We start from the raw sequence: 44,137 nt of genomic DNA on the forward strand, positions 1-44,137 counted from the left end.
GTGGGCGCGCTCCGCGTTGTCGCGCGCGCCGGATGACGCCCGCCCCGTCGCGCCCGCGATGACGATCATCCCGGCCGGACCCTGAGCACGACCATGGTCACGTCGTCCTCCTGCGGGCCGCCGGCGCGGTGCCGCTCCAGATCATCCAGCACCGCGCGGATGATCGTCTCGGCCGGGGCGCCGGCATGTCGGCGCAGCACCTCCCGCAGCGCCGCCTTGCCGTACAGACGCCCCCCGGGGTCCCGCGACTCCCAGATGCCGTCGGTGCCGACGAGCACCACCATTCCCGGGGTCCAGGGCGAGCCGGCGTGCTCCGTGAACGACCAGGTCGCGTCGATCCCGAGCGGGATGTCCGACCCCTCGAGCTCCTCGAAGCGATCCTCGTCGGGCCGGTAGACGATGGCCGCGTCGTGCCCGGCCCCGACCCAGCGCATCGCGCGCGCCGCCGTGTCGACGATGAGGTAGTACATCGTCATGAACCGTCCGGCGGGGACGTCCGCCGCGAGGTGGCGGTTGCCATGTGATTCGGATGCGCCGTTGACTCCGCCGGACGGCGTGTGTGACGGGGTAACTACGGAGACAGAAGGACTGCGTGCAACCAAAGCGCAATCAGGTGGTCAGCCGGCGGCTCTCATCTCCCCGACGGACAGAGGTCAGACGTGGCAACGAAACAGGTCGAGATTCCGATTACGGGCATATCGTGCGCGTCGTGTGTGGCGAAAATCGAGAAGGCACTGTCGGAGATGCCGGGTGTGACGGAGGCCTCCGTCAACTTCGCGACGGAGCGCGCCCAGGTTACCTATGATCCCGAGGAGACGAGCCCCGGGCAGTTCATCAACACCATCGAAGAACTCGGCTACGGGGCGACTGCGGACAGTGCGACGCTTCCCATCATCGGCATGTCGTGCGCATCGTGCGTGGCGTCCGTCGAGGACGCCTTGAGGTCGGTGCCGGGGGTGCTCGAGGCCAACGTCAACCTCGCGACCGAGCAAGGGTCGGTGCGCTTCGTGCCCGGCGCGGTGACGCGCGAGCAGTTGGCCGGAGCGGTGCGCGCGGCGGGCTATGATGTCGGCGCGGAGGAGGGGGGCGCCGAAGCGGAGGATCGAGAACGCGTTGAGCGCGAGCAGCAGCTGCGAGCCGTGCGCAGGAAGGCCATCTTCGCGGGTATCCTGTCGGTGCTGATCCTCGTGGGCACGCATCAGGCGTATGTCCCCGGCCTGCGAGCGGTGCCGCGCCACGCGATGTTCTACGTCCTGCTCGCGCTCGCGACGCCGGTGCAGTTCTGGGCCGGTTTGCAGTTCTACCGCGGGGCGTGGGCCTCCCTGCGCCGGCGGAGCGCGGATATGAACACGCTTATCGCGGTGGGCACGTCCGCGGCGTACTTCTACAGCGTCGTGGCTACGCTCGCCGCCGGGGCGTTTGCCGGGGCGGGGCATGAGCCGGAGGTGTACTACGACACCGCGGCGGTGATCATCACGCTGATCCTGCTTGGGCGTTACCTCGAGGCGCGCGCCAAAGGCCAGGCATCGGAGGCAATCCGGCGACTGATGGGATTGAGGCCGAAGACGGCGCACGTGATTCGCGATGGCGAGGAGGTTGAGATAGCGGTTGACGCGGTGGAGAGGGGCGACACCGTCGTCGTCAGGCCGGGCGAGCGTTTGGCCGTGGATGGCGTGGTCGTTGGCGGGCAGTCGTCGGTGGACGAATCAATGATCACCGGGGAGAGCATGCCGGTGGAAAAAGGGGAGGGGGACGAGGTCATCGGCGGCACGATCAACGCGACCGGCTCGTTCCGCTTCCGCGCGACCAAGGTAGGGAAGGAGACCGCACTCGCGCAAATCATCGAGCTGGTGCGGCAGGCGCAGGGCTCGAAGGCGCCCGCGCAGCGACTTGCGGACCGGGTCGCGGCGGTGTTCGTGCCGGCCGTCATCGCGATCGCGGTGGTCACCTTTGGCATCTGGCTGGTCTTCGGCCCCGAGCCGGCGTTCGCGTTCGCGATGATGAATTGCGTGGCGGTGCTCATCATCGCCTGTCCGTGCGCGCTCGGCCTCGCGACGCCGACGGCGATCATGGTGGGCACCGGGAAAGGCGCGGAGCACGGGATCCTGATAAAGGGCGGGGAGACGCTGGAGACCGCGCAGCGGCTTAGGGCAGTCGTCTTCGACAAGACGGGGACGCTGACCGAAGGGCGCCCGCAGTTGACCGACGTGGTGTCCGACGGCGGGGTGGGGGAGCAGCAGGTGTTGCGCCTGGCGGCGGCAGCGGAGCGCGCGTCGGAGCATCCGATCGCGCAGGCCATTTTGCGTGGGGCGGAAGACCGCGGCATCGAGGCGGCGGAGGCGAGCGGCTTCGAGGCGGTCGGCGGCCACGGCGTCCGCGCGACCGTGGACGGCCAGCGCGTGCTGCTTGGCACGGAGAAGTTGATGCGGGACAACGGCTTGGAGTTGGGCGGGGTCGCCCAACGCGCGGAGGCTCTGCGCGGCGAAGGCAAGACAACGATGTTCCTCGCCCGCGACGGGAGCGTGATCGGCATTCTCGCGGTGGCGGACACGGTCAAGCCGGGGGCGCGGGAAGCGGTTCAGCGTTTGCGTGAGATGGGCCTGGAGGTCGTGATGATGACCGGCGACAACCGGCAGACCGCGCAAGCCATGGCGGCACAGGTGGGCATGGAGCGCGTGCTCAGCGAGGTCCTGCCCGACGAAAAGGCCAACGAGGTCAAGCGGCTTCAGCAGGAAGGCAGGCTGGTCGCGATGGTGGGCGACGGCATCAACGACGCGCCCGCCCTGGCGCAAGCCGACGTCGGCATCGCCATCGGCACCGGCACCGACGTCGCCATCGAGTCCTCCGACATCACTCTGGTCACGGGAGACCTCAACGGCGTCGTCGCTGCGATTGAGTTGAGTCAGCGCACGTTCCGCACGATCAAGCAGAACCTGTTCTGGGCGTTCTTCTACAACGTGCTCGGGATACCGATCGCCGCAGGGGTGCTGTACCCGTTCCTGGGGATCTTGCTCAACCCGATTTACGCCGCCGCCGCGATGTCCTTCTCCAGCGTGTCCGTAGTCGGCAACTCGCTGCGCCTGCGGCGATGGCAACCGCGCGCGACGGGCTAGACGGCCGCGCCCTGCGGCCTCGGCGATCGGGACTGCAATAAGCGGTCACGTCTGGGCGTCGGTGAAGGCTGGTCGAAGTGACCCCGCAGTGTCCCCTGGGTGCAGGAGGGCGTGACCAACCTTGCTGGGGCAGGCGTGTCGCCCGGCAAACGCAACCTGGTGCATTCGTAGCCGAGAGAGTTGCGCAACCTTGAGTAGACTCCGCCGTTTCCCGACATCCTCACTTTCCGCGGTGACACCCGTGAAGCAAGGAGCGTCGGGGGCGCGACCTCAACGTGCAGCAGGGAAACGCGTCCGGCGGTTCGCGGCGCGCCGCTCGCGGCGCGGGTCCGAGATACCGAACTAGCGCGGCGCGCGCTCCTTGGCGTCCGTGCGCCACGGCCAGAGAACGCGCGCATAGCGCCACGGCCAACGACCGGACTGAGAGAAGCGAACCGGACGCGTTGTGTCGTTGACGAAGCAACTGATGTTATCGCACATCTGCTGGAGTTGCTCGATCAGCACTTCCGGCTGCGAATCGAGGTGCTCCTCGCAGAAGCGGACACCGAGTTTGAGTGCCGCGCAGAGGTCGAACAGACCGCGGCGAAACTCGGCCGATTCGTCTCGCTGCCGGGGTCGGTGCGGATGCTCCGGCACGCGATGCCGGACCGGTGATCGCAGGAGCACTATCGCAGCGCACAGAGCGGTAATGCTCGCCGCGCACACGACAGAGACCACGTTCCACGCCTGCGTCAGCGCTACGGTCCACGCCGCGCATGCAATGAGCACGCATGCCGAAAAGGTCAGCGGGCGGCCTGGTCTCATGGAATCGCGCCCTCCCTAGCGGTTTTGTCCTGCCCCAAGAAGAAAACGGACGTGTGCAAATACGAAAACCGCAGGCAGGAAGAGGGCAATTCGCGCTGGCCGTCGCGGGCTGTGGCACGAATCTTGCTGTGCGAGTTGTGGAAAAAGGTAAGCCCTAGTCCTACATACGCTTGTTTGCCGGGCGAATCCACACAAGCCAGATGACTTTGCCGGTGAGTTGATCTGTCGCCGGGAGTCTCACATCGCCGACCACATCTCGACCTCGCCTCCAGAGCGAGAGCCACAATCGCCGCAACGAAGCCGCTCGCTGGGCATCGCCCACGCCACATGCCCAGCGCACTGCGCTCAACGCTGACAGGCGCGGCCCGGCCCCTGAGATGGAGGCATCGAGAATGAGAAGGCGCGAACCAAAACGCGGCCCGGTTCACAACGTCCTGATCGCGGATGACTATCCGTTCTTTCGGCGCGGCCTGCGCATGTTTATCGAAGAGCAGCCGGATCTGACGGTGGTCGGCGAGGCGGGTACGACCGAGGAGTTGGTGCAGCTCGTCGAGACGGCCCGCCCGCATATCGTGCTGCTCGACCTCAACCTCGACGGCGGCGACGGGGTGTCCGTTGTCGAGAGCATCCGGAACGGCTGGCCCGACGTCGGCGTGATCGCCTTCGTCACCCCCGACGACGCGGACGGGCTCGCCGTGTGTATCGAGAACGGGGTGGACGGCTGCATCGTCAAGAACGCCGACCCTCCGCTGATCCTGAGCGCGATCCGTGCGGTGAGCGCCGGAGAGAGCTGGCTCCAGCGAGAGATGACGGGGAAGCTGTTCCAGGAGCTGCGCCGCGCCCGCCAGGCCGAACGCGAGCGCGCTGCGGCCCCGCTGAGCGATCGCGAGACGGAGATCCTGAGGCTGCTCGCAGAGGGCCTGCGGAATTCGCAGATCGCGCAGCGGCTGTTCATCAGCGAGCGCACGGTCAAGGTGCACGTCGCCAACATCTTCGGCAAGCTCGGGCTTCACGACCGCGTGCAGGCGACGCGTTACGCGATTCGCAACGGCCTCGTTCGCGTCTAGCCGGACTCCCCCCGACGCCGGCCTTTGGTCTGTCCTCAGCGTCATCGTATTCCACCTTGCCACACGCCCCGACACGGGGGGAGACAGGCGCGCCGGCGCGCCTGTGACGTCGGCATCTTCAATTCGGCAGGCCTGTCAAGGGGTAGTAGTGCAGAAAGCGCGAAGCGTCGGCGCCGTTCAGCACATTGAGATTATGCAGGCATGCCCAGCACAGGTAAACGTTCGCCGCGAGCAGCGGCGCGAGCCCGGTGTACGGGGTACGCACCTCGACTCGCTCGACCAGTTTGAGCACGACATAGGCAAGCGACATCTTGGTCGCCGTCGCCAACGCGGGCATCTCGATAATCCGGCTCATCACCCGATTCGCTTCGTACGCAATGCCGCTGGCGAGTCCGTCGTAGGTTATCAGCAGATCGAAGATATTCAGCAGTATCCACAGCGACATGAGGACGATCATGGTGCACGCCCGCAGATCGGGGGTGCGCCTGATCCTGTGACGCACGCTGTGCCATGTCGCCCGGGCCCGCTCGCTCATCGCCTATTTCCCAAGCACCTTGAACAGCTCGGCGAACCGAATCGCTCCCGGCCCCAGGATGACCACGAACAGCGCCGGGAAGATGAAGAACACGAGCGGGAAGAGCAGCTTGACGGGCAGCTTCGCCGCCGCCTCGCGGGCGCGCTGAGAGCGACGCTCGCGCGCCGCGTCGGCTTGCACGCGGAGCACCTTGGCGATGCTCACGCCGAGCAATTCGGCTTGCTGCACCGCGGCGACGAAGGACACGAGATCCGGCACCTGTGTGCGCTGTCCCATCTCGCGCAGGGCGTCCGCGCGCGACTTGCCGAGGCGCACCTGCTCCAGAACGCGGCCCAGTTCCTGCGGCAGCGGGCCGCCGCTCTTCTCCACGACTTTCTGCATCGCGCCGTCGAAACCGACGCCGGCCTCGACGCTCACGACCAGCAGGTCGAGGACATCCGGGAGCGCGCGGCGGATGGCGGACTGGCGCGTCTCGATGATGCGCTGGAGCACGATGTCCGGCAGCCAGAACCCGACCGCGACCGCGACCGCCGTCACCGCCCACAGCAGCAGCCCCTCAAACGGGGCGAAGCGCAGGAGCAGGATGCCGGCCACCACCGCCAGCGCGACCGCCAGCGCCTTGAGGCCGATGTATTCAATCACGCCGATATGACGGGGATTGCCGGCCATGTCGAGCTTGCGGCGAATCTTCTCAAGCGCCCCGGAGGGCGTGAATCCGCTCACCGTCTTGCCGAGCGCTCTCAGTGCGGGCAGCAGGACGCGCGAGCCGAAGCCCGTCTCGAGCCACGGGTGGCCGTGATAGGCCTCCTGCTGCGGCAGCATGTAGTCATCTATGCGCTCGCGGACCGCCGCGAGACGAGGCCGCATGGCGCTCGTCACCATCAGTGACACGGCGACGAATGTCAACGCGCTTATGATCAGTAACACCGGTGTTCTCCTTCACATCCCATAATAGAGCCGCAGCAAGCGCCTTCGCGCCTAATAGTCGAGTCGCAGCATGCGCATGATAACCACGCCGCCGACGATCTGCAGCCCGATCGCGCATGCCATGAGCAGATGTCCCAGACTGGTCGTGAACAGCGCCGACATGTAGGACGGGTTGAGCGCGCCCAGGATCACCGCCATTGCGATGGGAAGAATGAACAGGATGAGCCCGGACATGCGCCCTTCAGCCGTGAGCGTGTTGACCTCGGCGCGGATACGCTGCCGCTCGCGCACGGTGGAGGCGACGATCTCCATGACTTCCGCCAGGTTGCCGCCCACTTCGAGCTGGATGAGCATCGCGGTGACCGCGATGTCGAGATCGGAAAGCGGCACGCGGCGCGACAACCGGACGAGCGCCTCGGGCGTGGGGACGCCGACATTGGTCTCGTCGAGCACCTTGCCGAACTCGACAGAGATGGGCGGCTCCATCTCTTGGCATACGGCTTGCATCGCGCGCAGGACGCCGTACCCGGAGCGCAGCGAAGACGCGATCAACATCAGCGCGTCCGGCAGCTGACGCTCGAAGCGGCGCAAGCGGCTGACCTCGAGCACCTTGAGCACAATGAACGGCGCGGAGACCGCAATCACGATGCCCGCGGCCGCACCCAGCGGACCCCACACGAGCCAGCCGAGCGCCGCGACGACGACGATCGCAGCTGCAGACACCGCCACCAACTCACTCGGCCGCCAACTGCTCCCCGCGCGCTCGAGGGCGGCCTCAATGGCGCTGTGTCTCCCCTGGCCCTCGATCAACGACGTCAACGTGGGGAATGGATCGCGCTTCGGCGAGCCCTTGTCCGGCTCGGATGCGGCGGAGCCCATGGTCGTCAGCCGGCGCCCGACGCGCCGCTGGCCCGCGGTGAGCAGGTAGAGTACGAGCCCGACCGCGAGGGCGGCGCACACGAACGCGAGGACTGGAATCAGGAATCCGCTCATTTCTTACCTCCCTGCGGAGCGAACATGTCCGCGGGCAGATGTATGCCTTTGCTCGCGAGCAGCGGCAGGAACCCGGGGCGCAGGCCGGTGGCGACGTGCTCGCCGATGACCTTTCCGGTTTCGTCCACGCCGCTTTGCTTATAGAGGAAGATGTCCTGGAGCACGATGACATCGCCCTCCATGCCTTGGATTTCCGAGACGTGAGTCACCTTGCGCGACCCGTCGCTGAAGCGGTGCTGGTGGACGATCAGGTTCATCGCCGATGCGATCTGCTCGCGGATGGCGCGCGCCGGCAGCTCCATGCCCGCCATGAGCACCATCGTCTCCAGCCGCGCGAGGGTGTCGCGCGGGCTGTTGGTATGGGCGGTGCTCAGCGAGCCGTCGTGGCCGGTGTTCATCGCCTGGAGCATGTCGAGCGCCTCGCCGCCGCGCGCCTCGCCGACGATGATGCGCTCGGGGCGCATGCGCAGCGCGTTGCGCACGAGCATGCGGATGGTGATCTCGCCCTGGCCCTCGAGATTGCGCGGCCTGCTTTCGAGTGTGACGACATGGTCTTGCTGGAGCTGCAGCTCGGCCGCATCCTCGATGGTGACGATGCGCTCGATGTTCGGGACGAACGAAGAGAGAACGTTGAGGGTGGTCGTCTTGCCGCTGCCGGTGCCGCCCGAAATGATGGTATTGAGGCGTCCCTTGACGCACGCCTTGAGAAACGCCATCATCGCCGGGGTCATGGTGCCGAACGCGATCAAATCCTCGTCGGTGTACGGGACGCGCGAGAACTTGCGGATGTTGATGCACGGCCCGACCAGCGACAACGGCGGGATGATCGCGTTGACGCGGGAGCCGTCCGGCAGGCGCGCGTCCACCATCGGGCTCGACTCGTCAACGCGTCGGCCCAACGGCGTCACGATACGATCAATGATGCGCAGCACGTGCGCGTCATCGCGGAACTTGATGTCGGTGAGGAACAGCTTGCCGTCGCGCTCCGCGTAGACCTGCTCGGGGCCGTTGACCATAATCTCGGTCAGCGACGGATCCTCGATCAGGGGCTGGATCGGCCCGTAGCCGTTGACCTCGTCGTAGACCTCGCGCAGGACACGGATGCGTACGCGCCCCGACAAAGGGGATACGCCTTCGACCACGACCCGCTCGAGCGCGCCGCGGATCTCGTCCATCATCCGCTCGCGACTGAGGCCGCGGAGCTTCTTCGGCTCGACTTCCTCCAGGAGCTTGCCGTGCACGCGCGCGACTAGCTCGAGCCGCTCCTGGCGCGTCATGCCGCCGACGGCGTCGGCGTCCGCTTCGCCGACCTGGTAGATCTTCGCGTCATCCTGTCTGGTAACGACAGACATGGTTGGTCTCCTCGTCTCTATTTTCTCGCCAGCCACTTGAGTTTGCCGGGATGGCTGCCGCCGATGGGTGATGCCCCATTGCCGCCGACCTTGATCGCCTTCTCGGCGAGATCGCGTATGGCGCGGGAAACGGCCGCATCGGGATGGCTGATGACGAAGGGCACGCCTTCGTTGATCGACGTGACCGCCAGCCCTGCGGCATTGGGGATGCTGACGGTCGCCTCACGCCCGAACGCGCGGGCGATCTCTTCCACCTGGAGCCGGTTCTGTCGTGCGACGCGGTTGAGTACCAGGTGAATGCGTTCCTTTGACACGTAGTCGCGCGTCAGCAGTTGGTACAGCTTGCGCGTGTCGTTGAGTGTCGTCAGGTCGAACAGATTCGCCACCAAGAGCAGCGCCGTGGCATGCGTGAAGGCGAATATCGTGGTCTCGTAGAGCATGGGCGGGACGTCAAGCACGATGAACCGGTAGCTGCGCTTGAGATTGGTCAGCACCCCACTCAGGCACTTGACGCTGATCGAGCTGAGATCGCTCGGCTCGTTCGCCGCCACCAGCACTTTGAGTCCGGAGTCATGGGGCGTGAGGTGCGCCTCCACCAACTCCTGGTCTATGTCGTCCTCCAGTGGAACCATGTCCACGAGGGTCCGCTTCGGGCGCAGGTTGAGCATCAGTGCCACGTCGCCGAACTGGGAATAGACGTCAACCAACGCCGTCTGCCCCGGGTATTGCTGCGCCAACGTGACGCCGAGGTTGGTCGCCAACGTCGTCTTGCCGACGCCGCCCTTGGCGCCGGCGACGGCGATGACCCGGGGCATGAGTTGTGGATCGGTGAGCGTCCGGAACTCGTGCGTGTGGCGCTTGTCGCCGGTTGCCCGAATGTCGCGTATCGCCTCGAGCAGATCGGTCGGCACGAGCGGCTTGCTCAGGACGTCCTTGACCCCGGCGCGCATCGCCTGGCGCCACGTCTGCCCTGCGTCGCCGCCGGTCATCAGAACCGTCGCCACCTGTGGTGCTGCGAGCCAGACCGCCTCGGCCACCGAGATGCCGTCGAGCTCTCGCAGCTCGGCATCGACCAACACCACGTCCGGCGCGAGTTGCACCGCCATCTGCGATGCCTCCAGCCCATCCTGCGCAATGCCGACGACTTCCATGTCCTGCTGGTTGCTCAGGATGTGCAGGATCTGCTCGCTCTCAAACTCGTCACTACTCGCGACAACGACGCGAGCAGTGCTCTTCGCTTTGGCGGAAGACATTTACTGGATCTCTCCGATCTTCTCGAGGGCGGACTCGGTGCGTGCCGCGGCCGAGCTCTCGGTCACGATCTCGGGCGTGACGAGAATCACCAGCTCCGTTTCGCGCAACTGCTTGTCGGTGCGCTTGAACAACTCTCCGATGATCGGAATGTCGCCCAGGAGCGGGATCTTGCGCACGCTCTCCGACAGCTCGCTCTGATACAAACCGCCGATGACGAGGGTCTGCCCGTCGCCAATATGCACCACGCTGTGCGCGCGCCGCGTCCGCAGCGCGGGCAGCAGGATGTTGCTCACCACGATCGCGTTCCCGAAGTCGAGGCTGCTCACCTCGGGCGTGACTTCGAGATCTATGCTCTTGCCGTTCGCGCCGATATTGCCCGTGATCTCGAGCCTGACGCCGAACTCCTTCCACTCGACCGTGACCGCACCGGCGGCCGAGGTCGCCGCTCCGGTCGTCGACTGCACCACGGGGATCGGAATCTCCCCGCCGACGAGCATATCCGCGGTCTCGCCCTCGGCCACGAGCAGGTTGGGCTCGGCGAGGACGCGCGCCTTGTTGTCCGTGACCAGCGCCTTGAGTCGGGCGCTGATGCCTTCGAGTCTGCGGATCGGTCCGCCGTCTGCGAGCGCAACCGGTCCCGAGAACACCTCGCCGAAGAGGATCGGCTGGTCCTTGCCCAGGTACTGGGTGATCCCGCCCTCTGCGGAACTGCTCGTCAGGCCGCCCCAGTCAATACCGATGTCGCTCAGGGCGGACTTGTCAACATCCACCACCTTCACGTGCACCAGGATCTGGCGGGGCTCGTAGGCGGGCGCGGACACCATGTCCACAACAGCCACCTGCGTCCCCAGGACCTTGATGATCTGCTCCATGCGCTTCTTTTGCTCGGGAGTCGCCGTGCCCTCGAACATGAGCGTGCTGTCGGTCAGGGCATATACCGTGACATCCGGCCCGACCGCGCTCTGGATCTGCTCGATGTCGAGCGGGGGCTTCTCCGGCTTGATGCGCACCTGGATCAGGTTCTGGACCTTCGGCGCGTAGGCGCTCGCGATCGCCTCGGCGCGCTGCGCTGCGTAGGCGGTCTCCACCTCGCCATCGAGGAGGATGACGCCATTGTGCTCGCTGACAGTGATGCCGGGGTGCGCGATGGTGTCGCGAATCTTCGCGACCACCTCGGGCATGACCGACGGCACTCCCGTCACCACGAGGCGGAACGTGTGCTGACCCTTCTCGTCCCAGACGTAGAGGTCGGTGGCGCCGGCCATTCTCGCGGTGACCATGATCTGCTTGGCCGACAGCACGACGTAGTCTGCGATAGCGGGATCAGCGACCGCCGCCCGCTTGATGCCCTGGAAATCCAACACCTCGGAGGCGCCCAGCATCATGGGCTTCTCCACTGCCGGGTCGGCGCTCACCTGCTGCCCCCAGCCGCTGCCGGCGAGGGCGACGAGCAGGACGGTCATCATCAGGGCGAGCACCGCCCGACGCGCCAACTGCTGTGCGATATGTGGTCTCGTTTTCATAGTTCTCGCTGCGCACCCTCGAAAACGGGTCCGCTTCCTCCTTTGGGCTCACGCCCCGCACGTGCTGTGGGGCGCGGCGGCATTATTCAGGACGAACGTCCACGGTGCTCTTCTGGGTGCCGCGCACCGTCTCAACCGTGACGGGTGCGCTGTACGCGTCCTCGCCGATCTTGACGCGATTCGAGAAAGTCACAGGCTGCGGCTTGGACTCGGGACCGCTGTCGCTATAGAGCCCTGAGCCGAAGCGCGGATAGCCGCCGGCGAAAGCCGGAGAGGTGTAGGCAGCCGGCAGGACCCGCGCAGTCGGTTGCGCCGGCGCAGCGCCGGAGCGCGATTCAGACCGAATGCCGATGAGGGCGTCGCTGCGCACGCCGTCCAGAGCCACATGGACAATGTCGCCCACGGGGCGCAGGGTCAGCCTCAGCCTGCCCTTGGACTCGGCGAGGATCAGCTTCTCCGCATCCGCCGGATCGAGGGCGAGCGTGGCGTTGGGCTGCTCTTTGGGTCGCGCCGCCTTGTCGGACTTCGGCTGGTCAACTTCCTCGGGCAGCACTTCCGCCCCGATGGCCAGCAACTCGAGGTCCTGGAGCACGGTCTTCGTGACACTGACCTTGTCGACCTCAAAGGTGGCGAGCACGTCAACGTGATCGCCCGCCTTGAGGAAGCCGGCAACGCCAATGATCGGATCGAGCGCCACCGTCACCGCGCGCATGCCCTCGGGCACGACGTAGGCGAGGCCGAGGGATGCCGTGCGCGGCGCGACTGCTGCGCGCTGCACCGGCTCGTCCGCCGCCAGCGCGGTGATCGTCACGCGGCCCATGACCTCCCGCATCGAGGTCGCGCTGTTCGCCGGCAGGGTGCCGATCGGTCGCGTCGCCTCACGCACCATTCCCGGCTCGATCACCGTGCGCAGCGGTATGTCCTGCGCCGCGACGACGACCTGCACCGGTTCCGTCATCTCCGCTGCGCGCGCCTTTTCCCGGGTGAGGAAGAGATACGCCAGCAGAGCCGCCGCCAGCCCCGCGCACAGGGCCGCCAGCACGATTCCCCTTCTCGTCAACTTGCTCATCACATGTCCTCCTGCAAAGCTGTTCGTCCGGCTCATCTACTCGATAAGCTTGAAAGTGAACACCCCGTAGTCCGGCCCGGACCCGCCGCCCCCGGGGATGGTGTAATCAAGGAAGTAGCCATGGACTTCCCCGCCGCTGCACGATTCAACCCAGAACGAGGCAAACCCCAGGATCTCGACCCCGGTGCGACCATTGCCCAGCGGGCTGATGATAGGGACGATGACGATCCTCGGGTTGCCGTAGTCGTAGTTGTCCCACGTGTCGTCGGCCCAGGGCTCTTGCTGCGCGCGCTCGAAGAGCGACTCGTCCCCGCTCGGCTCGTTGACCACCGCCTGCTTGGTCGGGCCGACCATGTTGCCGGGCTCGGTGTCGGTGATGTCACCGACCTCGACGGTGCCGTCGAAGCCCCACATGATGTCGTGCATGTAGACGTCGCCGCCGCTGCTGCCGTCGCCCAGGCTGCGCTGGAGGGCGAGCGGGTAGAAGTTGCCGCCTGTCTTGGCCGTCGAGCCGTCGCCGAGGTCGGTCTGGCTGCCGACCTTGAGCGTGTAGAGCACGCCGTTGTTGTACTCGTACGGAGTGCCGTCGTAGCTGTACCACGGTATGCCCCACGGCACCACGCGGCCGGCCACCGAGCCGACCGGGCCGGTCTTGAGCACCACCGCGTACGCAGATACAAGCTTATTATCGAAGCCAAGGATGCGGGCGAAGGTGTGGTCAACCGTCATCTGGCCGTCGACGCGGATCTTGGTTGCGCCTTCGGGGGTGATGCCGTCGGCCGGGAAAGAGACTTGGTGCTGCGACATGTCGTTGGCTACGGCACACTCGGACGCTTCTGCTTCCGCCTTGGCCTGGTCAGGCAGTTCCAGACCACCGGCGAGAGCCGATGCGTCGCACGAGTTCACCAGGTACTGGCGCGCCGCGTAGAGGCGCCCCACGTCAACCGCGAGGGCGGTCATCCCGATCAGGACGACGATCAGGATCGCCGCCATGACCAGGCTGATTCCGCGTTCGTCTTTCAGCGGATTGCGAATCATTGGAGTGATCCCCCTTATTCCCTGCGCATCACGACTTCGGACTTGAGCGGGAGCGCGTCTCCCTGCACCCCGCTCAGCCACGAGAAGAAGCTCCCGGTAATGAGATGATGCGGCCAATTGAGCGTGACTTTGATGAGAGTTCCGGGAGGCGCACTGTTCTCGCTGCCCCCACCGACGTCGCCGAGCGCGTAAGGATAGGTAAGTCCCTCGTCGGTCGAGTAGGACAGGTCTATCGTCAGCTCGTCGTGGTTGGGCAAAGCGCCGGCGGTGTTGACGATGCGTTCCTCGATCGCCGCCACGGGCTTGCCCAACGAGGCGTGCCGCGACCCCTCACGTCCGACTTGGACGAGGGTCAACTGGTGCAAGAACAGCACGCCAAATTCAATGATGCCCAGGAACAGCATCAGCAGTATGGGCAGGATCAGCGCGAACTCGACCAGCGCTGCTCCTCGCCGCCTATTCTTGGTCTGTGGCCATATCACTTTGGCTTCACCTCTTTACGCGCCGAGCGCCAGAGCCGCCAGCGAGCCGAGGGCAATGGCTATGGAGTACGGAATCTTGCCCAGCGCCGACCCGGTTGCGAGATCCGTGTGCACGCCGCCGGCATTCGCGAGCAGGTTCGTGAGCATGTTGACCGCGGTTGCCCGGACGGCTCGCCGCCGAATCATCCACACCGCCGCGAGCACGCCGCCAAACACCCCGGTCAGCAGCATCGCCCATATCGTGAAGTGGAATCCCTTGAGCGCTCCCACCGCGATCAACAGCTTGGCGTCGCCGCCGCCCAGGCCGGCGACCGCGGACAGCATCAGCACCGCGCCGAGCGCAATCCCCGCGCCCAGCGCATGATCGCCCAGTCCAGCCGCGCCGCCTGCCACCCCGCCGAGCGTCAGTCCGGCGGCGGCGCACGGGACGGTGAGCTTGTTGTAGATCTTGCCGCTCCGCAGGTCGGTGACGACCGCCACGGCCAGCATCGCTATCATCAGGCTTGTCGCAACTATCTCGAACATATTAGTGCAGGCCCCTTGAGATGACGAAAATCAACTTGACTGTCCTGTTGCGGCAGGCGGGGCTTCGCTGGCGATCATCTGTCCAGCAGGGGCCCGAGCGAAGCAGCACGCCGAACGAAGCCCCCGCGCCTTGCCGCGCCATGCATCACTACGGGGTCGGCTGAACCTGACCCCCAGTGCCGGGGAGGGAGGTCTGCGCGCCGTCGAAAGTCTGGCCCGTCTTCTGGCCCAGGGCGGTAACGACCAGGATGCACACAATGGCGATCAGCGCCAGCATCAGCGCGTACTCTACCATCGTGGCGCCCTCCTCATCGCTCCACAGTGCCTTGATCCGCTCGATCATTCTCTTTTCACCCCCTTCCGGTGAATGGTGTGTGCTACTCGCGGCAGCGAAACGCATCAGGTCATGGAATTGTGCCGTTGAACGACTGAGGTCAGTGCTGCAAAAGAGGCTGTGATCCGTGCTTCGCTGGTTCGCTCGTAACATCGCCTTCAATCCTACAGGGCAAAGCCGATCTCAACAATCCGGCGCAGGTTCTAAATCGTGAAGTCGCGCGGTGCAACAGATGCGGCCACAGGGACTAGTACGGTGGTACTACCGCCGAGCGCGATTGACTGAGCTACGTGCGGGCCGCAAGCCGCGCCGCTCGCTCGAATCGGAGGCCAGGGGCGCGCTCTGGGGCACCCAGCAGAGGTCTCACGGCATTCCACGGCGTAGTTGACGAGCGTGCGCGGCAGGGGCTCTCGCCGCCGCGCGCAACTTCCCGGGAGAGGGCCGGTACCACCGTCCGATGGATTCTCTTGCCCCCGTCGAGGTCGCCCCGCACGGACGCCACAACGTCCCGGTTGGCGCTGCTTGGGGCGTCGCGATGGCGTGCTTCTACAGCTCGGTGTTCCTGATCTGGGGCCGGATGACGAAGGTGCTGCCCAGTCCGGTGGTCGGGTTCGGCGCGTATGCCGGCGCGCTGCTTGTGATCGTCGTCGGGCTACTGCTCGCGGGGCGAGGCGAGCACCTGCGTCCGGCGCGACGTCACTGGTCGGGCCTGCTCATCATCGGCGCGATTGGTTTCACGATCAACGCGAGCGCCCTGGCCGGTATCGCCCTGAGCACCGCGACCAAGGCCGCGATCCTCACCCGCACGGACACGTTCTTCGCAGCGCTGCTCGCCGTCCTGTTCATCGGGGAACGCCTGGGCCGGGGCGCGATTCCCGGGCTGCTGCTCATGTTCGCCGGCGCGGGATTGTCAATGGACGTGCGGCTGTCCGAGCTGACACTGCCGAGCGGGGCCGACTTGCTGTTCCTGGTGGCCGCCTTGTGCCTCGGGCTTAACGCGGTTATTATTAAGACCCGCCTGCGCCATCTCTCGCGGTTCACGGTGGCTGCTTTCAACATCGGGGTCACGATGTGTCTGTTCGCGGTTCTGGTCACCGTTGGCGGCCAGTGGGGTGAGGTGTCCCGCCTCGTCAGCCCGGCGCTCGGCTTGCCGATCCTGCTGTGCGGCTGCTTGATGGTGGGGAGCTACATCTCGTACTACAGCGCGTTGGCGCTGCTGCAGAGTTGGGAGGCGCGGTCGTTCTCGCTCTTGGTGCCGCCGATCGTAGGCGTGGCCTCGCTCATCCTGTTTGGCGAGACGGTGGGCGGAGTGCGGGTCGCGGGGATGGCGTGCGTGGTTGCCGGCGCGCTGATCGTGAATCGCGCGCGCAGCGCGGAGGAGCAGCGCGTCCTGCACTCGGGAGCTGAACTTCGTTGCGGCGGGCTGAGCGAGCGACGCGACGTGGAGTAAGGGCGCCGCGGTTGATTCGATGTCGAAAGGGTTCACATGAAATGCAGGGCTTGACTCGGATGCGGATGCGACGCGCAGTTGCGACTGTCCTAGTGCTTGTGGGGCTCGCGGTGTGGGCGCATTCCGACGATGCCGAATATCGCTTGCCGGTGCTCCCGGCCGAGCACAAGCGGGTGAACGACCCGCTGACCGGGGCGGATCTCCTTTTCGTGACGACGAGCCCGGCGCGGGATCACAACTTGTACTTCCACCAGCGGTCGTGGCTCGCGGACGATACGGTCCTGCTCTTCACGTCGGATCGTCCTGAGGGCGGCCTGATGGGTTACCTGTTCGCGACCGGAGAGTTGGTGCGCTTTGTCACGCCCACGGGCGGTTTGGGAGCGGCTACGGCGGCGCGCGAAGGCAACCGCGTATTCGCAGCCCGCGGTCGGGACATCGTGGAGCTATCAGTCGTTGTCGAGCCGGCGGACGACCCGGGGCAGATGCCCTCCACGGTGACTGCGACGGAGCGCGTCATCTGCACCTTGCCCGAGGGCGCGGCGCTCCAGGCAAGCGTGACGGAGAACTGCGACGGGTCGCTGCTCGGCCTGGACGTGCGATGGCCTGACGGCAAGCAAGGGATAGCGGTGGCGAACGTCGCGACCGGGGAAATGCGCGAGGTGTGTCGCTTCGACTTCGCCGGTCACCTGCAGTTCAGCATGACGAATCCGAATCTGGTGAGCGTCGCCGGGCTGGAGAGCAGACTCGTCGTCGTGGATCTGCGTTCGGGCAAGCCGCGCGTTGTCCACGAGCAAGCCGAGGGGGAGCATGTCACTCACGAGTGCTGGTGGGTCAACGACTCGCTGACGTTCTGCGGCGGGTACCGGGACAAGGAATCGCACGTGAAGGTCGTGGACGTACATACGGGCGAGGTGCGGATCGCGGGCGCGGGGGCGTGGGTGCCGTGGGTCGGAGACGGTGACGACGTGCTCAACCGATGGAACTGGTGGCACGCGGCTGGGCATGAATCGGGCCGGTGGATCGTCGCGGACAACTGGTACGGGGACGTCGTGGTGTTCGACGGTCGGACGACGCAGATGCATCGGCTGACCCTCGGGCATCGCACCTACGGCCGCGGGCAACACCCCGAGCCGGGGTGGGACCGAAGCGGCACGCGCATCGTGTTCACGTCGGAGATGCTGGGCGGCGTTGACGTGTGCGTCGGGACGATTCCGGACATCTGGCCGCCCGACGCGGCCGACGAAGGTTTGATCGTCACGGGGGGAGCGCCGGCGTCGGGCGCCGGCGACGGTGCGAGCGAGTGAAAGAACGGCAGGCTGAGTGTCCGACAGTCCTAAGGGGAGGGCAGAGATGATGCGCAATGCGGTGGTACTCGCAGCGCTGGCGACGTGCGCGCTACTGTACGCAGCACCGGCGTGCACGGAGGGTGATGCCGTGCCCAAGAAGCTCATCCAATACGGCTGGGGCATACCGACGCCCGGCGACATCTGCGGCAACATTCGCGAGATGGAGCAGCGGCCGTTCGACGGGCTCATCTTCACCGTGCCCGGCATGGGTCGAGTATTCATGTTGGCGGAGTGGGACGAAGAGCAGGTCGAATCCGAATTGAAGCTGCTGCGCGAGATTGAATGGCGCAAGTTCACGGACAACTTCCTCATCATGTGGGCAGCGTCGGATATGGACTGGTTCAGCGACGGCGATTGGGAGATCGTGCTGCGCAACGTCGGTCTGATGGCGCAGGCGGCCGTCGCGGGGCGCTGCAAGGGTCTGTGCTTCGACGCCGAACCGTACGGCGACAACCCGTGGTCGTACGCCAATGCCCTGCATGGCGACGAGAGATCCTTCGCCGAATACCAGGCCCAGGCGCGCAAGCGCGGCGCAGAGTTCATGCACGCTATCACCGAGCACATGCCCGACGTCGTCCTGCACACGTTCTTTCAGCTTTCCTACTTCGCGGACATCGCGACCGAACCCGACGCGGTGCGCCGCGAGGAACTCCTGTCGCGCGAGCACTACGCACTGCTCCCCGCCTTTCTCAACGGCATGTTGGACGCCGCGGGGCCGGAGGCGGTCATCACGGATGGGAACGAGTCGGCCTATTACTACACCGACCCGTGCTCGTACTATCGGGCGTACCACCAGATGCGGCAGACCGTGCTGCCTCTCGTGGCGCCGGAGAACGTGCGCAAGTACCAGGCACAGGTGCAGGTGAGCCAGGCGCTCTACGTGGATCAGGTGTTCAACCTGCGCCAGGGCATGCTGCTCCTCAGCTCGGTGCTGTCGCCAGACGAGCGCGCGCAGTGGTTCGAGCAAGACGTGTATTACGCGCTTGCCACTGCCGACGAGTACGTCTGGTGCTACAGCGAGCGCATGAACTGGTGGGACAACGGCGATATCCCGCGCGGCCTGACTGAAGCCATTGAGTCGGCGCGGCGCAAACTCGCGAACCGCGAACCGCTGGGTTATGATATGTCCGATATGCTGGACGACGCGCACGAGCGGCTGCGCGAGGGACTGGAAGCGAAGATCATTCGCCGATCCGCCGACATCCCGGCGCGCCCCGCCGGGACGCCTGCGCCGGTGATTGACGGCAACCTCAACGAGCCCGTGTGGCGCGCGACCAGACCCCGTGAGCCGTTTCTGCCGTACGTCACGAACCCGAATGATACAGTTCAGGCGGCGACGACGGCTCGCGTGACGTATGACGAGGAAAACCTGTACATCGCGCTTCAATGTGAGGAACCGGAGCCGGGAGCGATGCGCATCCTGGGCGAGAAGCGCGACGATACCGGAGTGTGGCTCGGCGACAGCGTGGACATCTTCCTGTCCGTGGGCGAGGGGCCGACGCCGTTCATTCATTTGATACTCAATGCCGCGGGCGTGAAATGGGACGCGTACTGCACCGAGGGCGCTGAGGACCTGGGCTTCAATCCCGAGTGGGAAAGCGCGGTGGCCATCGGCGATAGCGCCTGGTTCGCGGAGGTAGCGCTCCCGTGGTCGGAAATGAAGGTATCTGCGCCGGCGCCTGGCGACATGCGGCGCGCCCAGCTCGGGCGACAGCGAATACCGGGCCGCGAACACAGCACATGGTCCAAGGTTTTCGACCGCTTCGTCGCGCCGCGGTACTTCGGCCGGTGGGTGTTTCAGGCCAGGAGCGGCTGAGGTTGCCCACTGCGAGACGGCACAGCGGCTCGCCGTCTCGATGCGGGTGGGCATGGAGGCACGGATGAGATTTCGCTGCGGCGTGGTCGGGCTTGGCCGGGGGCGATGGTTCGTCAAGGCGCTCGCGGGTATCGAAGGCGTGGAGGTCGCGGCGGTCTGTGACCCGAACCCCGCGACATTCGCCGAGTTCTCGGGGTTGGCCACATATACAGACTATGAACGGTTCCTCGACGAGGAGTTGGACATCGTTGCGATCGTGAGCCCGGGCCCGGCGCACGCGGCGCAGACACTCGCGGCGCTGGAGCGGGGCGCGCACGTGCTGTGCGAAACGCCGTGTGTGTACTCCATCGAGGAAGCGCGCCGCGTCGTGGCCGCGGTCGAACGGAGCGGGCTCAAGTACATGCTCGCCGAGAACTACATCTGGATGGATTGGTGCACGTCGCTGCTGGAGATGGCGGATGCGGGCCGCTTCGGGGACATCGTCTATGCCGAGGGCGATTACACTCACGACTGTCGCGATGCGATGCTCGTGGATGAGGGCCGTTCCGTGCCGTACGCGGAGCGCCGGCGGCACCCCAACGCGACGAAGACATGGCGCGCGACGCACCTGCCGCCGATCCAGTACTGCTCGCACACCCTCGGCCCGCTGCTGAGGATCATGAACGACCGGGTCGTGTCGGCGTTCGGGTTGAGCATCGCGGGCAAGGCCGCGCCCGACTTGGTTGCGACGGATCTCGAGTCGGCGCTTCTGCAGACCGAGCGCGGCGCAATCATCCGGCTGACTAATGGATTCGCCGTCGCGCATCCCATGGCGTTTTACTACAATGTCGTCGGGACGCAAGGCTCGGCGAAGGTCATCAATGCGGGCGATGTTATGGGCAAGTGGTGGTCGGAGGTAGGAGTGAATCCTCAGGGCTGGCAGGAACTCCCGGTGGCGTTCTGGCAGCACCGCGATGGCGTGGGCGACCTCGAGGCCATGGTGGGGGAGTTTGTCAACAGCGTCCGCTGTGACACCAAGCCGCCGATTGATGTCCACGAGTCCATGGACATGACCGTGCCGGGCATCGTTGCCCACGAAGCCGGCCTGCGCGGCGGCGTTAAGCTGGATGTACCTGACTCGCGGACATGGGGGAGCGACGAGTGAGGGAGCGGCCGAGTGCTGGCCCTGCGGCCGGGCGGTGCGGTGCGAAGCGACGGCGGAGGACACGGTGAGCAGCGATTGGAGCACAGATGAAGCGGCAAGACGGTGGGACCTGCACGCGGAGGCGCTAACGGCGGGTTACACGGCGGAAGGCGACGTCCACCGTGCGGTCTTGCTCAACCCAACCCTGCTCGAACTGCTCGGCCCGGTGCAGGGCAAGCGGATACTCGACGCCGGCTGTGGCGAGGGATATCTGAGCCGGATGCTGGCGAGTGCCGGCGCGCGCGTCGTGGGCGTTGACTACTCCGGGAAGATGATTGAGATCGCGCGGTCGAGGACGCCGGGGGATCTGGCAATTGAGTACGTCCACGGCAACTGCGAGAACCTGGAGTTCATCGCGTCCGGCGGATTCGACATCGTCGTATCCAACATGGTGCTGCAGGATCTCGCGGATTATCGTGCCGCGATTGCTGAGTTGCACCGCGTGCTGGCGCCCGGAGGGGCTTTGATCTTCGCGATCCTGCACCCGTGCTTTTCGACCCCGGGATCCGGTTGGGTCACCGACGAGAATGAGCGGAAGCTGCATTGGCAGGTGGATGGGTATTTCGGGGAAGGCGTGATTGAGTTGGAGTGGCCGAGGGGTGCCGAGCAAGGTTTGCTGTACTTCCGCAGGACCCTGACGAGCTACTTCGAAGCGGTTCGGAACGTCGGGTTTGTGATCGACAGGCTGGTGGAGCCGAAGCCGTCCGAGGAAATGTTGGTGAAATACCCGGAATTCGGGGACGACCTCCGCATGTGCCACTTCCTGGTCTTGCGCGCGATCAAGCAGGCGCGGTGATTCGACCGGCGCCGAGCGGCCGCATGCGAAGGTCGAAAGGAGATGCAATGGACAGGGCATTGACACGCGACGTGCAGATGCAGTTGATGCGCCCGAGGCAGGTTGAAGAAGCCGCGCGGCGCTTTCCAGTGGTGTACGTGCCGTTCGGATTGATCGAGTGGCACGGGCCGCATTTGCCCTTGGGCAACGACGCGCTGAAGGCGCATGCGATTCTGGTGAAATGCGCCGAGCAGTCCGGCGGCGTGGTCTACCCGCCGGTGTGGTTTCACGCGGATTTCGATCAGCAGTGTCTCGTGTCCGTCATCACCGAACTGTTCGACCGTCTGAAGAAGATGGGGTTCCGCGTAATCATCGGCGTGTCGGGTCACAATATCGACAAGCAGATCGAGATGATCAATCGCGCGCTGGAGCCGGTCGTCGCCGACAGCAGCGTGGTCGGCATCGGCCTGTGGGAGGTCACGCTGAGCCAGTGCGAGGACTCCAGCACGGACCATGCGGCCAAGTGGGAAACGTCGAACATGCAGTTCTTCTATCCGGAGCTGGTGGATCTGGGCGAGCTGCCGGGGGGCGAGATCGGCCCTGACTGGAACCGCGAGTTGGGCATCGGCGGCCTCGATCCGCGCGCGCACGCGAGCGCGGCGGTTGGCGAGCGGAACTGCGAGCTGGCGGCGGAGGCGATCGGCCGCAAGGCGCAGGGACTGCTGGACTCCCTTCCCGCGGAGCACCGAAGCTTCGCGCTGCCGCGGCTATCGCCCGAGCACTGGTGGTCGGTGTAACGTCCGGGCACTCCGCGCAGCGTGCCTCACGGTCCCGGGAACAGATCCCGGCCCTTCATGCCCAGCGCGGCGTCCACGGCGAGCCATATGGCGACGCTTGCGAACTCCCCAATGATCATCCCGAGGAAGGCCGGGCGCAGCGTTCGGTAGGGCCGCAGGCCGCCGTAACGCAGGACGATCGCATTGATGATCCAGCCGAGGAAGATGGAGAATGCGATGCGATCGAAGGTCCACGTGCTCCCCATCAGGTAACCGATCGGGCTGAGCCGCCACCAGATGAATGCGCGGTTCATCTGGATGAGAAAGAGCATGACGCCCATGCCGATGGAAAGGAATGTCAGGCTGAACGTGTTGAGCGGCTCCATCGCATCGAGGTTGCCCTTGAGGCGATTGAACAGCCACCGCGGCATTTCCTCGATCTCGCCCATGCCGAGGCCGCCGCGATGATAGATCATCCGCAGGCCGCCGACATATGACACGACGATCGCCACCGCGAACGAGGCGCCGATCGCGGCGAGCAGCGGCCCCGGGCGCAGTCGCGCGGTGTGGCCGATCTTCATGCTGTCCGTCAAGTAGGGTATCTGACACGTGCTGATGTCGTTGACCGCGACCGCCTGCTGGATATAGACGACGGTGAGGTTGGCCGGCCCGACGATGGAGGTGCCGAGGTTCTGAATGAGAACATCGCTTGGCACCCAGGAGATCTCGACGAAGAACAACCCCGCGGAGGCGATGATTCTGGCGAGCGCGATCATCGTCAGGTAGTAGATGAGAAGCGCGACGGCCATGATGCCCCACGACATACCTGCCGCGAGGCTCCATCCGGCGAGCACGATCGTACCAACCGCGAGCCCGGCCAGCGCCCACCGGAGTTGGCGGGCCTCCTCGATATCCGCCCCGTCGGCGGACGCCAACACCTTGCGGGCACGCTTCCCCGCCGACCACAGCAAGAAGCCGCCCATGAGCAGGAACGCTCCGACCTCCTGATTGCGGAAGAAGTTCGTCGTGTTCCATCCATGCAGCCCGCCCGGACCGCTCAAGCCGTACACGCCGATGAGCAACCGCTGGAACTTGTTCAGCGCCCAGAAAAGCCAGACGCTGATGCCGACCTCGGCGCTCAGCAGATAACCCAGCCCGACGAGCGCCGGGTAGATGAAGAGCTTGGTGTTCTTCAGCTCACGCAGAGGGCCTGACGTGACATCGCCGATGAGCACAATGCCGCTGATGCGGGCGTGCGGCATTGCGGGCAGGTACGCGTCCATGTTGTTGATGATGCCGAAGAGGAGTACCGGGACGAACCCGAGCCACAACCACTTGTTGCGGAAGAAGGCGCTACCCGCGGTCGGCCGCGCGTCCAGCGGGCCGATGATCTCCAGCGGCACGCTCGCGAGCGGAAAGACGAGGCGCTCCTCCTCGATCCACTGGCGACGGACGAGCACGGCGAGCGAGGCCATCGAGAGCAGGAAAGCGAGCGCGAACACGGCCCATGCCAGCATCGGCGTGAACCACAGGCCCCAGGGGATGGATTCTCCCGGCGGCAGGCCCTCGTAGAACCACTTGACCGCGTTGCGGTCTCTGACCGTCAGCCAGGGCTGGAGATACGGGTGGATCATGGACGCGAACTTGTTCTCGGGGCTCGCCAGGTAGAACGCGCCGGCGATGGTGGGAAGGACGTAAGCCAGGAAGGCCGTGCCCGGCACGCCCGCTGGGACGAGCATCATCACATAGACCGTGAGCAGTTCGCGGCCGGTCAGCGCCCAGGTCCGCCGCATGCGTCCGAGGGCCGTGTTGACGCCCGCGATGAGGAAGAGAAAGAAGAGCAGCGACCCGATCGGGAGATGATTCGCCGCGATCTGCGATCCCGTGAGGACCAGGCTCGTGTAGGGCGTGATCACGGAGAGAAGCGCAATGGAAGCCAGGCCGAAGATAACGGCCCGTGGTGTCACGCCTGTAAGCCTGAACGTCTTGCGCAATGGGGCTCTCTGATCTCAGTGCGGTCGGCCCGGCAGGATTTCGGCACAGTCCTTGGATGCTCCTCTCGGGCGACGCTGTGCTCACTCGTGCGTCGCATGAAACACGGGCAGGCTCGTCACAACAAGTGGGCCGCGTTGTGGAATAATCGCACGGACGGCGCGAAATCGCTTGTGCTGCCGCCCGGAGGCGCTTTGCTTTGCGACCTGGTCCCATTGTAATGATTAGCAGTTACGCCCCGCGCTTGTGCGGTATCGCGACCTTCTGCGAGGAGGCACGCGAGTTCATCCAGAACCACCACCCGGATCGCGATGTGCTCGTCGTAGCGCACAACGACGGTCACGGCTACGGGGTCTTTCCGCTGATTGACATGAGCCGTCACGACTGGTGGCGCGCGGTTGCCGACGGCATCGCGGAAATTGATCCCGCGGTGATACATATCGAGCACGAATACGGGCTGTACGAGTACCGTGACGCCCGCGGGTGTGGCGACGGCAACGAGGGGTTTCTCAAACTGTTGGATGCCTTGAAGCGCTGGCCGGTTGTCGTGGAGCCGCACACCGTGCACGGCCGGCTGCGGGATTTCGAGGCGAACTTCATCTTTCAGCTCACGGAGCGCGCTGACATCGTCATCTTCAAGTGCCATTACCAGAAATGGCGGCTCGACTGGACGTTCCACTCCTACGGCTGGCCGACTCCGCGCAACATCATGGTCATCCCTCACGGTGCCCGCCCCGACCGCATGTGCCACCCCAGCGACATCCCGCGCCTCAAGCAGGAACTCCGGCTTAACAGTTGCTCGTACCTCGGCGAGCACCTGGTCGGCCTCGTGGGATGGATTCAGAGCAACAAGCGGTGGGACATCCTGACCTCGATGTGGGAGGACATCGCCGCGGAGATCAAGCAGCGCACGGGAGACGAATGGGATCTGCTCGCCGCCGGCGAGTGGCGCGACCCGGCGCATCAAGCCGACTTCGAGAGATACGCCGCGGACCTCGAGCTGCTGGAGGGCAAAGGCCTCGCGCATTTCTACGAGTTCGTGCCGCGCGGCAGCCTGTACTACAAGGTGATGGCGGTGTGTGATTTCGTGGTGCTGCCGTCGGTGGACGAGACGCAGTCCGGCACGCTGGCACGCATCATCGCGCTCAACAAGCCTTATGTCACGACCGCGCCGATGGAGGGGCTGACCGCGCAAACCTTGGAGAGCGGCGGCGGCTTGCTCTTCACGAACAAGCAGATGCTGCGCGACCAGGCAGTGCGTCTGGCGTGCGATGAGCCGCTGCGCCACGAGCTGGCTGGCAATCTGCGGCGGTATCTGCTGGAGAAGGTGTCCTGGGACGTCGTCGCCGGCCAGTATGCCGAGGCGTACGCGCTGGCAACGGCCGCGTGCGAGCGCAACGAGCCCGCCGAATTGCCCCTGGAGTTCTAGCCCGCCCGTTCGCCGTACACCGAGACCGCCGAGCGAGGGAAGCTTGATGGCCGCGCGTCAGCCCTCATCCTCGTCGAGGTCCCCCTCGCCCAGTTGCGCAGCGCGCACGCGATCCGGCGATGGCGCGTGCGCGGGAGCGGGCGCCTTGGCGCCCGGCCGCTTCATGATCACCGTGCGGATGGGGAATGGGATCTCGATGCCTTCCTCCTTGAAGCGCCGGTGCAGCGCCTTGACAAACTCGGATTGAAGGACGTACTGGCTGCCGAATTCATGGACGCGCAGCACCGTGACGAAGGTGATAGCGAAATCCCCGAATTCCTTCCAGCGCACGACCGGCTCCCAGTCGAGGGCAGAGCCGGGCACCCGCTGCATCACTTCCCGAGCGACCTCAATCGTAACGTCCTCGACGTGCTGCAGATCGCTGTCGTAGGCGACGCCGCACCACACGTACACCGACATCTCCTGCTTGGGCAGGAAGTAATTCGTCAGCACGCTTTGGCTGAGCTTCTGGTTCGGAATCACGACCACGTTGTTCGCCCACAACCGCACCTTCGTATTGCGCCAGCCGATTTCCTCGACAAACCCTTCCTCGCCGGACTCGAGCTTGACGAAGTCCCCGACCGCAACCGGCCGGTCGATATTGAGATAAAGCCCGGCGAACAGGTTCGCGAGGGTGTCCTGGAGCGCGAGCGCGATGGCGAGGCCCCCGATGGCGCCGCCGGCGAGTAGCGGGCTGATCGAGACCCCTGCCGCTTGCAGCACATATAGAATGCCGATGGAGAGCACGGCGATGTTGACGATCTTGCGCGCGAGGCCCGCCTGCGAGCTGATGTCCCGTGGGTGCTCTGCGTGCTCCGCGGCGCGTTGCACATACCACGATACAATTGCGTTGAACAGCCTGAGCAAGGTGATGACGGCGAGCACGGCCCATGCGACGGCCAAGGCCTTGCCGAGCCACTTGCTCGCAAGCTCGTTGGACTGGACGGCCTGAAGGGTGTTGAGGGAATGGTAGATTCCGAGCAGGAGCAGGCCCCAAATGATCAGGCCGCGCACCGGCACCAAAACCAGGTCATCGAGTTCGGTGTCGGTTCGCCTCACCAGGGGTCTCAGGATGCGCAGCCACAGCAGCCGCACCGCGAGCATTGCGAGGAGAAAGGCGCAGAATACGACGCTCGCGACCAAGGCATCCTTCGCCCACGGGGCAAGCTCTCGCAGTGCATCCACCATTGACACGCTCCTTCCCTGGTTCCAGTCAGCTCGCGCCGTAAGTGGCGACGCGCTCGGCTACTCAGCGGGCCGGCTGCCGGGCGCGACGAGCCGACGGCCTGCCTCCCGGGCCTGCTCGATCGTCTCCGGCCGCGACCACACGTCGCCCAGGGAGTCTATGCCGTTGACGAGCACGGGCGGTGTCGCCTCGACATCGAGTACGTGAAACACCGGTCTGATCACCGCCAGCGCTCCGTCGAACATCGTCGGGATGCGCGTGCCGCTGGTCGAGATGAAGAGCCCCTTGCGGCCCTCAGGTCGCGGCGCGACGAGTTGCTTCACGACATACTTCTCCGCCCAGCATGCCTGACAGCGGTCGAACACCGCCTTCAGCCAGGCGCTCACGCTCCCAAAGAAGATGGGCGACGCGATAATGAGCCGTTCGGCGGTACGCAGCAGCGGATAGATCTGTTGCATGTCGTCGCGGACGACGCAGAGCCCTGTCTCGCCACACCCGCCGCAGGCGCGACACGGCGATATGGTCATGTCGCCGACGCGAAAAGCGTGCACCTCAGCCGCACCGCCCTCCGACGCGCCCTCGACTGCCGCGTGCATCAGAGCCTCGCTATTGCTCCGTTTGCGAGGGCTACCCGCGAGCGCAAGAATCCTCACGACTAGCATCCTTGTGGGTGCTGAGACTGGACTTCCCAGTGTATCGAGGTTCTACGTCTTGACCGCGAAGCCTGCCTGAAAGCTCGACAGACCCGCGTTCGAGTGTTCAGCATCCGGCCTGCCCCGGGCCGATTGCGCTGGCCGAGGCACGCAACGTCGATTCCCGTTGCAGGTGCCGAGGTGTCGCTGCGTCGAACAACAGTGCGAAGACTCCCGAGGAGAGATGCAGTATGTTGTTCAGACATGCCAAGGACGCTCAGTTGAAGATGGGGCGTCTCGTTGCCATCATTGTCGCGGTCGGCGCGGTCATCGCGCTGCCGTCGTGCGGCGGCAAGTCGGAGCCCGTCAAGCCGATTGGGGAGTGGACGGCTTACAACGCGGAGGGCGGCGATTACAGCATGGAAGTCCCGGCTGACTGGACACGCACTGAACGAGGCGGCGCAGGGGGGTTCGAGACGACGGTGCGCGCGAACCGGAGCAACTGGGTAGTGGTGAAGAAGCAGATTCTGCCCGGCGGGATGGAGGCGAAGCTGAACCGCAGCGATACGCGCGAGCCGGCGATCATCGAGGCGGTCCAAGGGCACTACGGCAAACTGGAGTCGGGATTCGAGGAGTTCCGCGGCGACGCGCCTGAAGTTGGCGACGCGGGGGGCGCGATGGCCGGGTTCGGCAGTTTCACGTGCAGTAAGAAGGCCGGTTTCGGCGGAGGCACGGTTGACTTGATGGGCAGCACCGTGCTCATATTCGGGCTGAACAATGTGTACGTCTTCGATGCGTTCGCGGACGCCGAATCGGCCGATGTGGTGACGGCAGCTCTCGAGCGCATGCTCGACACGTTCAAGTTCGAGGAGTAGGCGCGGCTCGCGGCAGCCGCGCGCGGCTACCGCGGATGGTGAAGCCGTATCAAGAAGGGAGTGAATGTGGGCAACATAGGGGTCGATCTCGATAAGTGCGTCGCGTGCGGGGCATGTGTCGAAGAGTGTCCGGCTTACGTTTTCTCCATGGCCGAAGATGGGGCTTCGGTGGTCGCGGAGGAGCGGTGCATAGTCTGCGGCCACTGCGTTGCGGTGTGCCCGGAGGACGCCGTATCGCACCGCGGGTTGGCGGGCACGTACGACGCATTCGACGCCGCCCTGGCGGTGGACCCGGCGGCGGCGCAGCAGTTGATTCGCTCGCGTCGCAGCATTCGCTGCTTCACGGAGGATCCGGTTTCAGACGATGACCTGGCGACGCTTCTGAACGCGGCGGTATATGCCCCCAGCGCGCACAACGACCAGCCGTGGCAGTTCGCCGTGATCCGCGGGCGCGACAAGTTGTCGGCAGTGGCCGACGCCGCCGTCACCTTCATGCACGGTGTGCTCCGTCAACTCGACAGCCCGCAAGGGCGAGAGGCGCTCGCCGCCGCCCTCCCGCCTGCGATGTTCGAGACGCTCAAGGAGATAGAACCATCGCTGCGACTCATCGTCGCCGCGCACCGGGCGGGGAATGATATCATCTTTCGCGGAGCGACGGCGCTGATCGTCATTCACGCACCGCGCGCGATGCCGTCGGGTGTCGAAGACGCTCACTACGCGGCGGCGAACATCATGCTCATGGCCCATGCGATGAACCTGGGTACCTGCCTGATAGGCTATTTGGCCGGGCCTGCGCGCTACAGTCGCGACGTCGCAGCCGCTGCGGGCGTGCCGCCGGAGAATGAGTTGTGCGTTGCGCTGGTCGTGGGGCATCCAAAACATTCGTATCCGCGCATCGTGCCGCGCCGGCAGGCGCCGATCGAGTGGCTGTAACGCAGCGTACACAGCGGATGGCGACGGTCACGGCGTGCCGCGCGCAACGAAGCAATCACCGCAAATCGCCATCGGTGTGGGGTTTGCATTAGCAGGGCGGTCGTGGTATAATGCTGCGTCGCGGGATGTCGCAGCAGAAGTCAAACTCCAACCCGCGACAGGCGGAGTAACAGCATGGCCGCTCGTACCACTCTGGCCCGCCCCATTACGACTGATGGAGTGGGCCTGCATTCTGGTAAGCCTTGCCTCATCGAACTCAGCCCAGCCCGTTCCGGCGAGGGCAAAGTGTTCACGCTTGCCGACGCGCCGAGCGTGACGGCGGTCGCGAGCCACGTCGTGCGCTGGGAGCGCTGCGTGGCGCTGGGCAACTCGGCGGGGTCGGTGTACACCGTGGAGCACCTGCTTTCGGCACTGCACGGGATGGGGGTTCACGACGTCCACATCAAGGTCAACGGGCCCGAGATCCCGGCGATGGACGGCAGCGCCCTCGGGTTCGTGAAGTTGATTGATGAAGCGGGGCTGCGCCGTAACGGCCGGCTGCGTCGCTACCACCTGCGCTCGGCGGTGTGGGTGCAGGAGAACGGCAGACTGCTCATCGCACTGCCGTCAAACGAATTCCGCATCAGTTGCGTCGTGGACTATTCCCATCCGCACCTCGGCCGCCAATTCGCCTCGTTTCGCGTTGACCCCGAGACGTTTCGCAATGAAATCGCGCCTGCCCGCACGTTCTGCTTCGAGGAGGACATCAAGGAGTTGCGCGCCGCGGGTCTGGCCATGGGCGGGTCGGCGAAGAACGCGCTGGTCATCGGCAATCGGGGCTACACGTCGCCGCTCGTCTTCGCGGACGAGGTCGTGCGCCACAAGGTGCTGGACCTCATCGGCGACACGAGCCTGGTCGGCGTGCCGTTCACCGCTCACATCGTGGCCGTCCGCCCCGGACACCGGCTCAACGTCAGGCTCGCCCGCGAACTCGCCGCCGGATTGGGCGTGGACGCGTAGTCGTTGGCCTCAGGAGCGCTGCCGTCCACTCCACCGCTCGCACCACGGTCTGCGGCCCATCGCATGGATGCGAAGCCCTGCTTGCCGACGCACGCCTGAGAGAGCGGCACAATCGGCGGGGTCGAGCGGAGCCGTCGTCGGATGACGCGTGACGGCGCGCGCTTTCCCCAGCCGTCATGCATCGGGCTCGGCATCGGCCAATCTGGGCGCTCCACCTCCGGAAGGCGAAGGGCTGGGTGAAGCGGAATAGGTACTGGCGATCCTTGGCAGGAACCACGAGCAAGGGGCGTTGACATTCGATAGTCCACAGGTGAAGCCGTGACTAGCCATCACCCAACCGCCATAATCAATGAAGGCGCGCAACTCGGCGTTGATGTCAGTGTCGGCGCATACGCGATCATCAGCGGGCAGGCCGTGATCGGCGATCGGTGCCGGATCGGCCCACACGTGTTCATTGACGGCCACACCCAGATCGGGGCAGACACCGAGATCCTGTTCTGCGCCGCACTGGGGTGCCCGCCGCAGGACCGCAAGTACAAGGGCGAGCCGACGTCGCTCATCATCGGCGAGCGCAACATCATACACGAGTACGTGACGATCCACCGCGGCAGCCGCGAGGGCACCGCGACCCGGGTGGGTGACGACAACATGATCATGGCCTACAGCCACCTCGGCCACAACTGCGACGTCGGCTCCGGCGTCACCATGGTCAACAACGCGGTCGTGGCGGGGCACGTCGTGATCGAGGACCGGGCCATGATCAGCGGGCTGGTGGGGATCCACCAGTTTACTCGGATTGGCAAGCTGGCGATGGTGGCCGGGTATTCGAGGGTGGTGCAGGATGTCCCGCCTTTCATGATCGCCGAGGGGAGCCCGGCGCGCGTACGCGGGCTCAATGTGGTGGGCCTGCGGCGGGCGGGCGTTGACGCCGACGCGCGCAACCTGCTCAAATCCGCCTACCGCATTCTCTACCGCTCAGGGCTCAACCTGTCCCAGGCGCTGGATCACATCGCCGAGGAACTGGAGGAGACCCCGGAGCTGCAGTATCTCGTGGACTTCCTCAATCAGTTGAAGTTTGGCTACGTCGGCCGGCAGTTCGACCGGCCGCCGTCGGGGCCGCCGGTTGCGGCAGAACCGGCGGACGAGGAAGAGGCACTGGACGACGAGGCGGGGCCGAGTTGACGCGCCGCCGGGAGCCGGCGTTATGGAAGTGTTCATAGTCGCCGGTGAACCGTCGGGCGACCGCCAGGGCGGCGCGCTCGCGCAGGAGATTCGACGCCTCGAACCGCGCGTGAGGATTGCCGGGGTCGGCGGCCGCGCCATGGCAGCCGCGGGCGCGGCCCTGGTGTTCGACAGTTCGGGCTGGGCCGCCATCGGGGTGGGGGAGGCGCTCAAGAAGATACCGGGCCTGTGGCTCAAGCAGCGGGCCATGGTGCGGCGGCTCCGCGAGCGGCCCCCGGCCGTGCTGATACTGATAGACTTCGGCGCATTCAACCTGCGGCTGGCAACAGCGATTCAAGGAACCGGCATCCCCATCCTGTACTACTTCCCTCCTCGCTCCTGGTCGCGAGATGCCCCAACCGGCGACCTGACTCAACTGGTGGATGCGATTGCGACGCCGTTTCCGTGGTCACAGCGGGTGCTGTCGGGCGGCAGAGCCCAGGTACGCTGGGTAGGTCATCCACTGGTGGAGCAGGTGCGGCCGGCATTATCGCCTGCGGCCGCGCGGGAGCGCTGGGCAATCGGCGAGGATGAGCGCGTGGTCGCGGTCGCGCCCGGTAGCCGGGCGCAGGAGCTGCGTTACCTGCTGCCGGAACTCCTCGGCGCGGCGAGACTCCTCAACGCTGATGTTGCGGATCTGCGCTGGGTAGCAAGCGCGGCGCCCGGAGTGCGGGAGGAGCAGCTCCGGCAGAGGTTCGCACGGGTCGGCATAGAACCGATTGTCGTGGGCGGGCTGAACCCGGACCTGCTGCAGATCGCCGATCTCGCGCTCGTTACATCTGGGACGGCGACGCTCGAGTTGGCGATCCTGGAAGTGCCGATGGTCGTGGTGTACAAGGTGTCGCCGACGACGCGCTTGCAGTACGAGGTCGTGCGCAGAATGCGGGGGCCGCTCCGGTATATCGCGATGCCCAACGTGATCGCGCAGCGCGCCGTCGTGCCGGAACTAATCCAGGAGCGAGCCGGCGCGGCGTCAATCGCGGCCGAAGGGCGCAGGCTTCTCGACGACCGCGCCGCGGCCGAAGAGATACGCCGCGAGCTGCGCGCAGTCGTCGCGGAACTCGGACCGCCCGGCGCGTCCGCACGCACCGCGGCGATGGCGCTCGCGCTTGCCCGCCGCCAACCGATCGAAGATGGATGTATCGCGTTTCCTGTTCCTCAATAGGATGATTGCGACGCGGCTTGCGGCCGTCGTCATCGTTGCCGCTTTTTGGCTGCTCGACGTGCGGCCGGGCGTGGGCGCGCTGGCGGCCGGCACGCTGCTCGCGCTCGCCGGCGAGGCCCTTAGATTCTGGGCCGCCGGTCATTTGGTCAAGGACCAGGTACTCACCGTGACGGGTCCCTTCGCGCATACTCGGCACCCGCTGTACGTGGGCAGCACGCTCATCGGCATTGGGCTCTGCGTCGGCTCCCACATCTGGTGGTCCTACATATTGTTCGTCGTGGTCGTCGCAGCGTTCTACGTGCCGACGGCACTATACGAGGAGAAGCGGCTGACGCGCACGTACGGGGACGCGTACGTGCGCTACCGTGGAGCCGTGCCCGCACTAGGCGTCAGACTGAGCAAGTATCGCGCGCTCGCATCGGGTGCGAACGATGACTCGGACAGCGGGTTTGCCTGGCGGCGGATACCGAGAAACCTGGAGCAGTACGCGGCTGCTTCGACGCTGCTCCTGCTCGCCGCGCTGTGGGCGAAGCTCGCCTTCGTCGGAGGTGGCGTGTGAGCGATTTCTGGCGAGTGGTGCGTCTGGCGCTGCCCTACCGGTGGGTGGTCGCGGTCGTGATCCTGTGCATCGCGGTGGCGACGGTGGTGGACGCAGGGGTGTTTCCGGTGCTGGCAGGGCTGATCTTGGGCGGGCTGTTTCCGACCCACGGCGACATCGGAAAGCTGCGCGAGGTCCTCGCGCATGTGGGCCTGTTTCGCAGGATGGAGGCAGGGATCGGGGCCGACCCGCTGGTGTGGCTCCTGGTGCTGTGTGGGGCGATGATCGCGACCTACGCGGTGCGGGGTGCGGCGCTGTTTGGCTCGATGTATCTCGGCCAGTTCGTCGCGCAGCGGGTCATGTTTTCGCTGCGGGAGCGCATCTACTCACGAGTGCTGCGCCTATCGCTGGCGTTTCACGAGCGCCACGCGGTCGGCGAGCTGATGAGTCGAATGACCAACGATGTCATGCTCATCCAGAACATGGTGAGCACGCAGTTGGCGGACGCGATCGGCGTCGCCATCACGGTGATCGTGGGCGTCGGCCTGATGCTGGCGATAAGCTGGCAGCTGACCTTGCTGGCGCTGTTCTTGGTGCCGATAATGGCGTTGGTCATCGCGCGCGCGGGCAACCGGATGCGGCGCGCTCAGCTCAACGTTCAGCAGCGGCTGGCCAGCATCTCCGCACGCATCCAGGAACGATTGTACTCGATTCGTATCATACAGAGCTTCGCCCGCGAGCAGCACGAGGAGGAGCGGTTCGCCGAACTCAATACGAGTAACGTGGATGCCAACTTGCGCTCGGTGCGCATTGTCGCCTTGCTCGGGCCGCTGGTCGAATTCATCGGGGTTCTCGGCATGGTCGGCGGGATTGCCTTCGCCGGGTGGCAGGTGACGCGCGGCGTTCTCAGCGCCGATGATGTCGCCGCGTATCTGTTCGCGGTTCAGCGCGTCGGTCAGCGTTTCAGCAAGATCGGTCAGATCAACCTGTCGGTCCAGCAGGCTCTCGCGGCAGCCCGTCGCATCCTGGAGGTGGTGGACCAGGAGCCGACGGTCCGCGATGCCCCCGATGCTGTGCCGCTGCCGCGGGTTCGGGGCGACGTGCGATTCCGCGACGTGTCGTTCGCCTATGGAGACGGGGGCGACGAGGCGCTGCGTGGTATTGAGGTGGAGGTGCAGCCCGGGGAGGTCATCGCGTTGGTGGGGCCGAGCGGGGCGGGCAAGACGACGCTGGTCAACCTGTTGCCGCGGTTCTACGACCCGACCTCGGGCGCGGTGGAGATTGACGGCTGTGATCTGCGCGGGGTGACGCTGAAATCATTGCGCGACCAGACGGGCATCGTGCCGCAGGAGACCATCCTGTTCGGCGGGAGCATCTACGACAACATCCGCTACGGCAAGATGTACGCGACGCCCGAAGAGGTGTTTGCGGCGGCGCGCGCAGCGAACGCGGAGGAATTCATTAGGGCAATGCCGCAGGGATATGAGTTCGACGTCGGCGAACGCGGCCTGCGCCTGTCCGGCGGACAGCGCCAGCGCATAGCGATCGCACGCGCGTTGCTCAAGGACCCCGCCATTCTGGTGCTCGACGAGGCGACGAGTTCGCTGGACATGGAGTCGGAGGCTCTGGTGCAGGACGCGCTCGAGCGCCTGATGAAGGGGCGCACGACGTTCATCATTGCCCATCGTCTCCCCACGGTGCGCAACGCCGATCGCATACTAGTGCTCGATGAGGGTCGCATCGTCGAGCACGGGTCGCACGACGAGTTGGTTTCGCGCGGAGGGCTCTACGGCAGGTTGTACGAAATGCAGTTTCGCGATGCGCCCGCCCGCGAGCAGGGCTGACCCGCGTTGCTCATGACGCGTTCGGGCTCCGGCCGTCGTGGATGACTCCGACGAGCGACTTGAGGCGGACATGGAGCGGGCGCCGCCGAGCCGCGACCGGTATCAGCAGTGCAGGTTCGCCGATCATGGCTGTGCAACACCCCGTAAGCAAACCATCGCCGACCATTCTGACCTGGCCGGCGCCGGCACCGGAGGCGCTGCCGGCGTTCGATTGGCGACTGCTCCTGTACAACCTGGCGCAGTTGTTGTTCGCGCCCCTGCTTGGCCTGTACGTGCTGTGGCGCATCGTGGTGCGCGGGAAGCTGCGTGCGGGCTGGCGCGAGCGCCTCGGCTTTGTGCCGGCCGCCGGTCGTCATCGTCCCGGCGGGCCGCACATCTGGCTTCACGCAGTCTCGGTCGGCGAGGTCGCCGCGGCCTCGTGCTTGCTCGACACCATCAAGCGCCGCATGCCCGCGGCGCGCGTCGTGCTCACGACGACCACCGCCACCGGCCGCGAGATGGCGGAGAGAACGTGCCGCGGGGCGGATGCCGTCTTTTTCTTCCCTTTCGACTTGATGCCGGCGGTGGAACGAGCGTTCGATGCGATGCGTCCGGATCTGTGCCTGCTGACCGAAAGCGAGTTATGGCCCAACTTCCTGTCGTCCGCTCGCCGGCGCGGTGTGCCGACGATGGTGGTGAATGGCCGCGTGTCGGACCGAACGTTGCGCCGCCTGCGCTTGCTGCGGCCGTTCTTCCCGTGGATCGTGCGCCGCGTTGACCGGTTCTGCATGCAGTCCGACGGGGATGTCAGGCGTATCGTGCATTTCGGGGCCGATCCGCGGCGGACCGCCAACCTCGGCAATGTCAAGTTCGACCAGATCATCGCGCGCGTGCCTGCCGACGGGCGGGCGGAGCTTGCGCGGGAACTCGGCGTCGCCGGCGCGGAAACCGTCGTGCTCGCCGCCTCGACCCACGCGGGCGAGGAGAGGACTGCGCTGGACGCGTTTCACACTGTGCGACAAGTGGACCCCGCGGCGCGGCTGATCATCGCCCCGCGGCACATCGAGCGCGCCGCAGAGATCGAACAGGCGGTCGCCCAAGCCGGCCTACGGTCGCGGCGGCGCACCGACGGCCCGTCCGCGTCGGCTGAAGGGCCCAACACCGTCGTCATTCTGGACACCATCGGCGAGCTGGAGCGGGTGTACGCGGTGGCGACGGTTGCGTTCGTTGGGGGCAGCTTTGCGCCGATCGGCGGCCATAACGTTCTCCAGGCCGCGGCGCAGGGCGTCCCGTCTGTGTTCGGCCCGCACATGCACAATTTCCGCGACATTGCGGCGATCTTCCTCGACACCGGTCTCGGATTCCAGGTACAGCGGCCGGATGAGTTGGGGCCGAAGCTGGCGTGGCTGCTCGAAGAGCGCAGCCGCGTGCGCGCGATCGCTGACCGCTGTGCGGAGGTGCTCGCGCGGCACCGGGGCGCAGCCGATCGGTGCGTGACCGCGGCGGGGGAAATGCTCAGTTACCGGCCCCCGGGCGTAGAGGCGACGCCCACCAGGCAGTTCCACGCCTTTGCTCTAGGCGCGCTCTCCGGGGCCGACGGGAGTAATGGGGCACGCCTGTTGGTGGCGCTCCTCACGCCGGCGTCAGTCCTGTACTGGCTGGGGCTCAAGGTGAACCGGCTGATGTATCGGATTGGGCTGGCGCGGGTGACCCGGTTGCCCGCGCGGGTGATTAGCATTGGTAACTTGACGACAGGCGGCACGGGGAAGACGTCGGCTGCGGCTGTGCTCGCCGCCGCGGCCGTCGAGAGCGGAAGCCGTCCGGCGATTCTCAGCCGCGGCTACGGCCGACGCGACCGGCAGCGAACCGCGGTGGTATCGAACGGCGCGCGGCTGCTCGCGAATCATGTGACTGCCGGCGACGAGCCGTGCCTGCTGGCGAGGAAAGTAGCGGGCGCAGCTGTGCTCGTGGGCAAAGACCGCCGCGAAACCGGCCGCAAGGCGGTGGACGCCTTCGGCGCCGATGTGCTCATACTCGACGATGGATTTCAGTACTGGCGGCTGGCCAAGGACTACGAGATCGTTCTGGTTGACGCGTTGGCGCCGTTCGGGAGCGGGCTCCTGCTCCCGGCCGGGATTCTACGCGAGCCGGTAGACCACATCCGACGCGCGGATGCGGTGTGGATCAGCCACGCCGACCTCGCAGGCGCGAACCGCGTTGCAGCGATCCGGGCTCGGTTGTCGCGTTTCTTCGACGGGCGGATTATCGAGACGGTTCACCGGCCGGTCGAGTTACGGTCGCTGGATGGAGGCGAAACGCTGGAACCTGCGGAATTGAGAGGTAAGCTCGTCGCGGCGCTGTCCGGGATAGGCAACCCGCTTGGATTCGAGTTGACCCTGGAGCGACTTGGGGCGCACGCTCTGCCGGTGCGCTTTCCGGATCATCATCGCTTCACGCCTGAGGATTGCGCGAAGGTGGAGCAGTTCGCGCGGCGGCGCGGTGCGGTGATCGTGACGACCGAGAAGGATGCGGTGCGCCTCGACGTCGACGCTTTCTCAACGCCGGTGTGGATGCTTGAAGTGGCACTGGTTGCGGCGAAGGCGGGAGTCGCCCTGACGTCGGCGGTGGAGAGGTAGATCGGGTGCGAGAGCTTCGCTGGCGACAAATACAGCAGTTCGTCGGTCGCATCATGCTGCTCTTTCTGGCGCGCTACGCGCACCTCATCCCGCGCGCCATCCTGTATCCGCTGGCGCGCGCGCTCGGCTCGTCGGTCATGGCGATCTCACCGCGCCACCGACGCATCGTCATGAGCAACCTGCGCCTGGCCTTCGGCGCCGAGAAATCCGAGGCCGAACTCCGGGTCATCGCACGGCGCTTCTATCAGAACTTTGCGAAAGGCCTGTTCGAGTTCTTACGCATGCCGGCGATGACGCGCGAGGAAATCAAGGCGACCGCTCGACTGGAGGGCGAAGAGCATCTCCAGCAGGCTATGGCGGCCGGCCGGGGTGCAATTCTCATCAGCGCCCACTACGGGAACTGGGAGACGGCCGCTGCTTATTTCGCGATCTCGGGTTATGGCCCGCTCAACGCCATTGCACGGAGCCAGCGCGATCAAGAGGTGACGGAATTGCTGACCAGCGTGCGCACCTATGGCGGGCTGCGGCTGGTGCCGCGCGAAGGCGCAATCCGCGAATGCACTGACCGTCTGGCGCACAATGAGTTGGTCGGGATTATGATTGACCAGAATGCAGGCGACCACGGGGTGTTCGTGGAGTTCTTCGGCAAGTTGGCGTCAACCGCGGCGGGCGCGGCGGTCCTGGCAATCCGCACGGAGTCTCCGGTGATCGCGGCCTTCTGTGTCCGGCAGCCCGACGAAACCCAGAAGTGCATCATCCTCCCACCCCTGAGGATTCAACGCACGGGCGACGTCGAGAGTGACGTTGTGGCGAATACCGCAGTCTTCACGAGAATCGTCGAGCAGGCCGTTCGCGAGCACCCGGATCATTGGTTCTGGCTGCATCGGCGCTGGAAGGCGCGGCCGCCGTGGGAGCGCGGGAAATCCGAATGGGACTGAGCGGTCCGCCGACCGGTGTCACGACCTATGGCGTTTTCGCGCATTCTCATAGTCAAGCTCAGCTCGCTGGGCGACGTCATCCACTCGCTGCCGGTGGCTGGTGCGGTGCGACGCCGGTTTTCCGACGCGGAGATCTCGTGGCTGGTAGGGCCGGCATCGGCGAGCGTGGTGGGCATGTGCCGGCACGTAGATCGAGTCGTCGTGTGGGAGCCGGGCAGACGCAGTCGGCTCGCGCTGGCCTCGGATCTGCGTGGGGTTCACGCGCGGGTCGCCTTGGACATGCAGGGGCTCTTGCGCACCGCCGGACTTGCGTGGCTCAGCGGCGCGCGATGGCGCATCGGCTTCCGCTCTTTCCAGGAGGGCGGGTTCGTGCTCTGCAACCTGCGCGTCGTGCCGCCCCGCACCGATATTCACGCGGTTGATGCATATCGCGAGTTCGGTCGGCGCCTCGGTGCCGACGATGGATCGCCTGACTTCGGCCTCGCGGTGCCGCGGTGGGCGCAACGGCGCGCGGCGGCGCTGGTTCCCGCCGGCCGGGGCGGGCGGAGGATCGCCCTTCTGCCGGGCACGCGTTGGCCGACGAAGAAATGGCCGGCGCGGCACTTCGCGGCGCTGGCGAGAGACCTAGACGAACTGGGCGCGCAGTCCGTCGTGCTGGGCGATCGCGACGACCGGCTAGACGGCTCCACGATCGCGTCGGCTGCTCCTCACTCCGCGGTTGACCTGACCGGGCGGACGTCCCTGGTGGAGTCGGCTGCGGTCATCGCTCACTGCGACCTGGCGGTGGGCAACGACTCCGGCTCGATGCATCTCGCAGCCGCGCTGGGCACACCAGTGGTGGCGCTGTTCGGGCCGACCGACCCGGTGCGGACCGGGCCGTATGGGGCGGGGCACGCCGTGCTGGAAGCACCGGTCCCGTGCGTGCGATGCCGGCGCCGCAGGTGTCGTTTCCCCTGCATGGAGAAGTTGCGCCCGGAGATTGTGCTGCAGGCGGTGCGGACACGCCTCGGCTGGTAACGGCAAGCCGGCGCTAAGGCTGCTCGCGGCGGCGGACACGGCTAGGACCGAGGGAGCGATGCGCGGGGTCGCGGTGACATGAGCGCACTCACCATACTCCATCTGCTGCCGTGGCTGAACTACGGGGGCGTCGAGAAGTACGTCATCGGCCTCAGCGCGGCCCTGCAGCGGCGCGGTCATCGCTGCATCATCGTCAGCAGCGGCGGAAAGCTGGAAGGAGAGGCGGACGCCGCTGGCATCCGCCACATTCCACTACACATCCGCGGACGGCGCGGGCTTTCCGCCGTCCCCAGACTCGCTGCAATCATTGACCGCGAGCACGTTGACCTGCTCGCCGCGCACAACTGGACCGCGGGCGCCGTTGGCTTCCTGGCGAGCCGGCTGGCGCGTATCCCGTACTGCTTCACGGTTCATGGGATGCGCGAGCCGATCCAGCGTTTCCTCGTGTACTATTGGGGAGAGAAGGTGATCACGGTGAGCGCGGCCGGCCGCGACCACCTGATACGCAAGTTCCATCTCCCGCCCCAGCGCGTCGTGACCAGCGTGATCGGAGTTGATGCCGAGAGATTCCGCCCGGGCCCTCCGGCGTTGTCGCTCGTTCATGAACTCGGCCTCGACCGCGCGGCGCCCAAGATCGTGCACGTCAGCCGTTTCAGTCGAGGCAAGGGCGAGGTCGCGCTGCGTTTGATCGAGGCGGCGCGGGGGATCGAGGGCACTGCCCCCGGCTTCCAGGCAATCATCGCCGGTGTTGGAGCACTGGCTGATGAGATTGCAGCTCGCGCCGACGACGCCAACCGTGGCCTCGGCCGCCGCGCGTTTGTGTTTGTCGGCGGCCGGTCCGATGTGCCGGAGCTGATGAGCCTAGCCGACGTCGTCGTAGGGACGGCTACGGTCGCGTTGGAAGCGATGGCGTGCGGCAAGCCGGTCGTCGCGGCGGGCAAGGCGGGTTTTGTGGGTGTTGTAACGCCGGAGACCCTTGCGGCGGCGAATGCGACGTGCTTCGGCGATCACGCAGCCCCTGAACGGGTTACGTTCGACAACCTTGCAGGAGCCATCGGAGGCGTGCTTTCCGATGCCAGCAGGGGCGAGGAACTCCGCGAGTTCAGCAGGCGAGCGGTACTGCGTTCGTTCACGATGGGCCATGCCGCGGAGAGCGTCGAGCGCGTGTACGGTGACGTGTTGTCGGGGAGCAGGCCTGTGCGCCGCATCGCGGCATTCCACCTCAACCAGGTCGGCGACTTGCTCTTCTCTCTGCCGACGCTCGCTGCGCTGCGGCGGCGGTTCCCGCACGCGGAGATCACCAGCGTACTGCGGCCGAATCTGGCCGAGTTGATGCAGGAGTGCCCGTTCATAGACAACGTCATCCTTCGTCGGGGCGGCGTCGCGCGCGAAATCCGCGTCGCGCAAGAGCTGCGGCGCCGCGGCGTTGACGTTGCGGTCGCCTTCTCGCAGTCCTCGTCAACGGCGTTGCAGACATTCGTCTGCGGGGCGCGCACGCGGATCGGTTTCGTGGATGCGGACACGGGCTGGCTGTTGAATCGGCGGGTGCACGTACGCGGCCTGCCGTGGCCGGGGAAGCTCGGGCGACTGGCCATATGCCTCGGCGCGGATGCACCGGGCAGTAGTTATGTTGGTATGCTGCGCATCCCATCGGCTGTGCGCAAGCGCGCTGGCGCGCTGCTGCAAGGCCACGGGGTCGAGTCTGCCGCAAGGCTTGCGGTTATCGCCCCTGCCGCATCCGGCCGGCAGCGATACAAGGGGTGGTACCCGGCGCGGTTCGCGGAGGTCGGTGACTATCTGCACGAGCGGTGGCGCACGACGGTCGTGCTGGTTGGCGCGCCGGGCGAAGCGGTCGAGGTCAGCCGGGTCGCAAGCGCGATGTCGGCGCGGGCGGTAAACCTGACAGGCGAAACAAGCACCGGTGAACTGGCGGCCATCCTCGAGCGCGCCGACCTGCTCGTGGGTGTGGACAGCGGCCCGGTTCACCTTGCCGCCGCGATGGGCACTCCCGTGGTGGTTCTATTCGGGCCGACTGACCCATCGCGCACCGCGCCGCAGGGAGAGGGACACGAAGTGGTGACGGCGGGGCTCGATTGCGGTCCCTGCACGAAGCCCTGCGCGACTATGGAGTGCATGAAGGCGATAACGGTGGAACTGGTGACTGCGGCGGTGGACAAGGTCTTCGCGCGGGCGAAGTAGCGTGGAGTGGTGATACTCATGGGCGGAGCGCGCGACGAGTTCCTCTTCAGTCCCTGTGGCGCGCGTTTGGCTGTGAGCTGCCGGGCCTACTTCCTGGCAATGGCGCCGACGCCGGTGCCGGGATAGCGGCGCGCGAGGATGCGCCGGAGAACGCCGAGCACCGGGATGCGCTTCAGTCGTTCGCGCGCGCAGGATGAAGGCGAGCGCCAGATCTGGAGGATCGTGAATCCCGCTTGACGTAGCATCGCCTCCAGCGCCATCGGCGCGAAATGCCAGCGGTGGTATACAGGCTGCCACCCGTGCCATGCCAGGCCAAGCACGCGCGCATCGTAAGACTCGTAGTTTGGCACCTCGACGGCAATGATGCCGCCCGGCGCCAGCCACCCACGTATCTTGCTCAGCGCGTTGAGTGGGTCTGCGAGGTGCTCCAGGACATGCCATGCGGCGACGACGTCGAGCGCCTCGGCGGGGTAAGTGGCGTCCTCGAGCGAACTCACCTCGACGCGGAGCCCAAAGTGGCGACGGCAGAAGTCCGCGGCGGCGCTGGAGATGTCCATCCCGCGCACGTCGAACCCGCCTCTCCGCGCCGCCTCCAGGAAGTAGCCGTGGCCAACGCCGATCTCCAGCAGTCGTCGCCCCGGCGCGGCGCGGCGCACCCGGGCCATACGGCGCCGCTCAACGCGCACCGAGCGTTCAATCTCAGCCGGTGACGGCTCAACGCCGGCTCGCTCGCAGTGCAGATACGCCTCATTGTATGACGGCTCGTCGGTAACGTCGAGCGTCCCCGCCAACCCGCACTGCTCGCAGCGTACGATCTTTGTCCCGGCGACCTCGATCAGAAGTGAGCGCCCATGCGCGCCGCAGAGGTAGCACCGGCCGGTGTCTGTGGTGTGTGGACTCATGTGAATTGACAGGCGGCGGCGTGCCGCCGTCGAGCAACCGGGGCGAGTGGATCGTGGCGCCTCGCATAGCTTGAGCGCCGCCGGCATTGCCCTCCGTGGCCGCCGCGAGAGGGCCGCGCGCAGGCGAACAGAATCATCTGTTCCAGACCATGACCGCGAACGACCCGAAATGCGCCGCCGGCGGCCAGCCGGCCCCGGACCCCGCGCTCACGTTCATCATCATCACGTGGAATAGCCGGCACGTCATTGGCAAGTGCCTGGAAACGCTGCGCGCGACGCGTGGCGGCTGCCCGGGCGTCGTGGTCGTTGTGGACAACGCTTCCACCGATGGCACGGCCGAGGCCGTCGCGAGGGCGTGCCCCCAAGCGCAAGTCGTGCGGCACCAACGCAATCTGGGGTTTGCCGCAGCCGCGAACCGAGGCTTGGCGGCGGTGCGAACGCCGTTCGCCGTCATCCTGAACCCCGACACCTTTGTTTCCCCGGATATCGCTGTCGAACTGGCGCGGCGCATGACGCACATGCCCGAAGTCGGCATCGCCACCTGCCGTCTGCTGACGCCCGCCGGCTCCGAACATCCTTCGTACGGCCTGCGTTACCCCGGCGAGCGGCGCGCGATTGCCACCGGCGCCACCGGCGGCCCGGGAGTGCTTGAGGTCGCGTACGTGTATGGGGCGCTCATGGTCGTCCAGATGGACGCCGCGCGGCAGGTGGGGCCGTTCGACGAGCGATTCTTCATGTACTACGAGGACGCGGACTGGTGCTGTCGGATGCGCCGCGCGGGATGGCGCGTGGTGCTTTTCGCCGACCGCTGCGCAACACATCTCGGGGGCGAGTCCTCCACCGGCGTGTCCGGCCCCAGCGTCGCCGAGCGCTACTTCCGCTCCGAGTTGCTGTTCCGGGGAAAGCACTACCCCGGCGCAAGCCACTGGTACCTGCTCGCCAAACGAACCGTGGCGACTATCATTCGTCTCGGCACGTACAGCTGCCTCTGTGCTGTCAGCAATCATCAGGGCCTGTGGCGTAAATGGATCAAGTATCGAGCGCGGGCGGCGGTCCTGATGGAGTATCTGCTCCAGCGCCCGACCGCCGACCAGCGTTAACCGGACCGCCGTTCGCCGGGCTTGCAGTGATGGCAGCCGCGCGCAGGGCGCGTCGCCAGTTCCCACAACTTTGCCTCCCACAACATGACCTGTGATGCGTCGAACAGCGCAAGGATGAGCCCCGCGGTCCCGTCGAGCAACCCGAGACGCA

The 44,137-nt window shown here is 66.0% G+C and carries 37 protein-coding genes and 1 pseudogene; 21 read left to right on the forward strand and 17 right to left on the reverse strand.

Annotation, left to right across the window (positions count from 1 at the left end; genetic code table 11):
• Window positions 1-65: 65 nt before the first annotated feature.
• Window positions 66-602 (reverse strand): serine/threonine-protein phosphatase, encoded by a 537-nt coding sequence (locus JSV65_07270; protein UCH36145.1) that lies wholly within the window; start codon window positions 600-602, stop codon window positions 66-68.
• Between the two features lie 69 nt (window positions 603-671).
• Here JSV65_07270 and JSV65_07275 point away from each other — a divergent pair.
• A pseudogene (locus JSV65_07275) lies at window positions 672-3,113 on the forward strand (copper-translocating P-type ATPase).
• 342 nt (window positions 3,114-3,455) lie between these two features.
• Here the strand turns inward: JSV65_07275 and JSV65_07280 are convergent.
• Complete coding sequence (locus JSV65_07280) at window positions 3,456-3,917, reverse strand: hypothetical protein (GenBank protein UCH36146.1); 462 nt, start codon at window positions 3,915-3,917, stop codon at window positions 3,456-3,458.
• A gap of 392 nt (window positions 3,918-4,309) precedes the next feature.
• On the opposite strand from JSV65_07280, the gene JSV65_07285 reads away from it, so the two are divergent.
• A complete protein-coding gene (locus JSV65_07285; protein ID UCH36147.1) occupies window positions 4,310-4,984 on the forward strand; it encodes a response regulator transcription factor in 675 nt (224 codons plus the stop codon).
• Between the two features lie 118 nt (window positions 4,985-5,102).
• On the opposite strand, the gene JSV65_07290 is transcribed toward JSV65_07285, so the two are convergent.
• From JSV65_07290 to JSV65_07340, 11 genes are all read right to left on the reverse strand, one after another.
• The gene (locus JSV65_07290) at window positions 5,103-5,519 is read right to left on the reverse strand and encodes a hypothetical protein (GenBank protein UCH36148.1); all 417 of its coding nucleotides are present in this window, start codon (window positions 5,517-5,519) and stop codon (window positions 5,103-5,105) included.
• A gap of 3 nt (window positions 5,520-5,522) precedes the next feature.
• Entirely contained in the window at window positions 5,523-6,446 is a 924-nt protein-coding gene (locus JSV65_07295) for a type II secretion system F family protein (GenBank protein ID UCH36149.1), read from the reverse strand.
• A gap of 51 nt (window positions 6,447-6,497) precedes the next feature.
• Window positions 6,498-7,439, reverse strand: coding sequence for a type II secretion system F family protein (locus tag JSV65_07300; GenBank protein ID UCH36150.1), 942 nt, complete (start codon window positions 7,437-7,439; stop codon window positions 6,498-6,500).
• Window positions 7,436-8,791, reverse strand: a complete 1,356-nt coding sequence (locus JSV65_07305) for a CpaF family protein (protein ID UCH36151.1) — start codon at window positions 8,789-8,791, stop codon at window positions 7,436-7,438. The genes JSV65_07300 and JSV65_07305 overlap by 4 nt, the downstream gene beginning before the upstream one ends.
• 17 nt (window positions 8,792-8,808) lie before the next feature.
• Complete coding sequence (locus JSV65_07310; protein UCH36152.1) at window positions 8,809-10,044, reverse strand: response regulator; 1,236 nt, start codon at window positions 10,042-10,044, stop codon at window positions 8,809-8,811.
• Window positions 10,045-11,568, reverse strand: coding sequence for a pilus assembly protein N-terminal domain-containing protein (locus JSV65_07315; protein UCH36153.1), 1,524 nt, complete (start codon window positions 11,566-11,568; stop codon window positions 10,045-10,047).
• An 82-nt stretch (window positions 11,569-11,650) separates the two neighbouring features.
• Entirely contained in the window at window positions 11,651-12,637 is a 987-nt protein-coding gene (gene cpaB, locus JSV65_07320; protein ID UCH36154.1) for a Flp pilus assembly protein CpaB, read from the reverse strand.
• Window positions 12,638-12,673: 36 nt separating this feature from the next.
• Window positions 12,674-13,675, reverse strand: coding sequence for a Tad domain-containing protein (locus JSV65_07325; protein UCH36155.1), 1,002 nt, complete (start codon window positions 13,673-13,675; stop codon window positions 12,674-12,676).
• Between the two features lie 14 nt (window positions 13,676-13,689).
• Window positions 13,690-14,154, reverse strand: coding sequence for a pilus assembly protein (locus JSV65_07330; GenBank protein ID UCH36720.1), 465 nt, complete (start codon window positions 14,152-14,154; stop codon window positions 13,690-13,692).
• Window positions 14,155-14,172: 18 nt separating this feature from the next.
• On the reverse strand, window positions 14,173-14,682 hold the full coding sequence (locus tag JSV65_07335) for a prepilin peptidase (protein ID UCH36156.1): 510 nt from the start codon (window positions 14,680-14,682) through the stop codon (window positions 14,173-14,175).
• Window positions 14,683-14,830: 148 nt separating this feature from the next.
• Window positions 14,831-15,025, reverse strand: coding sequence for a Flp family type IVb pilin (locus JSV65_07340; protein ID UCH36157.1), 195 nt, complete (start codon window positions 15,023-15,025; stop codon window positions 14,831-14,833).
• Between the two features lie 448 nt (window positions 15,026-15,473).
• Between JSV65_07340 and JSV65_07345 the strand changes: the two genes are divergently transcribed.
• The 6 genes from JSV65_07345 to JSV65_07370 all read left to right on the forward strand — a co-directional run bounded on the left by JSV65_07345 (window position 15,474) and on the right by JSV65_07370 (window position 22,383).
• Entirely contained in the window at window positions 15,474-16,466 is a 993-nt protein-coding gene (locus JSV65_07345) for a DMT family transporter (GenBank protein UCH36158.1), read from the forward strand.
• A gap of 65 nt (window positions 16,467-16,531) precedes the next feature.
• Window positions 16,532-17,770 (forward strand): hypothetical protein, encoded by a 1,239-nt coding sequence (locus JSV65_07350; GenBank protein UCH36159.1) that lies wholly within the window; start codon window positions 16,532-16,534, stop codon window positions 17,768-17,770.
• A 46-nt stretch (window positions 17,771-17,816) separates the two neighbouring features.
• Window positions 17,817-19,628 (forward strand): hypothetical protein, encoded by a 1,812-nt coding sequence (locus tag JSV65_07355; GenBank protein ID UCH36160.1) that lies wholly within the window; start codon window positions 17,817-17,819, stop codon window positions 19,626-19,628.
• A gap of 64 nt (window positions 19,629-19,692) precedes the next feature.
• Window positions 19,693-20,772 (forward strand): Gfo/Idh/MocA family oxidoreductase, encoded by a 1,080-nt coding sequence (locus JSV65_07360; protein UCH36161.1) that lies wholly within the window; start codon window positions 19,693-19,695, stop codon window positions 20,770-20,772.
• Window positions 20,735-21,607: a class I SAM-dependent methyltransferase gene (locus tag JSV65_07365; GenBank protein UCH36162.1), complete on the forward strand. Its 873-nt coding sequence runs from the start codon at window positions 20,735-20,737 to the stop codon at window positions 21,605-21,607. The genes JSV65_07360 and JSV65_07365 overlap by 38 nt, the downstream gene beginning before the upstream one ends.
• Before the next feature lie 47 nt (window positions 21,608-21,654).
• The gene (locus JSV65_07370) at window positions 21,655-22,383 is read left to right on the forward strand and encodes a creatininase family protein (protein UCH36163.1); all 729 of its coding nucleotides are present in this window, start codon (window positions 21,655-21,657) and stop codon (window positions 22,381-22,383) included.
• 26 nt (window positions 22,384-22,409) lie between these two features.
• Here the strand turns inward: JSV65_07370 and JSV65_07375 are convergent, their stop codons facing one another.
• Entirely contained in the window at window positions 22,410-24,356 is a 1,947-nt protein-coding gene (locus JSV65_07375) for a hypothetical protein (GenBank protein ID UCH36164.1), read from the reverse strand.
• Window positions 24,357-24,553: 197 nt separating this feature from the next.
• On the opposite strand from JSV65_07375, the gene JSV65_07380 reads away from it, so the two are divergent.
• Window positions 24,554-25,783 carry a hypothetical protein gene (locus JSV65_07380; GenBank protein ID UCH36165.1) on the forward strand — a complete coding sequence of 410 codons (1,230 nt, stop codon included), beginning with the start codon at window positions 24,554-24,556 and terminating at the stop codon, window positions 25,781-25,783.
• Between the two features lie 57 nt (window positions 25,784-25,840).
• On the opposite strand, the gene JSV65_07385 is transcribed toward JSV65_07380, so the two are convergent.
• Window positions 25,841-27,010 carry a mechanosensitive ion channel family protein gene (locus JSV65_07385; protein UCH36166.1) on the reverse strand — a complete coding sequence of 390 codons (1,170 nt, stop codon included), beginning with the start codon at window positions 27,008-27,010 and terminating at the stop codon, window positions 25,841-25,843.
• A gap of 57 nt (window positions 27,011-27,067) precedes the next feature.
• The gene (locus JSV65_07390) at window positions 27,068-27,661 is read right to left on the reverse strand and encodes a flavodoxin family protein (protein UCH36167.1); all 594 of its coding nucleotides are present in this window, start codon (window positions 27,659-27,661) and stop codon (window positions 27,068-27,070) included.
• 230 nt (window positions 27,662-27,891) lie between these two features.
• On the opposite strand from JSV65_07390, the gene JSV65_07395 reads away from it, so the two are divergent.
• From JSV65_07395 to JSV65_07445, 11 genes are all read left to right on the forward strand, one after another.
• Window positions 27,892-28,515 (forward strand): hypothetical protein, encoded by a 624-nt coding sequence (locus JSV65_07395; GenBank protein ID UCH36168.1) that lies wholly within the window; start codon window positions 27,892-27,894, stop codon window positions 28,513-28,515.
• Between the two features lie 66 nt (window positions 28,516-28,581).
• Entirely contained in the window at window positions 28,582-29,448 is an 867-nt protein-coding gene (locus JSV65_07400) for a nitroreductase family protein (GenBank protein UCH36169.1), read from the forward strand.
• 174 nt (window positions 29,449-29,622) lie between these two features.
• Window positions 29,623-30,447, forward strand: a complete 825-nt coding sequence (gene lpxC / locus JSV65_07405) for a UDP-3-O-[3-hydroxymyristoyl] N-acetylglucosamine deacetylase (GenBank protein UCH36170.1) — start codon at window positions 29,623-29,625, stop codon at window positions 30,445-30,447.
• 318 nt (window positions 30,448-30,765) lie between these two features.
• The gene (lpxA, locus tag JSV65_07410; GenBank protein UCH36171.1) at window positions 30,766-31,629 is read left to right on the forward strand and encodes an acyl-ACP--UDP-N-acetylglucosamine O-acyltransferase; all 864 of its coding nucleotides are present in this window, start codon (window positions 30,766-30,768) and stop codon (window positions 31,627-31,629) included.
• A 22-nt stretch (window positions 31,630-31,651) separates the two neighbouring features.
• On the forward strand, window positions 31,652-32,833 hold the full coding sequence (gene lpxB, locus JSV65_07415; GenBank protein UCH36172.1) for a lipid-A-disaccharide synthase: 1,182 nt from the start codon (window positions 31,652-31,654) through the stop codon (window positions 32,831-32,833).
• Window positions 32,802-33,392 carry an isoprenylcysteine carboxylmethyltransferase family protein gene (locus JSV65_07420; GenBank protein UCH36173.1) on the forward strand — a complete coding sequence of 197 codons (591 nt, stop codon included), beginning with the start codon at window positions 32,802-32,804 and terminating at the stop codon, window positions 33,390-33,392. Before lpxB ends, JSV65_07420 begins: the two co-directional genes overlap by 32 nt.
• On the forward strand, window positions 33,389-35,215 hold the full coding sequence (locus JSV65_07425; protein ID UCH36174.1) for an ABC transporter ATP-binding protein: 1,827 nt from the start codon (window positions 33,389-33,391) through the stop codon (window positions 35,213-35,215). Before JSV65_07420 ends, JSV65_07425 begins: the two co-directional genes overlap by 4 nt.
• A gap of 125 nt (window positions 35,216-35,340) precedes the next feature.
• Window positions 35,341-37,830, forward strand: coding sequence for a tetraacyldisaccharide 4'-kinase (lpxK, locus tag JSV65_07430; protein ID UCH36175.1), 2,490 nt, complete (start codon window positions 35,341-35,343; stop codon window positions 37,828-37,830).
• Between the two features lie 5 nt (window positions 37,831-37,835).
• A complete protein-coding gene (locus JSV65_07435) occupies window positions 37,836-38,768 on the forward strand; it encodes a hypothetical protein (GenBank protein UCH36176.1) in 933 nt (310 codons plus the stop codon).
• A 27-nt stretch (window positions 38,769-38,795) separates the two neighbouring features.
• Window positions 38,796-39,785 (forward strand): glycosyltransferase family 9 protein, encoded by a 990-nt coding sequence (locus JSV65_07440; GenBank protein ID UCH36177.1) that lies wholly within the window; start codon window positions 38,796-38,798, stop codon window positions 39,783-39,785.
• A 78-nt stretch (window positions 39,786-39,863) separates the two neighbouring features.
• Window positions 39,864-41,984, forward strand: coding sequence for a glycosyltransferase (locus JSV65_07445; protein ID UCH36178.1), 2,121 nt, complete (start codon window positions 39,864-39,866; stop codon window positions 41,982-41,984).
• Between the two features lie 86 nt (window positions 41,985-42,070).
• On the opposite strand, the gene JSV65_07450 is transcribed toward JSV65_07445, so the two are convergent.
• The gene (locus JSV65_07450; GenBank protein UCH36179.1) at window positions 42,071-42,886 is read right to left on the reverse strand and encodes a class I SAM-dependent methyltransferase; all 816 of its coding nucleotides are present in this window, start codon (window positions 42,884-42,886) and stop codon (window positions 42,071-42,073) included.
• 95 nt (window positions 42,887-42,981) lie between these two features.
• On the opposite strand from JSV65_07450, the gene JSV65_07455 reads away from it, so the two are divergent.
• Entirely contained in the window at window positions 42,982-43,986 is a 1,005-nt protein-coding gene (locus JSV65_07455; GenBank protein UCH36180.1) for a glycosyltransferase family 2 protein, read from the forward strand.
• Window positions 43,987-44,137 lie beyond the last annotated feature (151 nt).

Source organism: Armatimonadota bacterium, from assembly GCA_020354555.1.
GTDB lineage: Bacteria > Armatimonadota > Hebobacteria.

Coding starts and splice junctions, on each gene's coding strand:
- JSV65_07350 (UCH36159.1), top strand. CDS start 16,532: ATGCGACGCGCAGTTGCGACTGTCCTAGTGCTTGTGGGGCTCGCGGTG.
- JSV65_07290 (UCH36148.1), bottom strand. CDS start 5,519: ATGAGCGAGCGGGCCCGGGCGACATGGCACAGCGTGCGTCACAGGATC.
- JSV65_07310 (UCH36152.1), bottom strand. CDS start 10,044: ATGTCTTCCGCCAAAGCGAAGAGCACTGCTCGCGTCGTTGTCGCGAGT.
- JSV65_07360 (UCH36161.1), top strand. CDS start 19,693: ATGAGATTTCGCTGCGGCGTGGTCGGGCTTGGCCGGGGGCGATGGTTC.
- JSV65_07445 (UCH36178.1), top strand. CDS start 39,864: ATGAGCGCACTCACCATACTCCATCTGCTGCCGTGGCTGAACTACGGG.
- JSV65_07345 (UCH36158.1), top strand. CDS start 15,474: ATGGATTCTCTTGCCCCCGTCGAGGTCGCCCCGCACGGACGCCACAAC.
- JSV65_07315 (UCH36153.1), bottom strand. CDS start 11,568: ATGAAAACGAGACCACATATCGCACAGCAGTTGGCGCGTCGGGCGGTG.
- JSV65_07440 (UCH36177.1), top strand. CDS start 38,796: ATGGCGTTTTCGCGCATTCTCATAGTCAAGCTCAGCTCGCTGGGCGAC.
- JSV65_07420 (UCH36173.1), top strand. CDS start 32,802: ATGGATGTATCGCGTTTCCTGTTCCTCAATAGGATGATTGCGACGCGG.
- JSV65_07305 (UCH36151.1), bottom strand. CDS start 8,791: ATGTCTGTCGTTACCAGACAGGATGACGCGAAGATCTACCAGGTCGGC.
- JSV65_07395 (UCH36168.1), top strand. CDS start 27,892: ATGTTGTTCAGACATGCCAAGGACGCTCAGTTGAAGATGGGGCGTCTC.
- lpxB (UCH36172.1), top strand. CDS start 31,652: ATGGAAGTGTTCATAGTCGCCGGTGAACCGTCGGGCGACCGCCAGGGC.
- JSV65_07280 (UCH36146.1), bottom strand. CDS start 3,917: ATGAGACCAGGCCGCCCGCTGACCTTTTCGGCATGCGTGCTCATTGCA.
- cpaB (UCH36154.1), bottom strand. CDS start 12,637: ATGAGCAAGTTGACGAGAAGGGGAATCGTGCTGGCGGCCCTGTGCGCG.
- JSV65_07335 (UCH36156.1), bottom strand. CDS start 14,682: ATGTTCGAGATAGTTGCGACAAGCCTGATGATAGCGATGCTGGCCGTG.
- JSV65_07385 (UCH36166.1), bottom strand. CDS start 27,010: ATGGTGGATGCACTGCGAGAGCTTGCCCCGTGGGCGAAGGATGCCTTG.
- JSV65_07325 (UCH36155.1), bottom strand. CDS start 13,675: ATGATTCGCAATCCGCTGAAAGACGAACGCGGAATCAGCCTGGTCATG.
- JSV65_07450 (UCH36179.1), bottom strand. CDS start 42,886: ATGAGTCCACACACCACAGACACCGGCCGGTGCTACCTCTGCGGCGCG.
- JSV65_07355 (UCH36160.1), top strand. CDS start 17,817: ATGATGCGCAATGCGGTGGTACTCGCAGCGCTGGCGACGTGCGCGCTA.
- lpxC (UCH36170.1), top strand. CDS start 29,623: ATGGCCGCTCGTACCACTCTGGCCCGCCCCATTACGACTGATGGAGTG.
- lpxK (UCH36175.1), top strand. CDS start 35,341: ATGGCTGTGCAACACCCCGTAAGCAAACCATCGCCGACCATTCTGACC.
- JSV65_07370 (UCH36163.1), top strand. CDS start 21,655: ATGGACAGGGCATTGACACGCGACGTGCAGATGCAGTTGATGCGCCCG.
- JSV65_07300 (UCH36150.1), bottom strand. CDS start 7,439: ATGAGCGGATTCCTGATTCCAGTCCTCGCGTTCGTGTGCGCCGCCCTC.
- JSV65_07285 (UCH36147.1), top strand. CDS start 4,310: ATGAGAAGGCGCGAACCAAAACGCGGCCCGGTTCACAACGTCCTGATC.
- JSV65_07340 (UCH36157.1), bottom strand. CDS start 15,025: ATGATCGAGCGGATCAAGGCACTGTGGAGCGATGAGGAGGGCGCCACG.
- JSV65_07365 (UCH36162.1), top strand. CDS start 20,735: ATGTACCTGACTCGCGGACATGGGGGAGCGACGAGTGAGGGAGCGGCC.